This is a genomic window from Geobacillus sp. LYN3, from assembly GCF_003064505.1.
In the GTDB taxonomy this organism is placed as follows: domain Bacteria; phylum Bacillota; class Bacilli; order Bacillales; family Anoxybacillaceae; genus Parageobacillus_B; species Parageobacillus_B toebii.
The window spans coordinates 2524618-2582288 of sequence record NZ_QCWL01000001.1; the positions used below are offsets into that span (position 1 = coordinate 2524618).

Genomic DNA, 57671 nt, shown 5'->3' on the forward strand with positions numbered 1-57671 from the left:
CACCGGCAATGACACCGCCTTGAATCGCCGCGCCGATCGCTACCACTTCGTCTGGGTTAACGCCTTTATGCGGCTCTTTTCCAAGCTCGCGTTTAATCGCTTCTTGTACCGCTGGAATGCGCGTCGAACCGCCGACAAGGATCACTTTATCGATATCCGCAGGCGTCAATCCCGCATCTTGCAACGCTTGACGTACCGGTCCCATTGTCCGTTCAACTAGATGGGCGGATAGCTCTTCAAATTTCGCTCTTGTTAATGTCGTTTCTAAGTGTAATGGCCCCGTTTCATTTGCGCTAATGAACGGCAATGAAATTTGCGTTTGCGTTACGCCGGAAAGTTCTTTTTTCGCTTTTTCCGCAGCATCTTTAAGGCGTTGCAACGCCATTTTGTCTTTGGATAAATCGATGCCGTGTTCTTGTTTGAATTGCTCTACTAAGTAATCGATGATGACTTGGTCAAAATCGTCGCCGCCAAGATGGTTGTCGCCGGCAGTCGCTTTTACTTCAAATACCCCGTCGCCAAGTTCAAGGATCGATACGTCAAACGTACCGCCGCCTAAGTCGTAAACGAGGATCGTTTGATCTTCTTCTTTATCCAAACCGTACGCAAGCGCCGCTGCTGTCGGCTCGTTAATAATCCGTTCTACTTCCAATCCAGCGATGCGCCCTGCGTCTTTTGTCGCTTGGCGTTGCGCATCGTTAAAGTACGCCGGAACGGTAATTACCGCTCTTGTCACTGGTTCGCCTAAATAGTCTTCTGCATATGATTTTAAGTATTGTAGAATAATTGCCGAAATTTCTTGTGGTGTATATTTTTTCCCTTCAATTTCTACCTTATAATCCGTTCCCATATGGCGTTTAATCGAAATGATGGTGTTTGGGTTGGTAATTGCCTGACGTTTGGCGACTTCTCCGACTAAACGTTCGCCGTTTTTAAACGCCACAACAGAAGGAGTGGTTCGGTTTCCTTCTGGGTTTGGAATTACTTTTGGTTCGCCGCCTTCTAGCACAGCGACGCATGAGTTGGTTGTACCTAAGTCAATACCGATAATTTTACTCATAAACATCACCCTCCTACTACTTTATTGGCTTACTTTCACCATTGCTGGACGAATGACACGATCTTTCAGTTTATAACCTTTCTGAAATTCTTCCACAACTGTATTCGGCTCATAATTGCTGTCTTCTACTTGCATCACGGCTTGATGCAAGTTCGGATCAAACGGTTTGCCAACCGCTTCGATCGCTTCTACTCCTTCTTTTTTCAGCGCATCCAACACGGAGCGATACACCATTTCCATTCCTTGCAGAATCGATTTTGCTTGTTCGTTATCAGCCTCTATCTTTAACGCACGCTCAAAGTTGTCCAAAGCAGGCAAAAGATCGCTAACCAAGCTTTGGGCGCGATATTTTTCAGCTGCTTCCATTTCCACTTTTGTACGACGGCGGAAATTTTCAAAATCGGCGTATAAACGAAGATAGCGGTTCTCCATTTCTTTTATTTTCGCTTCTAGTTCCGCAATTTTTGCGTTTGCCGCTGCCAATTCATCGTTTTGCTCTTCTTGTGCTTTTTCTTGCCCTTCTATTTCGATTTCCTCTTGATGTTCATTTACTTCATGTTGCTCTACTTTTTCCTCTTGCGGTTCCGTATTTAACGGTTCCTGTTCGTATGTAGCCTGTTCTTGTGCTGCTTTCTGCTCTTTTTCCATCGGTTTCACCTCCCTTTAAAGCGGCCTATTCTATGTATAAATAGTCACATGGAAAGGATGGATTGTGCAAATCCATCCATTATCCAATATGACCATTGTTAATTGTTTTGATACCATTTTGTCAATGCGGTTGATAAGTCAGAAGCAACACGATTTAAAATGGTAATGACGCGTGAATATTCCATTCGTGTCGGTCCAAGGATGGCGATCGTCCCCAGCTGTTCATTGCCAATCGAATACGTAGCGGTAATGAGGCTGCAGTTTTCCATTCCGCTTAATTGATTTTCCCGGCCGATCGTTACTTGAATTCCTTTTCGATTATGTTTGCGCAACAACCGGTAAAAATCTTTTTCCTGCTCAATCATTTTCATTAGTGAACGGACTTTTTGAATATCGCTAAATTCAGGCTGGTTTAACATATTCGTTGTCCCGGCAAAGAACATTTTTTCTTCTTGCGGTATGTCAAGCGTATCTACAATGGTTTTCAACATGCTGTCATAGTTATGAATATGCGTTCGCAAAACGTCCGCCACTTCTTTATAAATTTTATCTTTCAAATCTACAAGCGGAACCCCGATTAACCGTTCGTTTAAAATATTGACCATTTTTTCGAGGTCAGAAGGGTTTACGGAAGCAGGAACGGTAATCACATGGTTTTCCACATGTCCTGTATCTGTAACAATAATGGCTACAGCTGTTTGTTGATTGAGCGGAATAATTTGAATTCGTTTTAACTTATTCTCTTTCACAGCTGGCCCAAGGGCAATCGATGTATAATTCGTTAAATCAGATAAAATTTGCGCTGATTTTTGGACCACTTTCTCCAGTTCATAAATTCGCTCAGCAAAAATAGATTTGATTTTTTGAATATCTTCCTGTGTCAAACGTTGCGGGGACAACAAATGATCGACATAATAACGATAGCCTTTTTCCGACGGTACCCTGCCTGATGAAACATGCGTTTTTTCAATGTATCCAAGTTCTTCCAAATCAGCCATTTCGTTGCGGATTGTCGCCGAACTTAAAGCAATTTCATGTTTTTTCGATAACGTCCGCGAACCGACAGGCTGTCCCGAACGAATAAAATCATCGATAATGACTTGTAAAATAAGCAATTGGCGATCCGTTAACACGCTCATCACCTCTGTTAGCACTCAAACAGCCCGAGTGCTAAATCTATTATTACAGTATCAAATCCATATGCTAATGTCAATGTTTAGATTCCGCGATAAACGCTTGAAACACCTCGTTTCCTAGCAATTTCCCCCGATGAGTCAATCGAATATGTGTTTGTGTTTCTTCGAGCAGCCCTTTTTGTTTTTCCGCAGCGATCGCTCGGCCAAATACATCATGGACGCTCATCCCAAACTTTTCAAGAAAGCGCTGCTTAGATACTCCTTCCGTTTTCCTTAGCCCCAAAAACATTTCTTCTTCCATTTGTTCCGATACCGTTACATGGTGAACTTCCAAATACGGGAAACCTGTTTCTTGAACTGTCTCAATATATTTATTGATCGGTTTGATATTCGCACGCCGAACGCCGCCTACGTAGCTGTGAGCGCCCGCACCAATTCCATAATATTCTTCATTGTTCCAATACGTTAAGTTATGGCGGCTTTCAAAGAAAGGACGCGCGTAATTACTAATTTCATATTGGTGGTACCCGTGTATTTCCATTTGCCGCATCGCTTCTTCATACATTTGCGCTTCTTCTTCCTCTGTTGGTAATAGCAGTTTTCCTTTTCTCATCAAATTGTAAAAAATGGTTTTCGGTTCAATGATGAGAGAATAAGCAGAAATATGTTGAATGTCAAGAGAAAAGGCGATCTCTAAATCCGCTTGGAACTGTGCTAACGTCTGTTGCGGCAGCCCGTACATTAAATCAATGCTAATATTTTCAAAGCCGATTTCTTTTGCTAAGGCAATCGTTTTCATGACATCCTCATAACGATGAGTCCGTCCAATTGCTTTTAATAATGAATCATCAAACGTTTGAACACCGAAACTTAAGCGATTGACCCCTGCTTCTTTTAACAACTGTAGTTTTTCTTTGGAAAGCTCATTCGGATTTGCCTCAAACGTAAACTCTACTTCATGAATAGAAAAGCGGAAATGCTTATAAATGTTTTGCAGGAAAAAGTCGAGCTGCTTCATTTCTAAAACAGTCGGGGTTCCCCCGCCAACAAACAACGTATCAAGCCGATCCGTTGGAAATGCTTCCACCGTCCATTTCATTTCATTTTCCATTGCTTCTAAATATTCATCGACTGGCTGTCCATGAAAAAATACTTTATTAAAATCGCAGTAATAACATATTTGCGCACAAAACGGAATATGGAAATAAGCTGATTTTACCAAGATAAACATCCTTTCTTAAAAATAAACAAGGCTATCCCAAAAAAGCGAAGAGACAGCCTTGTATACGATCTTCCTTACTTTTTATTATCGTCGATTTTTAAGATCGCCATAAACGCTTCCTGTGGAACTTCCACCGAGCCGATTTGCTTCATTCGTTTCTTTCCTTCTTTTTGTTTCTCAAGAAGCTTTCGTTTCCGTGATACGTCTCCACCGTAACATTTCGCCAAGACGTTTTTGCGCAACGCTTTAATCGTGGAGCGAGCGATAATTTTATTGCCGATTGCTGCTTGCACAGGCACTTCAAACTGTTGCCGAGGGATTACATCTTTCAATTTTTCTACAATCACTTTCCCACGTTCATAAGCAGAATCACGATGAACAATGAAAGAAAGCGCATCAATTTTTTCACCGTTAAGAAGAATATCCATTTTCACGAGTTTCGACGGTTTATAACCAATCAGTTCATAGTCAAACGATGCGTATCCTTTTGTGCTTGATTTTAGTGTATCAAAGAAATCGTACACAATTTCCGACAATGGAATTTCATAAATTAATGTTACTCGTTTTTCATCTAAATATTGCATATCAACAAAGTTGCCGCGTTTTCCTTGGCATAGCTCCATCACTGGCCCGACATAATCGTTCGGCACCATAATGGTTGCTTTTACATACGGCTCCTCGACATGATCGATTTTTTGTGGATCCGGCATATTGGACGGATTGTCCACCTGGACTTCCGTACCATCCGTTAAATATACTTTATATACAACGCTTGGCGCTGTTGTGATTAAATCAATGTTAAATTCGCGTTCAATGCGCTCTTGAATAATTTCCATATGCAATAATCCTAAAAAGCCGCATCGGAAGCCGAACCCAAGCGCTTGCGATGTTTCCGGTTCAAAGTGCAAAGCAGCATCGTTCAATTGCAATTTTTCTAACGCTTCGCGCAAATCGTTATAACGTGCCGTATCAATCGGATACATGCCGCAAAATACCATCGGATTTAGCTTACGGTATCCTGGCAGCGGTTCTGCTGCCGGATTTTCCGCATCGGTAATCGTATCACCGACGCGCGTATCGCTCACATTTTTAATGGACGCAGTTAAAAAGCCGACATCGCCCACCGTTAATTCATCGACCAGCTTCGGTTTCGGTGTAAACACACCGACTTCTGCCACTTCAAATTCTTTGCCTGTCGACATCATTTTAATTTTTTGCCCAGGCTTTACTGTTCCATCCATCACGCGAATATATGCAACTACACCGCGATACGAATCGTACATCGAATCAAAAATAAGCGCTTTTAACGGCGCATCCGGATCACCCGACGGTGCTGGAATTTTCTCAACGATTTGTTCCAAAATCTCTTCGATGCCAATGCCGACCTTCGCAGAGGCAAGTACTGCTTCCGATGCGTCAAGCCCGATTACCTCTTCAATTTCTTGACGAACGCGTTCCGGATCGGCACTTGGCAAGTCAATTTTATTAATAACCGGCAAAATTTCCAAGTTATTATCCAACGCTAAATAAACGTTTGCCAGCGTCTGTGCCTCAATTCCTTGTGCTGCGTCGACGACAAGAATCGCCCCTTCGCAAGCGGCAAGGCTCCGCGACACCTCGTACGTAAAATCGACATGCCCAGGTGTATCGATTAAATGAAAAATATATTCTTCGCCATTTTTTGCTTTATACTTTAACTGAACAGCGTTCAGCTTAATCGTAATTCCGCGCTCCCGTTCCAATTCCATCGAATCTAGCGTTTGTTCTCTCATTTCCCGCTCCGAAAGCGCTCCGGTTTTTTCTAAAATGCGGTCTGCTAACGTCGATTTTCCATGATCTATATGAGCGATAATGGAAAAGTTGCGAACTCGATCGCGTCGTTTTAATCTCTCTTCCCGATTCATCATTTTCTCACTCCCACTATTTCCCGAAACTACACTAGCTTTGATTATAGCAACACAACAAGCAAGATTCAATGACATAGTTTTGCAAACTTTCATGATGATAAAGAAAAAACATTGGCGAAAATTTGTACTATTCCGCCAATGTTCTCACGCCATCTTTCTATTTATTTTTGATCACATAGAAACATGCCGATAACACGCTGTTTTCCTATCATTTTTCGAAAAAGGAAAGCACCTGTTCCATCAATGATCTTACCGCTCCGGCAAATTGTTTGCCAAGCTCGGAAAACAGATTGAATGTTTTCATATTTTCAATTTTTTCTTTCTTTTCTTGCAAATCTTCCGCCATCACTTTGTTTCCTAATACGGATGCTTCTACTTCTCCGTTTTTGCCTTTTGAAATATGAAATACAGAAGGCAGCGATGAATCATCATATCCTCTCATCTTTTGCAATCCTTCATTTGCCTGCTCCATGCCGAGCAACACTCCAAAAAAAAGAATCATCACCGCTAAAAAAAATTTAACCGTAAATTTAACCATACCACTCCGCTCCTTTACCGTTTTTCTGCCGGTGCGGGTGCTTGAACTTTTTGCGCTTGCCAATAATATTCGCTAAAAACATCGGCAACAGCAGATACAGACCGGAATAGCTCTTCAAACGTATTGTCGACTCCACCAAACTCAATTAAAATCGCATTTTCCGATAAATCTTGATTAAACTTTCCGTTCGTTTCCGCTCCTTTTTTTTCGATAATCCCGCGGCTCAGCCCAGGATATTTCTTTTGCAGCAAATGGTGGAGCTGTGTGGCAAGCTGCAAATTTTTTTCGTACTTCGCGTTTTCCCCTCCGATAATAAACGCAACGCGGGCATAATCCACTCCATTAATCGTAACGGTCGTATATTTCCGTCTTCGTGAATCACGGTGAATATCGATCAAATATTGCAAATCATGATTGCGGCTCATTGCTTCGACAACTGTTTTTCTAGACATATCGTACGCTTGGTAATATTTCATGCCTTTTTTCTGCAGCTCTCCTACAATATCAATGGTGCTTACTTCCGCTCCAATTCCTCGTTTTTCCATCTCTTCCGCTAGTTTTTCCCCCACTTTTGTGACGTTTACCGTACGATGGAACGCTAAATCAGGATCTGTAACTCCTTTTAAGGCAGGCAAGTACGATTCACGTGTATGTGTATGATAAATATATACAACTTTTTTTCCTCCTGTCGTTTGGGACGGTGGAGGAATTTGTTTTTCATTATTCTTTTTGTCTGCTTCTTCCAAGTTCTCTAAAGAAGCTTGCCGTTCTGCTAGCATTACCTCCAGCGGCGGAGCAGATTCGTACGGCATGTTTGTATAATCCGTCCCTTCCCCTGCTACGATAATTTTGCTGTCATACAGCGCAAATCCCGGGAGCTCGCCGCCAAGCAAACTGCGCGGGTCGTCGGGGTTGATGCTTGTGGCCATGCGAAACAATAATGCTGAATAATTCGGCTTTTGCCGCTCCTTTGGCAACAGTTGCGAAAAATAATGATTTTCAAAACTAAATAAATGAATAAACGTTTCTTGTGAAAAATGGTTCGTCATATTGTTGACAGAGGAAGAAGAAATGCGGTATTCCGGTTTTAATGACGTAATCGCTCCTACTAGCATAAACATCATCATACATCCTAATACCGCTAAAATAATCACTTTTTTTAGACTCGCACCTTGTACCGTAACCATCATTTGCGGAGAACGCCACTTTTTCATGTTCTCACCCTTTCCCAGCTTGTCTACTAATTTAACGTATGGGCAAGCCGGGAAAGATAGAACTTCTTTTTTCTCTATTTTATTTCATTAATGTGTATAAGAACCGGTATTATCTTGATCAATTTGTTCATGCAATGCAGCATTTAATCCGCTCGCTAATAAATTTGCCATATCTTCAATAAACATATCGACTTCTTTCGGAGTAACCATTAAATTATGACCGAGTGGAGAAAGCACTTCATAAATGAGTCTGCGTTTTTCTTCTTCCTCTAATGTGCCGATTATGCCAAGAAATGTCGAACGTTGCTCCGTTGATGGCATATCTTCCTCTGTAAGCCTCTTTTTCTTGCCAAACGTCCATCCCGCTGGAGCGAGAGCACTAGACGGCCGCTTCCCTTCACGCATTTCCCTTCCAAAATGTTTTAAAATAAAATCGATCGTATCACTTGTAATCGATACAGCATCGACAACCGTTGGAACACCGATAGAAATAACAGGAATACCTAACGTTTCTTTACTTAATTCTTTTCGTTTATTCCCTACACCTGAACCTGGATGAATTCCCGTATCAGAAATTTGAATCGTTGCGTTGACCCGTTCAATCGATCGTGCCGCTAACGCATCAATGACGATCACAAAATCTGGTTTTGTTTTTTCCACAATTCCGTGAATAATATCGCTTGTTTCAATCCCTGTCGTCCCCATCACACCTGGAGCAATCGCGCTTACTGGACGAAATCCTTCTTCTACGCTCTCCGGCTGAAGATGAAATAAATGTCTTGTAATAAGTAGATTTTCCACCGTTAGCGGACCTAACGCATCCGGTGTCACATTCGAATTACCTAATCCTACAACAAGGCAGCTTGATTCTTTTCTAATGTCCAATTTTCGTAAAAATGCGTTGAACTCTTTTGCAAATATATCTTGTACTTTCTGTTGCAACTCCGTATTATGTTCACGAATTCCTTGTGCTTCAATGGTTAAATAATTTCCCGGTTTTTTACCAATCGATTTTGCTCCTTCTTCCGTTACTTCTACATGCGACAATTTAATCCCGTCTATTTCGCGATCGTGAATAATGACTCCTTCAATAGGGGAAGCGCTTTCCCTTTTTTGTTGGAGACGCTCTTCCACAGCTATTTCATGAGCTTCGATCGCTAAATCGGTTCGTACCGAATACATGCTTAAATCGATTGAGCGGTTCATATCGTTCCTCCTAAAACGTATCATTTTTCCTTTATTTTCACCGCTTTTTGCATTTTCCATTCGTTTTGCGCAAACATTTTCGCAATCAGTAAAGTATTTTTGCTTGAATACTCTTGCATAATTTAACCTCGTTTGATAGAATAACACTTGTTCTTACATGTCCTAATAACGGAAATGATCAACCAAGGACAGAGATGGCAAGATGACGGAGGTGAGAGAACGTGGCAAACATTAAATCTGCAATTAAACGTGCAAAAACAAGTGAAAAACGTCGCGCTCATAACGCTTCAATGAGATCTGCAATGCGTACGGCGATCAAAAAATTTGAAGCGTTTGTTGAATTAAAAGATGTGGAAAAAGCTCAAGAAGCATTCATCATTGCTTCCAAAAAATTAGACAAAGCAGTAACAAAAGGTCTTATTCATAAAAACACAGCAAGTCGCAAAAAATCCCGCTTAGCGAAAAAACTGAACAGCATTATTGCATCTTAAGAAAAACGACCTGGCAGCAGGTCGTTTTTCTTATTCTGATAAAATTGTCTCATTGGATATTGTTTGTGATCCCTTCATTCCATCTCATCAACAATAGCTCCATAACAAGCTGCCTGTCCATTGTTCCGCTCTTCATTTTATAGTCAGCCTCAGCAATTTGCCTCATCACTGTCGTAAGCTCTTCTTCCGAAAACAGTGCCGCTTGTCCCATGGCAAGTTTAATCCGAAACGGATGCACATTTAAGATGGAAGCAATTTGTTGTTGCCCATATCCTTTTGCCGCAAGCCATTTCACTTGATATAAAAGACGAAATTGACCGGCAAGAAGCGACAAAATTTTCAGCGGCTCTTCATTATTCTCCAGCAAGTCATAAAATACTTGCAGTGCATCATCGATTTGCCGTTTCGTCACTTTCTCCACTAATACAAACACATTTTGCTCCAACGTACGCGATACAAGCTTTTCGACGGTCTCTTGCTGAATCATTCCGCCTGGCCCAACGAACAAAATGAGCTTGTCCAATTCGTTCGCAAGTGTCATTAAATTCGTTCCTGCCAGCTTTAACAAAGTGTCAATCGCATGTTCTTCCACCATTACACTACTTTGTCCTGCTCTTTCTACAATCCATTCGCGCAGCTCTTTTTCGGCAAGCGGAGATGCGACAAAAACTTCCGCATGTTCCTTCATTAGCTTTGTTATTTTTTTGCGTTCATCTAGTTTTTCATACGGTCCAACGAAGACGACAATCGAAAAAGGGGAAGGGGACATTATGTACGATTCTAATTTTTTTAAGTCATGCTCCACTTCTTTTTCTTTCTCCGCTGTAAAAAAATAAGGATTTTTAATAAGAATCACTCGTTTTTCCCCTAAAAACGGAAATGTTTCCGCATCTTCTAGCGCAGTTTGCACAGGAGTATCTTCGCAATCGTACACAGATACATTAAATTCCCGCTCTTCTTCCGTTAATACCGTACGAACGAGAAGTTCATACGTTTCCGTTAATAAAAATGATTCGGTTCCATATAATAAATAAAGGGAAGACAAACGCCGTTTTTTAATTTTTCCCCAAAAGTCCACCACCATATTTCTCTTCTCCATTCTGTCTGCAGTCTTTCTATGTTGAAAAGATACAACGTTTTTCTTATTTTTACAAGGGAATCGGTTAGCGGGAAAACCGATTCCCCTTTATATAAACGTTGACAAATAAGTCCTAGGACCTTATTTGTCAACGGGTTATCTTTATCTTTTCCCGGTCGCAAAAAAGTATTTGTGTTAACTGTTGTCAATGAAGGAAATGAATAAGGAGGATATAGATTTTTTTTTTTTTTTCGTCTATACTAAAAATGATTGCACGAGGAGGGGTAAACGATGAACGTATTTGAAAAAGATGTACAATGCAAACGAAATGATGCTGTTGACTCTGCCGTTGGTTTTATCGTTTCATTCGGTTTTTTTGCAACAATGTTTATTATCGCAACATTGATTAAATTTTTCGGTTCGTGAAGAGATTGCTTACATAAGCAGTCTCTTTTCTTTATTAGTTATGCTATGGCAGCATGACGGAAAAGGTTCCACGATTTTTCGAATAAATATAGCGAATCGCGCCATGCTGGTCTGTCCGCAAAATAATGACATTCCTTTTCCGGAGCCGTTCGATAACATATGGGGAAGGATGATGGTAACGGTTATGTTTGCCGACGGAAATAAGCGCAATCTTCGGCTGTACTTTTTCTAAAAATAACTCTGTTGTAGACGTATCGCTCCCATGATGGGCCACTTTTAACACATCGGCTTCTAAGCGCGGAAAAGCGCTGATTAACTCCCTTTCCCCCGTTTCCTCTAAATCACCCGTAAATAACCAGGATAATCCACCGAGCTTTGTATACAATACAATCGAATGGTTATTATCATCACGATGCGTTTTCCATGGATGAAGTACATAAAATGAAATTCCATCCTCTATCCATCTGTCACCCCTTGATATTTTCACCACTTCTATATTTTGTCGTTCAGCAAGTTGAACAAGTTTTTCTTGTATCGAATTTTTTGTTTCTCCTTTGCCAATGACCATTTGCTTGACAGAAAAATGCCGAATGATTTCTTCTGCCGCTCCAATATGGTCCAAATCTCCATGTGTCGCAATAAGTTTATCGATATATCTCACTCCGTTTGATTTTAAAAATGGAACGACAACGTCTTTTCCTACATCCCACTTCCGCTTTCGTTCCTGCCATGGCTGTCTTTGGTGTGGAAGTGTTCCTCCTGTGTCAATAAGATATACTCCTTTTCGATACGGCAATTCAATGTATATACAATCCCCTTGCCCGACATCGAGTAAAATGACCTCACCGTAACGATCCATATATGGGCTCCATGCATGAAGCGTAATAACGAAGGCGACCCATCCTATACTAAAGTAACGCCGCTTCTCCATTTGTACAAATGCAGCAAAAATCGCGGCCGCATAACAGATAAGAAAAAAGAAAGAAGGCCGGCCTAGAACGAGTGACAACGAATGGTTAGATGAGAAAAATGCAACAACATCGCTAGAGATTACGATAATTTTTTGCAACAGCCAAATAAAAGGAAAAGAAAGAAGCGAATGTATATAATGCGTGCCTACAGCTGCAAACGAAAGCGGCATAATGGCGAAGGAATAAAGCGGCACAAAAATAATATTTAGGGGAATGCTCCATAACGAAACTTCGAAAAAATAGTATAAAAGAAACGGAAGGGCGCTCAACTGGGCAATAAAAGCCGTAAAAAAGAGGCGCCAAAAGACAGAATCATGCGACAATATCATTTGGGAAGATAAAATAAGAGCAAATGTTACAATAAACGATAACTGAAATCCGACATCCCATAACATATACGGATCGAAAAGCAGCATCATGACTAGCGTTATACTTAATGCATCGAGCGGCGATAACTTCGATTTCCAGTAATCGGAAACTAAAAAGATCATTGCTGTAAAGGAGGCGCGAATAACGGAAGGAGAAGCACCTGTTAGCACAATATAAATGGGAAGGAAAATCAATAGGATTATCGTTGCCGTTTCCTTGGTGATAAAGCGAATCAATATGGAAAACATGGCTCCGACTAATAACGTGACATGCAACCCGGAAATGGCTAATAAATGGATTAATCCGAGTTTTTGGTATCCTTCCAAAAGCGTCTCGTCTAATTGCCCTCGTTCTCCGTATAAAAGTGCTTGGACAATTCCAACCGTTTCCGATGGAAAATGTGTTTCTACCGTGTGCAGCCCTTTTTCACGAAGCGAAAGAAGCCATTCATATAACGTTGGGGATGTGTTGTGGCAGTCTTGCAAGGAGATTGATTGGGGTTTGAGAATCCAATGAATATGATGAAATCGTAAATAACGACGATAATCGAAAGCATTAGGATTTCGCGGTAGCGCCGGACGTTCAAGCCTTCCCTTCACCGTGCATACTGCTTTAGGAGTTAAAGAAGAAAGCTCTTGTTTTTCCTGTGCCGATTTTATGTAGTAAATAAGCTGAAGCTTTTCTTTTCCCACTTTGACAATCGATTTTAGTTGATCCCCATCCACCGAAATGGGAGCAATAAAACGAATAGTAAATAACGTCATGTTGCCAGACAGTTTCGTCTTATTATGATGGTCGATATAAACGAAATACATATAAAAAAGGCAAATCGTTATGATAGAAAAAAGAAAGAGGCGCCTTTTTCGCGTGAAAAGAAATATAGCATACAGCACGATAAACACCAAAGAAATGTTTGGCCTCCCGCACCCAGCGATGATCCCAAAAACAGCAGCAAGCGCTATATAAACAATATTCCCCCGCATGGTTTGCGCCCCTTTCCGTAGGCGTGATTTATTATTTTTGCAGAAGTGACAATATTTCTTTATTAAATGGTACGTGTTCTACCCGGACTTTCGCTTGTTCAAAAAGTTCAAGCGCATACGGATGATTTTTGTAATCTTGCGCATAATATACAGCGCGAATTCCGCTTTGAATAATCGCCTTACAGCAATGTAGACAAGGAAAATGAGTTACGTACATTTCTGCTCCTTCTGTCGGTACGCCAAATTTCGCACATTGAATAATCGCATTCATTTCCGCATGGATGGTGCGAACACAATGCCCGTCAATAACATAACATCCCTCATCAATGCAATGAGCGCCGCCGGCAATGGAACCGTTATATCCCCCGGCAATAATTCGTTTATCTCGGACAATGGTGGCGCCAACCGCCAATCGTGTACAAGTGCTGCGCAATGCCAACAAATGGCTTTGTGCCATAAAATATTGATCCCATGTAATCCGTTCCATACTTCCTCCCCCGCTTGTCCATCGCAAATTGATTTTTCCTTCAGAAAGTGCACATATTTTTAGTGTAATGGGCGAGCCAGCAAAGCGTCAACGACATTATGGCACAACAATGTGTTCTTTTATTTTTTCCAACGTCTTTTCTCCAATGCCTGTAACATTTAATAAATCTTCTGCTTTTTGAAACGGTCCATGCTCTTCGCGATAGGCAATAATGGCTGCCGCTTTAGTCGGTCCAATTCCCGGAAGTTGCAATATTTCTTCCTCCGACGCTGTATTAATATAAATTTTCTTGGAATCATTAGAGGAAACAAGAGAAGAATCTATGGAAGGAATGTTCGTCTCCCCGCGTTCCGGTACATAAATCATCATTTCATCATGTACTTTTGCCGCCAAATTGACCTTTGTTTGATCCGCTTCTTTTGTAAATCCGCCAGCCATTGCTACCACATCATTGACACGCGCCGTATCCTTTATTTCGTATACTCCCGGCTGGGCAACTGCTCCCTTTATATCGACAATAATTGTTTTGGATTGCACTTTCTCTTCCTTTTTCTCCGATACTTCCATCATCATTTGTTCCGAAGCTAGTATAGAACCTTGTTCCTTTTCGATCATTTCATTGTTTCTAAATAAAATGACCACCGCAACGATGAACACTGCCAAGAGCAGAATATACCATCGTTTGTCATACTTTTTTATTGCTTCCCACATGTCCATCATCCTTTCAAATTAGTCATAAAATAAAGAAAACGCTCATACATATCGTTGAAAAGACTATACGTACTGCAATCAGGGAGGGGGGAGTGAAGCATGGAAATCGGAATGATTGGGACAGGAAATATGGGAAGGATTTTAATTGAAGCGTTTCTTGAATCTGGTTCCGTCAAAGAAGACCAGCTTATTATCACGAATCGTACGTTAGAAAAAGCGCTCGACATCCAGCGCCGCTATCCGGGCATATATGTTGCTGCCAGCGCGGAAGAAGTGGTACAGAAGGCAACGATTGTGTTTTTATGTGTAAAACCATTAGATATTCACCCCCTTTTGCAACAATTGTCTTCCTTTTGGACAAAGGAACATTGTCTTGTATCGATTACAAGCCCGATTAGTGTACAACAACTTGAAGCTGCCGTCCCTTGCCACGTAGTGCGCGTTATTCCAAGCATTACAAACCGGGCGTTTGCTGGAAGCACGCTAATCACGGTTGGACAGCGCTGTTCTTCACACTATCAAAACTATATAGAAACGCTATTTCGTCAAATTTCTGCTCCTTGCTATATTAATGATGAAATTACGCGAATCGCTTCTGATATCGCTAGTTGTGGTCCCGCTTTTTTTAGCTATTTGCTTCAACGATTTATTGAGGCAGCCGCCGCAAAAACATCGATTACAAAAGAACAAGCAACAGAATTGACAAGCAATATGATTATTGGATTAGGGGAATTATTGAAAAAGAATCTTTATACACTTCCAACACTGCGAGAAAAAGTTTGCGTGAAAGGCGGTATTACTGGAGAAGGAATTGCGGTGCTTGAAAAAGAAATCGAAGGGGTATTTGAACAAGTATTCGCCAAGACACACGAGAAATTCAAAGAAGACATCGAAAAAGTAAAAAAGCAATTTAATAGTTAAATTCGCGAAAAAAAGAAAAAATCCTGCTAAACAATAGAAAAAGCTATCTGAATTTCTTAAATTTAAGAAACGTTGATAAAAGACAAGAACGTCTTTTCTGCCAAAGCGCTTCGGCTTTGGCAGAAAAGCATAACGTTTTCTAAACGAAAGAAGATACTGCTTCAATATTTCTACTCATTTTTTCGCGACAAAAAAGATGCGCTCAGACGTTTCATTTGGCGCTTCATCTGTAAAATCCGCGGTTATTTCCAGCACTGTAAATCCCGCTTCCGTCAGCCATTGTTTATACTGATCAATCTCATAGGTGCACTGTCGATGCAGTTCATCATGCCGTTCATATTTTCCATCATCGCCACGGACGAAAAACGTTAATTCATGCTCAACGCTATGCGGCAACGAAAGCGGATAGCAAGACCAAATATAACTGATTTCCTCGTCATTGCTTGTAAATATCGCATCTTGAAAAATATGATCCATTTTATACGTCGAATGAACGTCAAATAACAATAAACCGTCTTCTTTTAACAGTTCATAAATGCGGGAAAAAGTTTGCCGAACTTCACTTTCTTCTAATAAATAGTTGAGTGAATCGCAAAAAATAGTGACACAATCAAACGACGAGAATCCTTCTAATTCCGTCATATTTTGTTGAAAAAATTCAATGGTAACCTGTTGAGCTTCCGCTTTCGCTTGTGCAATAGCGAGCATATTTTCAGACAAATCGACACCTGTGACCAAAAATCCTTCTTTTGCCAGTCGAACAGCTAATTCTCCTGTGCCACATCCGACATCAAGAATGCGTTTTGCACCTTGACGTCCATACTGCTTTAGCTTTTTTTGCACAAACAACTGCCATGCATCATACGGCGCTTCATTCATTAATTTATCATACCAATAAGCAAATGACTCATACGTCATTGCTGCAACACGCTCTCCACATCTTCCAACGGCGCATCTCCCCATAAACGTTCTAAATTGTAATAATTGCGTTCCTCTTTATCAAAAATATGGGCGACGATATCGCCTAAATCGACTAAAACCCATTTTGCCTCATGAAACCCTTCTACCCGTTTCACCGGAATATGGTGTTCCTCTGCTTTCTCTTTTATTTCCCGCGCAATCGCTTGTACTTGTTTCTCCGAATTTCCATGACAAATCACAAAATAATCAGCGACAAGAGAAATTCCTTTCATATTTAGGACAACGATATTTTCCGCTTTTTTGTCATCGGCTGCTCGAACAACCAATTGCAATATTTCCTGTTCTGTCATTCTTCACATTCCCCCTTTATTTCCATCATCAACGAATTATATGTGTGAATCGTGTCTGGATAAATGAGCTGATTTTTTTTCAACAAAAATTGAATGGTGTTTTGTAACGATTTTACTAACGCCTTGTTCAGATCTTGTTTGGCCAGATCACGAACTTCATCTACTCCTGGGAATATCCGCCCAGGTTCAATATAATCGGCAAGGTAAATAATTTTTTCCAATAATGTCATATTTGCTCGTCCTGATGTATGATAACGAATCGCGTTTAATATATCTTCATCTTCAATTCCAACTTCCGTCCTTACTAAGTAAGCACCGACTGGAGCATGCCAAAGTTCCGAGTTGTAAGAAAGCAAGTCTTTTGGCATATTTTGCTCTAAAATGATTTGTTTCATTTCTTCTTTCGGACGGAACTTCGCATAGTCATGAAAAATAGCCGCCAATTCCGCTTTTTTCACATCCGCTCCATACTGCTCCGCAAGCTCGATTGCCGTTTCCATAACGCCAATTGTATGTTGATAGCGATGTTCTGTCAATTGTTTTTTAACGAGAGTTAACGCTTTTTCTCGCTCCATATAGCTTTCTCTCCTCAATATAAAGTCTTACACATTCCGGCACTAAATATCGGATTGTTTGTCCTTTTCTTAGCCGATCACGAATCATCGAAGAAGATACCGCAAATTGCGGCACTTCTACTTCCATAATCGGATAAGATGTTTTAGTGGAAAAACCAGGTCGTTTTACACCTACAAATGTCACTAACTGGACCAATTCAGCAATTTTATGCCAGTGTGGCAAATATTCCACCATATCTGCACCGATAATAAAATAAAACTCATGATCTGGGTGCATAGAAAGCAGTTGACGAATTGTATCATACGTATACGACGGTCCTTCTCTTTCTAGTTCAATCGTTTCGATATGAAAGCGCGGATGATCAGCAATCGCTAATTCAAGCATGCGCAAGCGATCTTCGCTTTTTGTCACTTGTTCATGTTGTTTATGTGGAGGGATGCGGTTCGGCATAAACCAAATTTCTGACAACTGAAGAGCATGCAGCACTTCATTCGCCATTAATAAATGCCCGTAATGCGGTGGATCAAATGTCCCTCCAAAAATCCCGATTTTTCTCATATTTTCTTCCCTCCGCCATGCATATGCGCAACTTTGCCGTTTAGCGCGGTAACACAATTTGCTTATTTTCTTTTGACTCCTTATACAATACAATGGTATTCCCAATTACTTGTACAAGTTCCGCGCCCGCTCCTTGTGCAAGTTGCTCGGCGACAACATGGCGATCTTCCTCACAATTTTGCAGCACGCTCACTTTAATAAGCTCACGCGCTTCGAGCGCATCGATAATTTGCTTAATCATATTTTCATTAACTCCGCCTTTTCCAACTTGAAAAATTGGTTTCAAATGATGGGCTTTCGCCCGCAAAAAACGTTTTTGTTTTCCTGTTAACATATGTTATGTTACCCCCTAAGCTGTTCGATCACTATTTTTTTCATACGTTGGACATCCGGGAATATTCCTGTCCATTTTTCAAATGCTAACGCCCCTTGATATACAAACATCCCGACTCCATTTTGGATAATTCCATTTCTTTTTCGTGCTTCCTTCAACCATTTTGTCTCTAATGGATTGTAAATAATATCAGAAACGATCGTTCCTTCTTTCATATTTGCAAGAGAAAGCGGCATTTCTTCCATATTAGGGTACATTCCAACAGACGTCGTATTAATGAGAATATCATATTCTCCTAAACGCTCTTCCGCTTCATTTAACGAGTATACAACTGATGAAACAGAAGCATTACATTCATCAATAAGCTGTTTTGCTTTGGATACCGTTCGATTGCAAATATCGATTTGTTTTGCACCGCGATCGGCAAGAGAAACGTAAATGCCTCTTGCTGCTCCACCAGCTCCAATAAGCAAAATGCGCTTTTCTTTTATATCGACGTTTATTTCTTCCTCTAGCGCCCGAACATATCCAGGACCATCTGTATTATAGCCGATCAATCGTCCATTTCTATTCACGATCGTATTGACCGCACCGATGCGGCGCGCTGTTGGATCCACCTCATCGAGCAATGGCATCACCGCTGTTTTATGAGGAATCGTTACATTTACCCCCGAAATGCCAAGGGCCCTTACCCCGGCAATAGCATCCTTCAAGCGTTCCGGCTCTACATGAAATGCATGGTAGTGTGCGGCAATGTTCATGTTTTGAAATGCATCATTATGCATAATTGGCGATAGGGAATGGTGAACAGGGCAACCAAATAACGCATATAATTTTTCCATTTTCTCTTCTCCCCTATTTTACTTACAAAAGAATTAAATCAATGATTTCCTTATTAAGATGTCGACTCCCTTTGGTGCATACGCAACCACTTGCGCTCCTGGTTCGTTGCATGTCACCCAACCAAGTCCGGAAAATACAATGTCTGTCTTTCTTTCTTTTATGGTGAATGTATGCGCCTCTAATGGCGGGAATTGGTCGATATAATGTTTGCGCGGAGGAGAAAGAAGTTCACCTAATTGATTGGCATATAACGCATCCGCTTTTTCTAACTTCGTCCGATGAATGAGCAGCTCATTGGAGAAATAACATACAAAAGACCGTCTTCCCCCTTTTATATAATCAAGCCGGGCGAGCCCCCCGAAAAATAACGTTTGTTGTTCATTCAGCTGATACACTTTCGGATGGATTTCTCGCTTTGGAGTGATGATTTTTAAATCTTTTTTGTCCACAAAGTGCGCCATTTGATGGTGATTAATAATTCCCGGCGTATCATAAATCGCCGCTCCATCATCTAATGGAATTTCGATCATATCCAACGTCGTTCCCGGAAAATAGGATGTTGTAATTACATTTCCTTTCCCCGTTGCCTCTTGAATAATACGATTAATAAACGTTGATTTTCCAACATTCGTACAGCCAACCACATAAACGTCTTTCCCAAACCGATATTTTTCAATCGCCTCCATTACTTTCGCCATTCCGATTCCTTTGACAGCGCTCACTAAACATATGTCAATTGGCTTCAAGCCGAGATCGCTTGCCGATTGTTTCATCCAATGAATAAGCTTTGGATATTTCACCGATTTTGGAAGCAAGTCCACTTTATTGCCAACGAGCAAAATCGGGTTGTTCGCAACAAACCGATGCAATCCTGGAAGCCAGCTTCCATTGAAATCAAAAATATCAACAATTTTTACGACAAGTGCTTCCGACTGTCCGATGCGGTGTAAAATTTTTAAAAAGTCATCATCTGTCAGTGCTACATCTTGCACTTCGTTATAGTGCTTTAAGCGAAAGCAGCGTTGACAAATGACTTCTTCTTTTTCTTTTTCTAAAACGCTTTTTGGTGCATACCCAGGTTTTGTCTCATCTTCCGATTGAATTAGCGCTCCACAGCCAATGCAGCGAATTTGTTGTTCCACCATCATTCCTCCCAATAAATCATGCCTTTTTTACGCATCATATTTAAAATTATCCGTTCTATCTTTCGGTTCAATCGAGTCCAAAGCCCATCTGTCTGCGCAACCGGTACAACTAAAATGGTATTTAATCCTAACCGGTTTCCTCCAAACACATCGGTTAGCAATTGATCACCGATGACAACAACTTCATCTTTCCTCAATTGCATCATCGATAACGCTTTTTGGAAAGCGCTTGTCAGCGGCTTCCGTGCTTCGAAAATAAACGGAATGCCAAGCGGTTCCGCGAAAGATTGCACCCGCTTTTTATTATTATTCGATACGATGATCACCTTAATGCCCTCTTGCTTCATATTCTCAAACCACTCCATTAGCTCCGGAGTGGCGCTTGGACGATCCCACTCGACAAGCGTATTATCTAAATCTGTAATGATTCCTTTAATTCCCTTTTCTTTTAACTCACTAGGAGTAATATCTAGTACACGTTTGACAAACTGGCTTGGCAAAAAATAATGAAGCATGTCCATCACCTTACCTTTTTAGGCACTGACTTTCGGCTTTTCTGCCTTTAACCATCATACCTAATTTTCACTAGTCTTTCAAAACAAACTTTGACAAATATATACAATCACAAAAATTTTTTCGACAAAGTTCGTTATCCCCAAAATTGTGGATAAGTTTTGTCCACATCATTCACAAGCATAAAATCAGATCCCGACAACCTTATAAACATGTTTTCCACATGTTATCCACTTGTTGTTGTGGATAACAGAACGGTTGTTCTACATCGGAAATCATGGTACAGTTAAAGTAACTTACCATTATATGTATTGACTGCAAATCATATTCCATTGCTGAAGGAGGTTTTCAGCATGAAATATCTATCCGACGAGCTATTAATCGAATCATATTATAAAGCAAAAGAATTAAAATTAAGCCCGGAGTTTATTGAATTAATTGAAAAAGAAATTCACCGCCGTTCGCTAGGACACAAAATCAAGCTTTCATCATAATGAGCCTTAGGGCTTTTTTTTTATTTTAAATAGCCAATCCGTTCCCCTACTTTCACTCCCATTGGCACCACAATTCGTTCATCAAGCTCAACACTGTCTTTTTCAAACAATAAAACGACGGTAGATCCAAAAGAAAAATAGGCAATTTCTTGCCCTTTCGTAAGATGCTTGCTCACATGGGTAAGCTCAATGCTGTTGACAAACATCGCACCTATTTTTACAATCGCGATATGTTTTCCGTTTGCAGCTACTTCTGTAATCATGCGATAGTTTTTCGATAACGGCCGCTTTCCATATTTTAAGCCAAGGCGGTTGACAGGGTACGATTTTTTTCCAAGAGCCCATTGTTTTTGCACAACTCCAGATATTGGGCTATGGATGCGATGATAATGGCTTGGGCTTAAATACAAAATAATGAATAATCCGTTTAAATATTTTTTTGCCGCTTCGCCGCTTCCAAGCATTTCTGCAATCGAATATGTCTTGCCCTTAACGACGATTTCGCTATTTTCACGGATCACACCGATATCTTCAATAATCGCATCAACAGGGCTAATAACACTGTTTTTCGTTTGATCAATCGGTCTTGTCCCCGCTTTTAGCTTGCGAATAAATAGTTGCTGCAACGTTTCATAATTTTTTAAGTTTTTTTCCATTTCTTCCTGATTAATATCATAAATTTTTGCATACGATGGAATAAGTAATGCACTTAAGCGGGACTTCGTAAAAATTGCGATCATTTTTGATGAAAGTGAATGATTCGTCAATTCAATCATAAGACGATACAACCATTTTAACAAATATATTCCCTCCAATTTATGGCGGTCATGTTTTTTACTACTTTTCATATTATAAATAAAATGAGTATAATTGTAGTAGACTTTGTTTGCCGCGTTTTAGAGCGAAAAGGAGTGAGGAGAATGTTTTTATTGGATTATTTAGATTACACATTAAAAAAGCTAAAAGCAAATATGGCAAATATTTTAACGATGACCAATTTATCACTAGGTGGTTTTTCCGTCTTAACGACGTTAAAAGGGCAGCTTAATGTCAGTTTGCTTCTCGTTTTTTTAGCAGCCTTAGTCGACCGCTTTGATGGGGCTGTTGCCCGCAAATTAAATATTGAATCAGAACTCGGAAAACAATTGGACTCCATGAGTGATATTATATCATTTGGAGTAGCTCCTGCGTTGTTAATTTATCAAAGCCTGCTGCATGAATTTGGCGCGCCTGGTGCGTTTTTTACGATTTTATACATCGGCTGCGGCGCCTTTCGTCTTGCTCGTTTTAACATTACAGAAAACAGCGGCTATTTTTCGGGACTTCCAATTACAGCTGCGGGAGTACTGCTAACATTAAGCTATTTAACGATTCATTATTTTCCTCCGCAATTTTTCATTTTCCTTATGATTACATTGTCGTTTTTAATGGTTGGAACATTTAAATTGAAAAAAATATAAAACAAACATAGGAAGACTGTCCTTTCCAAAATGAAGTCATAATGGATTGGGCAGCCTTTTTTATTTTCTATTCACACCATTTTCTCTTTTCAATCCTTATTATTAATTATATGATAAATGTGAATTCATTATAAAGTACAAATAACAGATGAATATGGTGTTTTAAGAAATAACGGGGGGGATTTCATTTGGACAAAACATCCATTATCGGCATTCTTCTTGGTATTATCGCTGTAGGTGTTGGAATGTACTTTAAAGGTGTCAATCCAAGCGTATTAATTAACCCTGCAGCGATTTTAATTATTATCGTTGGAACTATCGCTTCTGTTACCATCGCTTTTCCAACTCGCGAAATTAAAAAAGTGCCAAAACTGTTCGGCGTGCTTTTTAAAGAACAAAACATCCCAACCATCGAAGAATTAATTCCATTGTTCGTCGATTGGGCGAACGTGGCTCGACGGGAAGGATTGCTCGCACTGGAAGCAAAATTAGACGAAATTGATGATCCATTTTTACGAAATGGTTTGAGCATGGCAATTGATGGGCAGACACAAGATTTTATTCGCGATGTAATGACAGAGGAAATTGAAGCGATGGAAGAACGGCATGAAGCGAATGCAGCCATTTTTTCGCAAGCAGGTACATACGCGCCAACACTTGGGGTGCTAGGAGCGGTCATCGGGCTAATTTCGGCATTAGGCAATATCGATAACATTAGCGAGCTCGGCAAAGCAATTAGCGCGGCATTCGTCGCAACACTGCTGGGAATTTTCACTGGGTACGTGTTATGGCATCCATTTGCCAATAAATTAAGAAGAAAATCAAAAGAAGAGGCGAAAATACGGCGAGTCATGATTGAAGGGGTCCTTTCCATTCTAGAAGGACAAGCACCGCGGACAATTGAACAAAAACTTGCTTCCTATCTTCCGGAAACTGAACGCAAGAAAATTGTAGAACAGGGAGAAAAAAGAAATGAGTAAGAAAAAAAAACAAAAACAAGAAGAGCATATTAACGAGTCATGGCTTATTCCGTACTCTGATTTATTAACGTTATTACTCGCTCTTTTTATCGTTTTGTTTGCAAGCAGCCAAATCGATCAAAAAAAATTCCAGCAAATCGCCCGGTCATTTAATACAGCATTGGCTGGCGGAACAGGTGTGCTTGATTTTGAAAGCCCAATCGAACCGGAAATCCCGCCTTCGCCATCAAAACAAGAACATAAACAGCAACAAAAAAATTTAAATAAAGAAGATAAAGAAGAGTTGCATGCCGTACAAGAAAAAATTGATACATATATCGCGGAAAAGCATTTAAATGGGAAATTACAAACTTCTTTAACAGATGAGGGGCTGGCGATTACGATATTAAATGATATTTTATTTGATTCCGGAAGTGCAGAAGTACGACCAAAAGATCGAAAGCTAGCTAAAGAGATTTCCCAACTGCTTGTCATGAATCCGCCGCGAAATATTATTATTAGCGGGCATACCGATAACGTACCGATTCACAATGCGCAATTTGCTTCAAACTGGGAACTAAGCGTCATGCGTGCTATAAATTTTATGAAAATATTATTGGAAAATCCCGAGCTCGACCCGCGTTGGTTTAGCGCGAAAGGATACGGAGAATTTAAACCAGTAGCGCCCAATAATACTCCTGAAGGGCGGATGAAAAACCGGCGCGTTGAAATCTTAATTTTGCCAAAAATCGAAGCTTCCCGTCAATAATTTGACGTTTCCATCTCTCTCCCTATTGATGAAAAAGGCTGGCAGATGTTTGCCAGCCTTTTTATGCTAAAGCTTAATAGAAAATTTAATCACTCCTGCTTTTACCATTGTTTCCACCAAAATCACAAATGCTGGACCAATAAACAGCCCGATAAAACCTAACAGTTGAAATCCTAAATAAACGCTCACTAATGCAGCCAAAGGGGAAATGCCTAAATTGGTTGAGAAAACTTTCGGCTCAATAATACGACGTATAACCGTAATAATCACAAATAATACAATGAGACCGATCCCTAGGCCGCTATTGCCATTCGCAATACTTATTATCCCCCATGGCACTAACACCGAGCCAGTCCCTAAAATCGGCAAAATATCCACAACAACAATTAGCAGTGCCATAATAACCGCATAATCCACTTTCAACAACAATAAACCGGCCAATGCAAGGAAAAAAGTGATGAGACTTAACAAAAATTGCGCTTTAATAAACCCGATGCCAGCTTTGCTTAATTGCGTCACAATCATCGCTAACCGCTGATGTGTACGTTCAGACAAATATTTTTTGAGCCTCTTTTTTAACTTTGGCAAATCTAAACTAATTAAAAACAGAGCTACTAAATATACTAAAAAATGAATAAGAAAGCCGGGAATAAGCGTGATAAAATGAACAATCGACTGCGTCGAATTCGTCGCAAATTCCAAAAGCAAACGTTGTATCGTTTCGACGCTGTTTTCCAACGAAGCGATAATCTCTTTTGGAATCGAACTCGAATACGATTCCCATGTTTGAATAAACTTATTAAAAACTTCTGTCGCTTCACTCAAAAAATGTGGCAGTTTTTGCGAAAATGTCATAATTTGCTGCACAAGTATGACAATAAGAAAATAAAACGCAAAGCCAACGATAATAAGAAATAACGAAAAAACCGTCGTTACTGCATGCACCCGTTTCAGCCGGTAATTGTTCTGCAAATTTTTTACTGCTGGCTCTAATAATAATGCTGTCGCTAATGCAAAGACAAGCGGCAAGCTATACGGCAGCAAAAATAAACCTATTGCAATCACGAAGGCAATAATAATAAACTTTTTCACTATCATACCCCATTCAATTTGATTTTACTTCGCAACTTCTATTATAAATATAGCGAATGGAGTAAAGACAATCAACAACATTAAAATCTCCCTGCTATTTGGAAAACGAGAACAATCATCCCAAGAAACCATACATACATCGCAAATCCTTTTAATGAATGACGCTTTCAATAGTTAATCATCCAGCGCACTGCAATATAGCCAAATAACGCCGAAGAAACCGTCCCGATCACAAACGCATCTAACAGGGTGCCGATATGAAGCATAGTATCAAGGAATAACCCCGCCTCATCAAGCCCAAACAAATGTCTCCCCAAATATAAATGTCCCGTACTGCTGATTGGCAAAAACTCCGTAAGCCCTTGAATCATTCCTAAAATAAACGCCTCTATTTTTGTCATCGTTCTCTCCCCCAACATTCCCCTTAAAAACAATTATGTTCGTTTTCGACGATAAACTTGAAGCACAATATAAATGACAGTAACCACAATCGCAACGATGATCACCGGCCGCAAATAAGGCCGGGCAATCTCATCAATTTCCTGCCAGTGGCTTCCTAGCCGTTCCCCTAAAAAAATAAAGAAAATAGACCATGGGATAACCGCACATGTTGTATAAAAGGTAAATTTCTTCCATGACATTTTTGCGATACCAGCTGGAATAGAAATGGCATGGCGCACAACCGGAATAAAGCGCGCGGTAAAAATGACGCCCGAGCCGTATTTTTCAAACCATTGCTCTGATAAATCGAGATGTTTCTTTTTAATCAATAAATATTTTCCATACTTATCAAGAAACGGTCTTCCCCCGTAGTATCCCATCCAATATAGAAAAAGCTGGGCGATCGTTCCGCCGATGGTTCCAGCTATCACCGCTCCAACAAATGATATTTCCTCACGTGATACTAAATACCCCGCATATGCCAGCACAATTTCACTTGGAATCACCTCAATCATTAATGCTAAGGCAATTCCGATATATCCTAAATCCGCTAAAAATGTAAAAATACTTTGTATGAATTCGTGCATGGTTCTTCCTCCTATGTATTATGTACTCTTAGCCAAGCATCTCATTACAACCTTATTCAGCACCAAATTATACTATACTACGTGGAAGAAAAAAATAAGTCCTTATACTGAAAAAGCTGTCCTTTTCTAGCAGGACAGCTTTTTCAGCATTTATGCACTTTGCTGCAATTGCGCGATGTATTGTTTTCCTTTTTCTTCGTTATATTGGCCTTCCCATTTTGACATAATGATCGCTGCTAACGAGTTGCCAATAACATTCACTGCTGTGCGCGCCATATCTAAAATACGGTCGATTCCAGCGATAAATGCTAATCCTTCTATCGGAATCCCAACCGTGCCTAACGTAGCAAGCAGCACGACAAAGGATACACCCGGCACCCCAGCGATTCCTTTCGAAGTCACCATTAACACAAGCAAAAGCGAGATTTGTTGAGAAATCGGCATGTCAATACCGTACAACTGCGCGATAAAAATGGCCGCCAACGCCTGATATAACGTAGAACCGTCTAAGTTAAAAGAATACCCTGTCGGAATGACAAAGGATGTAATCGCTTTTGGACAACCGAAATTCTCCATTTTCTCCATAATTTTCGGAAGAACGGTTTCCGAACTTGCTGTACTATAAGCAAGAATTAACTCATCTTTCAAAATTTTTATAATATGAAAAATATTTATACCAAATAACTTAGCAACACCGCCAAGCACGACAAAGATAAAGAACACCATCGTTGCGTAAACAACAATGACGAGCTTGCTGAGCGGAATAAGCGACTCTACCCCAAACTTAGAAACGGTTACACCAATCAGCGCAAACACGCCGAACGGCGCAAACTTCATAATTTGGTTTGTTACATAAAACATCGCTTCTGCTGTACCTTGGAAAAATTGAAGAACTGGCTTTCCTTTTTCGCCAATCGCCGCTACTCCTAAACCGAACATAACAGAGAAGAAAATGATCGGCAGCATATCCCCTTTGGTTAACGATTCAAAAATATTTTTTGGAACAATATTAACAAAAGTTTCTACCATCGAATGATGCTGCACTTCGTTTGTTGTATCAACATAGCTTTGAATATCGGTTTTTTCTAATGATTTCATATTAACGCCGGTCCCTGGCTGAAAAATATTCGCTGCCAATAAACCGACGACAATCGCGATCGTTGTGATAATCTCGAAATAAATAATCGTTTTGCCGCCTAATTTTCCAAGCTTCTTCAAATCCCCAACGCTGGCGACTCCAACTACAAGGCTAGAAATAACAATCGGAATGACAATCATTTTGATTAAACGAAGGAAAATATCTCCAATAGGCTGTAAATAAGTGGCAACCTTCGGATTTCCGTAAAAAATGGCTCCCACGATAATCCCTAGAATGAGACCAATAAAAATTTGCCAAGCTAATCCAATTTTTCTCATTCATTCGCCCCTTTCTTTTATGACATTTTTAGACAAAAAGAGACAAAACTATTCTACTATCATATTTTCGTTATGTCAAGAATATTCATATAATATTGTCATTGAATTCCAATTTCTTTTTTGTGTCCAAACACGTACAACCCCGCTTCATCATATACATAAGTAATAGGCAATCGCCTAAAACAATAAAGGTGGGGGTAACACGATGTCAGGCATTTTATCTGCGTTCACATTCCTCATTAAGGAATTAGTGTTTTTAGTATCATACATTAAAAACAATGCATTTCCCCAACCGTTAAGCGCCAAAGAAGAAGAAAAATACTTACAGCTTATGGCGAAAGGAGATGAACAAGCTCGTAATATCTTAATTGAACATAATTTACGCCTCGTTGCACATATTGTAAAAAAATTTGAAAATACCGGCGAAGATGCAGAGGACTTAATTTCCATTGGCACCATCGGTCTTATTAAAGCAATCGAGAGTTACTCTCCTGGCAAAGGGACAAAATTAGCGACATATGCAGCTCGCTGCATTGAAAACGAAATTTTAATGCATTTGCGCTCATTAAAAAAAACACGAAAAGATGTCTCACTACACGAACCGATCGGGCAAGATAAGGAAGGAAATGAAATCAGCCTGATCGACGTCTTGAAATCGGAAGGAAACGATATCATCGATGAAATTCAGCTAAATATGGAACTCGAACAAGTGAAAAAATATATCGATGTGCTCGATGAACGGGAAAAAGAAGTGATTATCAGCCGCTTCGGCCTTGATATGCAGCAGGAAAAAACACAGCGGGAGATCGCAAAAGAACTTGGCATCTCGAGAAGTTATGTATCGCGCATCGAAAAACGCGCATTAATGAAAATGTTTCATGAATTTTATCGGAATGAAAAAGAAAAGCGGAGATAGCCTCATACTTTCGTAAAGAAAAAGGAGCAATGTCAGGCGATTGCTCCTTTCAGACTGTTGACAAGCTGCAAAAATCAGTCTTTCTTATTATCGAATAAATTATCAACTGAATAATAAAAAGGCGGAACTCTTAACCAACCCTTTTTCTCCATTAAAGGTTTTAAGGTTAAAGCAAAAGTTACTTTCATCATTTGATATTTTGCAAATAAATAGCCAACATCGGCACGAACTGCTTCAGTTAAACCACGTGCTGCTGACATAATACCCACGACTAGATTATAAGCAAGGAAATTAGCTATTTCTTCATCTGAAAGTTTCGCTCCTTCAGGTAAAATTCGATAATCGCCGATCGGCTTTTCCGGTGTGGTTTCAGGTAATGGAATCCCTTCCTTTTTAAAGAACTGCTGCAATTCTTCAATTATTGGACGGTGGATATTATTAATAATGTCTTCTAGTTTCTCTTTTAATTCTTCATCCTGAACAATATTATACGCAATTTGATCAGAGCGTAAAGTTTGCTCGGTGCCGTTCAAATAAAACCATAAATTCATTACTTCGCCAACATGCAAAGGCTTCTTTTCGCCATCTAAAAAAGGCCCAAAAGCATCTTTTATAGCTTCAAATGGATTCAAAAAAAAATCCTCCCTTACCTTAAAAAATTAAACTGAATTTATGATTATAATTTGCTTTTCATTGACTTTTTATACTTTTTTATAAATGTTTCTGAAATATTACTGCCTTGTTAGCCACCTATGCCACGTTTCATGGCGCCACAGATTATGCAAGAATTCTGTTCTCCCATGAAAAGGAAAAGACGAGATAAATGCACGAAAAACGGGACAGCCATAATGACTGTCCCGTTTTTAGCATATGTTATTTCACCAAAATTTTTGTTTACTACATACAGCTTGTTTTGCTGATTAATTTTGCGCTTCCACGCTTACTTCCGCCGTTATAATCAATGCTATCACTGCAGTAATCACAATCCCCATCACCATGGCGAACATCCCAATATTCCTCCCCTATCATTCTTTAACTATTATTTTACATGTGAAAATAATGCATTTCTTTGCATGGTTTTGAACATTTTATGAAACTTTTTAAAGAAAAACGCCTGCTCTTCTAAACGAAGAAGCAGGCGTTTATTCATCTATTTCACGCAAAAGCCGAATATATTTAATCGCTCGTTGAAAAAAGGAAAACGCGCCTACTAACAATATCACAATGAAAGGAAGCAAATACGCCTTTTTCTCTGGCGCAATTGTAGGAAGAAGCGTACCAATATACAAAAAGACGCTTAATGACAGCAATACACCAGCAAACATTTTATAATCATCCGCTTTTTCCTTCCACTGTTGTTTTTGCCGTTCCATCGCTATCCCCCACTTTCCATCCTTAACTGTACCATATAGGACAGAAAATATGGGGATGTAATTTTAACCATGCAATGCCTGTGCTAAATCTTCAAGTAAATCTTCCACATCTTCCAATCCAACGGAAATGCGGATCAACCCATCAGTAATGCCTAATTGTTCACGACGTTCTTTCGGAATGGATGCGTGCGTCATTTTCGCCGGCAACGAAATTAAGCTTTCGACTGCTCCCAAGCTTTCCGCGAGCGTAAAGTAGCGCACACGGTTTAACACTCGATCGGCTTTCTCCGCGCTTCCGACATCAAAGGAGACCATGCCGCCAAATCCGCGCATTTGTTTTTTGGCAATTTCATAGTTTGGATGTGTTTCCAATCCTGGATAATACACTTTTTGGACCGCTGGATGGTTCACTAAAAATTCAACGATTTTCCTCGTGTTTTCTTCATGCTCCTCCATGCGCACGCCAAGCGTCTTGATGCCGCGCATTAAAAGCCATGAATCTTGCGGGCCGAGAATTCCTCCGGTAGAGTTTTGAATAAAATGCAGTTTTTCTGCTAACTCTTCCGAATTGACAACTGCCAATCCAGCAACAACATCGCTATGGCCGCCTAAATATTTCGTCGCGCTATGGACAACAATGTCGGCACCAAGGGCAAGCGGCGTTTGCCAATACGGGGTGCTGAACGTGTTGTCGACGATCGTAAGCAAGCCATGCTTTTTGGCGATGGCGGAAGCAGCTTGAATGTCCGTAATTTTTAAGAGTGGATTGGTTGGCGTTTCAATGTAAAGCGCTTTCGTATTCGGCTGAATATGTTTTTCGATGTTTGAAAGGTCGCTTGTATCAATAAAAGTCGATTCAAGCCCCAGGCGGTTTAGCACTTTCGTCATGACGCGATATGTGCCGCCATACACATCGTCCGTTAAAATGACGTGATCCCCGCTGTTAAACAGCATCATGACCGCCGTAATCGCCGCCATTCCAGAGCTGAACGCAAATCCGGCATAACCTTCTTCTAAATCTTTAATAAGTTCTTCCAATGCGTGGCGAGTCGGGTTGCCAGTACGCGAATATTCAAAGCCTTTATGACCGCCAATTCCTTCTTGTTTATACGTGCTAACTTGATAAATCGGAACCGAAACCGCTCCTGTATGCGGATCACCTGAGATGCCGCCGTGAATTAGTTTTGTTTTTCGTCTCACTTAAATCCCACCTTCATAAATATTTTTGCTTAAATAGCGTTCGCTGCTATCCGGAAAAATAACAACAATATTTGTTCCCGGTTTCGCCTTTTTGGCCTCAAGCAATGCAGCATGAAACGCAGCACCTGAAGAGCTTCCGACAAGCAGCCCCTCTTTTTTGGCAAGTTCTTTTACCCGCTTAAACGCATCTTCATCGCGAATCGTATGAATCGCATCAAAATAACTTGGGTCCATATAATCTGGCAAAAATTCCATTCCGATTCCTTCTGTTTTATGTGGCCCTGGTTCTCCACCGTTTAAAATCGATCCTTCTGGTTCGACAATGACCGTTTTGATGTTCGGGTTTTTTTCTTTTAAAAATGTTGCCGTTCCCATAAATGTTCCGCCTGAGCCAGCTCCCGCAACAAATATATCAATTTGTCCGTCAAGGTCATCCCAAAGTTCCGGACCAAGCGTCTTATAATACGTTCTTGGATTAGCTGGATTAGCGAATTGCTGCGGGCAATACGAGTTTGGGATTTTTTTGGCAAGCTCTTGCGCCTTGCGAATCGCTCCTTGCATTCCTTCGCTCGTCGGTGTGTGGACGATTGTTGCGCCTAGTGCTTTCATAATTTGTTGTTTTTCCACACTGAACTTTTCCGGAACACAAAAAATGACATTAATATTTTTGCCGATTGCCGCTAACGCCAGCCCAATGCCAGTGTTTCCCGCCGTCGGCTCAATGATCGTTCCGCCTTCTTTCAGCTTCCCTGTCTCAAGCGCATCGCGCAATAACTCCTGGCCAAGCCGGTCTTTAATACTGCCTCCCGGGTTGAAATATTCCAATTTTGCAAATACGCGAACACCTTTTGGCAATGGAAATTGGGTTATTTCAATTACTGGAGTATGACCAATTAAGTCATGTACACTTTTGGCTACTCTCATACTGTCACTCCATTCTTTCCAAACATAGAGAACGAGGAAGGAGTTCCTTCCTCGATTATTTTTGTAACGATGACACGATGGATAGGACTAAATCGGCTGAATGTTTGGCAGCAGTATCTAAAAACTGCTCAAATGATACATCGGATTCTTTGCCGGCAATATCGGACAACGCCCGAATAATGACAAACGGAACGGCAAATTGCGTGCACACTTGGGCAATCGCTGCCGCTTCCATTTCCGCTGCACATAACTCTGGAAACTTGCTTCGGACAAATTCCACGCGCGCCGGATCGTTCATAAACGAATCGCCGGTCGCAATGAGTCCGGTTACTACTTGAATATCCTTGATTTGTTTCGCGTTTTGCTCCGCGATCTTGACTAATGTTTCATCTGCTTTATACCGCGCCGGCATTCCCGGTACTTGGCCATACTCATAACCAAAGGCCGTCACATCAACATCATGATGTACTACTTCATTGGAAATGACAACATCGCCAACATTTAGCGTAGATAAAAAGCCTCCTGCTGAACCGGTGTTAATGACATAATCCGGACGGAATCGCTCCAATAAAATCGCTGTTGCCATCGCTGCGTTCACTTTGCCGATTCCCGATTTTAATAAGATGACATCGGCGCCATTTAATCGCCCTGTCGAAAACTCGCAATTGGCGATCACTGTTTCTTCCCGATCTTCGATTTTGTCACGCAAAATCGCTACTTCTTCTTCCATTGCACCGATAATCGCTATTTTCATTTGTCTCCCTCTTTCTGCTTTGTATTACTGTTTTACTGCTTCCATCACCCATACAAACGCATTCTTTTGCGTAAACGTGACGGTAAAACCATTTTCTTTAAATAGTTTTGTTAATACATCCAGCGTCGTATAATACTCACGCCCTAAGTCATCTGCTAAATGATGAAATCCGCGCTCCCTTGCCTCTTCTATCGCCCGCTGAAATGCTTGGCGATCGCGAAATGCCGTATCAGCAAACACTATTTTATCACCTTTTTTTAATAGCTGGCTATACTTAGCGATTGCTTCCCCTTTTTCCTCGTCGGTAAGATGATGAAATGCATAAGTGCTGACAATGGTATCAATCGGTTTAGGAGGAAGCGGGAATTGTAAAAAATCCCCGTCGACAATCAATACTTTATCTCCAAGCTTTTCACGCGCTTTTTTCCGCATCGGTTCGGATGGTTCAATGCCGTATACTGTTTTTCCTTGTTCCAGCAGCTTTTTCGTTAAATTTCCCGTGCCGACGCCAAATTCAAGCACAACACTTCCCGCTTTGCTGGCAACTGTATTTAAAATATCCTCATAATTCGCAAACACTTCACGATATTCTTCATCATATCCTTCGACAGATTGATCATATGAATCTGCCCATTCTTCAAACAACCCAAGAAATTCTCTACCCATGATGTCACACTCCACAATTTTTATAATTCCTATAAATATACTATTATTTTTATCCTAAATCTGTTCTCAATGTATCATAAGTTTTTATTTTCTTCAATGAAAATAATTGCCTCTCATCCATTTTCATTCATCATTTTATCCTAAAAATAAAACATAAATATTGTGCGAAAACAGCACAGGAAAAAGCAAAAGATGGATTTGCCTCTATAAATAACGATATATTTTTATCAAAAGTTTTTTCGACTGTCGGAGGCAAGTCTCGATGACTTGCCTTCGTCACGCATAAGCGTGACAAATGACCGAACAACATCGTAAGCGGACAAATGGCATTTGTCCGCATAACGGGTTGTTGTTCGGTCACCGACAGTCGAAAAAAATGGATCACAAGAAGCAGAATTTATAGATAATGCTGCGGAAGTTTGCTACACTTGGCGGTGAAAGGAGGAATGATGGATATGAATATTTCCCTTGATCTCATTGAAGATAAAATCGAATTTTTTGAAGCAGATGATTTGCAGACACTAGAGAAAAAAATTAACGAACAAATTGAACATAATAAAGCGCTGATGCTTCATGTCCATCACGTTTCTCACCAAATGCATGTAGCAGAAAACGGAAAGCGGTTTTACAGCGCAGTTGTTCACTTTAAGGCAAAAAAATAGGCGGATTTCCTGTAAAAAGGAAATCCGCTTATTTTCTTAATTTCTGCACTTTCGTCGGTTTCCATCCTTGGTTTTCCACCCATTCAATATATACTTTGTAATACTGTGCTTTATCTCTAGTAGAGATCGTTGCTACAGCTTTATTCGGTCCGTTGTTGCCGATAAACCAAACAATCATATCGGATTGGGAAAGGCCGGTCGCATAGCTAACGGCGTCTAACATTTCCTTCCAATCCACAGAATCTTTCTTAAACTGGGTGACATGTGGTTCAGACTGCGTCGTACCAATCGGCTGCCATGCAGGATTCACAATTTCTGTTTCTATATTCGACCCAGGAGGCCCTGGAGTTTCTATCACTTCTTGCTCTTCTTCGCTCGTTTCTTCCTGATCTGTTTGCTCGCTTTCTTCGTCTTTCTCTTGTTGTTCATTAATCTCTACTTCCACTTTTTTTTCGTCACTATCTTTTTTGACTTCTGTCTTTGGCTGTGGCTTTGCTGCTTGTTCGCTCGATCGGCCGTCATCGGAAAACAAATTCCATGCGATAACGATAATAAACAAAACTACTATGGCAATCGCTGTATTGAGAATACGATTGATTTTACGGCGCTTTGCCCGCTGTGCAAAACGCTGGCCCATTTCGTTTGCCAACCGTTTCACCCCTCCTTCGTATAGCTGTTCTTATTGTATCAGATGATGCTCCCCTAATAAACTGTTTCGTTGTTATTGCGAATTTTTGTCCCAATTGTCCAATTCATATATTTTTTGTACAAGATCATAAAATACATCGTTTGTCACTGTCTGCGAGCCAGGGCAGTCTAACTCTACGACAACGAGCGCATATCTCGGCGCGTCAGCAGGAAAATAGCCAGCAAACCATTTATTGATCAATTCCTCATTATGGAGCATTTTTCCTGTTTCTGCTGTACCCGATTTTCCGGCTACCGCATATGGAAGTGACTGAAATCGGCGTCCTGTGCCGCGTTCATCAACAACCACTTTTCTCAATAATTGCTGCAGTTTACTCGCAGTGACAGGAGAAATCGGCTGTTCATCGGAAAAAGGCTGCTGTGGAAACGTAAAAAAGGTGGTGCCGTTTTTATATAAAACTTTACTTACTGCTCTCACTTGCTTTGCCTCGCCATTTCGCGCAATGGTGGCCATCATATTGGCAACCGCAAGCGGCGATACACGTACATCTTTTTGCCCGATCGACGTTTGTGCCACAGCAAGCGGTATACGCTTATCTTTGGCATCGTGCCAGATCGTTCCCTTTCGTTCTTCTGGAAATTGCTCAAAATTGGTCTCATGATATACATCTCCTTGCCATCCTGAAAGCGGATATAATCCCAGCTTTTTTGCATATATTTCAAGAATGTCAGGGTCTTGTTGAACGAGTTTTTTTCCAAGTGTCGCAAAGGCGTTGTTGCAGCTTGCGGCAAAACTTTCTTCAAATCCTAGCATTCCGTAAGAATGAGCATCATCAGGCGTCACTCCGTCTATTTTTTTACTGCAATCAAACGTTGTTTGTTTGGAAACCATTCCTTTTTCTAGCGCTGCTGCCGCAACAACGGTTTTAAATATCGATCCAGGGGTTTGCGGCAAAATCATTTGATTTTCCGCTCCGTGATTTTTATATGGATTTCGAGGATCCATATCAGGACGGCTAACCATGGCAAGCACACTATTCGTTTCGATGTCCAACAATACAATGCCGCCTTTTTTCAAATGATGCTTTCGAACAATGGTTTCAGCGATTTGCTGCAAATCACGATCGATCGTCGTTTGAACAGAAACAGGATAAAATGGATTGCCAGGGTCACTATACTTCACATTAATCCCAAATAAAGGGCCGCCTTCCGCATCGACATGATACAACAGTTTCGTTTCCCCCTCCGGGATTAAAAATTCGTCAAATGCCTTTTGCAACCCATGAATTCCTACTTCAGTATGTGGCGAAAGATTCCGTTTTGGATAACGGGAACGCAAAAGCTGGGTGTCCGTGCGGGTAAAACCAATTAAATGTTGTGCATATGTTTTCTCAAGCGGATGCTGTTTTTGAACCGCAAACACACCAGGAATATGTAATTGATTAATTTTTTCCATTTGTTCTTCTTTCAACACAAATGGAGTGCCATCAATGGTAAAAATAAACGGTTCTTTTGCCTTTTCTAGTTGATCAATAATGATATGAGGAGAAATATGGAGGATTTCTGCTAATTTTTCGACAGGCCACTCCATCTTCTTTAAAAAAGGAAACAAAACAAGAGAAGGAATATACTCATTCGTAAGCGGCTTTCCGTGCCGATCAATAAACGTTCCCCTTCCATTATCAATGACCATTTCTTGTGTTCGTTGTTCGATGCTTTTTTCGATCAAGTTGACTTTTTTATTCGAAAACGACTCTGTGCTAATCAGTTGAATTTGAACAAGCCGCCCGATAAGAAGAAAAATTCCAATTTGAATAATAGAAAGTATAACCATTGTTCGTTTTTTCCACATAAAAAACACCTCATCTTCATTTTCGACGAGGTGTTTCGTTTTAAAACCTATTTTACTGCAACAATTTTGACAAGCATTTCGCCTCCTGGCGTTTGTACCGTAACTTCTTCCCCAACTCTTCTGCCAAGAAGCGATTTTGCAATTGGAGAGTCGTTGGAAATTTTTCCTTCAAACGGATCCGCTTCTGCGCTTCCGACAATCGTATATGTTTCTTCTTCCCCATCTGGAAGTTCGATAAACGTAACCGATTTTCCTAGCGAAACCACATCTGGATTTTCGGTGTCCTCTTCGATAATAACCGCATTGCGGATCATGTTTTCAAGCGTTTGAATTCGCGCTTCTACAAATGCTTGTTCATCTTTTGCCGCATCGTACTCGGAGTTTTCCGATAAATCACCAAATCCACGGGCGATTTTAATGCGTTCTACTACTTCTTTTCGCTTTACTGTTTTTAAATACTCAAGTTCCTGTTCCAGTTTCTCTTTTCCCTCTTTTGTCATTGGAAATTGCTTTTCGTTTGCCATCATGCTTCACTCCTCTATATACTTTCTTTATTGTTGTTATGATGCAAAAAATGTGTTTATGTAAAACGTACGAACAACAAAAAAAGTTGCTCGTACGCTTACTTGTTATTATAAATATTTATTTTGTTTATGTTATGTTATTATAAAAACGATTTTTGTTCAAGAATTGTGCGAATTTTTGTAACCATTAAATCAATGGCTACATGATTGTGGCCGCCTTCTGGAATAATAATATCGGCATAACGCTTCGTCGGCTCCACAAATTGATTATGCATTGGGCGAACGACGGAAACGTACTGTTCGATCACCGACTCCAGCGTACGGCCGCGCTCATTAATATCACGGAGCAAACGGCGAATAATGCGAATGTCCGCATCCGTATCCACATATACTTTAATATCCATTAAGTTGCGCAATCGCTCATCCTCTAATACAAGAATCCCTTCTAAAATAATAACATCTTTTGGCTCAACGTGAATAACTTTATCGGATCTCGTATGAAGCTTGTAATCATAAACTGGCTTTTCGATCGGCTCATACCGCAATAATTTGTGAATATGTTCGATCAACAAATCGTTATCGAACGCAAGCGGATGGTCATAATTCGTCCGCAGCCGCTCTTCAAATGGGAGATGGCTTTGATCTTTATAGTAAAAATCTTGCTCAAGCACTAAAATCGAGCGATCGCCAAAATGCTCATAAATCGCCCTGGCCACACTCGTTTTCCCCGATCCGGACCCGCCAGCAACACCAATGACAACAGGCTTCTTCCCCATGTTAGATCTCCTTTCTCATCATGTTGTATGGGAAGACTTCTCGCTCTACTTTAAACTTGACAATTTGCAATGGATGGCGTGCAGCATCTAACTCGTTTCCATCTTCGTCCCAAATTTTTTCCACTACTTGTGTGAAGTTTTCAATTTCCGGTCCAAAAAATTCGACTTCATCTCCCGGTTTAAAAAAGTTGCGTTGTTGTAATGTGACGATCTTCGTTTCTTTATCATAATCCAGTACAAGACCGGCAAATTCATGGCTTGTTTTTCGGCTATGAGAACCGTACATATGATCTGTATAGCCCGGCATTCCTTCAAAGAAAGATGGAGCCGTATCGCGGTTGGCACATTTATCCAACTCTTTTATCCATTCTTCGCGAATGACAAAATTGTCTGGGTCGGCGCAATAGGCATCGATTACTTTGCGATAAACACTCACGACTGTCGCCACATAATGGATCGATTTCATCCGCCCCTCGATTTTCAAGCTGTCAACGCCTAATTCAATCATCGTTGGAATCGCGCGAATTAAATTCAAATCTTTTGCGCTCATCGCGAACGGTGCATCATTTTCATCAAACAACGGTATTTCTTTATCCCCTTCTAATTGGTATAAATCGTAATCCCAGCGGCATGATTGACAGCATCCCCCGCGGTTGGAGTCGCGTGCTGTCATATGGTTGCTTAATACACAGCGGCCGGAGTACGCGGAACACATCGCCCCATGAATAAACGCCTCAATTTCAATATCGACTTTTTTTTTAATTTCCCGAATTTCTTCCGCGGTCGTTTCGCGTGCGAGCACCACGCGTTCCAATCCTTCTTCTTTCCAAAATTGAACTGCTTTCCAGTTTGCCATCGACTGCTGCGTACTCAAGTGCACTTCTAATTTCGGCGCCACCCGACGCGCCGTTTCGATAATAAGCGGATCAGCGACAATAATGCCGTGAACACCTGCTTGTTCTAGCGCCTGCAAATATTCTTCGAGCCCGGGAATGTTTTCGTTATGTGCATAAATGTTCGCTGTCACATACACTTTTGCGCCATATTGGTTTGCAAAGCGCACTCCTTCCGCAATTTCTTCAAGCGTAAAATTGTCGGCGTTGGCGCGTAAGCTATATTCTTGTCCGCCGATAAATACCGCATCTGCTCCATAATGCACGGCGATTTTTAGCTTTTCTAGGTTGCCGGCTGGAGCGAGAAGCTCGGGCTTCTTCACAATCACGCGCTTGCCGTTAATGACCTCGGAAATTTTATCGTTTTTTAACAGCATCCGACTGCTCCTCCTTTTCTGTTTGTATTAGTAAACCGTTTCTTTAAAGAAAAATCCGGTATCCAACGGGCGATGTTTTGGCTGGATCGCTTCGATTTTCGCCAGCAGCTCATCCTTTTCTTCCTCGTATTGCTTCCGATTTTCGGCACATAAATCAATGGCGCGGCGATATAGCTTTGTCACTTCCGTAATATAGTCTGGCTGATGCAATACTCCATCAATTTTGAAGCTGTCGATGCCTGCATCCACCATCTCACTAAGCTCATCAATAATGCAAATATCGTTCGGGCTCATAATATGTGTGCCGTTTTCGTCTTCAAAAATCGGGTATTTACTATCGCGCTCTTTATCATACAAAAACATGCCTTTTTCATATTTTTTTCGTTCGATTTCCATTACTTTTCCTTGATATTCGAAATAGTTTCCAATTAAAGAGCGTTTAGATTGATACATGCAAGTCATCCCGTGCACTTGCACTTCAATTTCTACTTCGGCGTGCTCTTTAATTTCTAAAATCGCATCCATATTTAATTCCCGGGCGAGGACAGCACGTTTCGCTCCTTTCCGTCCCCAATAATTGCACGTATACCAGTTTGTTGCCGTCGTTTCTGGATTCCAATGCAATTTCATATGAGGGGCCACTTCACGTACAGTCATTAAAACCGCCGGGTCGCCAAAAACAATCGCATCCACGCCTGTATCAGAGAGAAACTTTATATAATCACCAAGTTCGTCCACCTTGTCGTTATGGAAAATTGCATTCATCGCAACATATACTTTCATGCCATATGAACGGGCAATCTTCACCGCCTCTGCCACATCCGCACGGGAAAACTCTCCCGCTAGGCGCAGACCGTAACGCTGCTGGCCGATCATCACCGCATCAGCGCCGGCATTGGCTAAATCATGTATATGAGAAACGCTCGTCGGCGTCACTAATAATTCTGGTTTTTTCATAGCTTTTCACCTCTTTTTCGTGATATGGCGATCCCATCGCCGATCGGAAGAATGACTGTTTCGTAATCAGACCGCCCGATAAGCCATTCGTTGTAGCGGCGAATTTTCGACACTAACTGGCGAATCCGTTTATTTTCAACCGGTTCTTCGGTTGCGACAAGCCCCTTGAATAATACGTTATCCGTAATGATTAGGCCATTTTCTTGCAATAGCGGCTCATACATTTGAAAAAAACGCTGATATTGCCCTTTCGCCGCATCGATAAAAATGACATCAAACGGGGCATATTTTGCGACATCGTTGTATACGTTCAGCGCATCGCCGAAAATTACGCGAATTTGCTCGCTTGTCCCCGTTTTGTTTATATAAAAAAGCGCGCGTTCATATCGCCCTTGATCCCGCTCAATGGTCACGATATTTGCATCAGGAAGCGCTTTTGCCATGCGAATGGCGGAATAGCCAATAGCAGCGCCGATTTCCAAAATACGCTTCGGCTTAGCAATTTTTAATAATTGCAGCATCATTTCAATTCCGACAACCTCCATAATCGGAATATGATGCTGCTTGGCGTAACGCTCTATCTCTTTTATTTGCTCATCCCGTTCAGGGATAAACTGTTCAAGATAATGTGCTACTTCTTTTAATATCAAAAGAGCCCCTCCTCGTAAAAATAAGAGTCACATAAGGACTCTTATTACAGGGTGGTGATTGATAACTTTATATATACTACCATAAAACATGCGAAATGCGAAATATTTTTGCTCCTGCTCCAGCGATTCACATATCATTCTATTGTTTTCCAATGTATTTTTCTTTCTCGCGATTATGTTCTTCCAATGTCTTTGTAAAAATGACATCCCCTGCTGGTGTGGCAAGAAAATACAAATAATCGGTTTTCGCAGGTTTCAGTGCCGCTCGAATCGACATTTCCCCAGCGTTCGCAATCGGTCCGGGAGGAAGTCCTTTATGAATATACGTATTATAAGGAGATTTCACTTCTAAATCTTTATAATAGACGCGATCTTTATGTTTACCAAGCGCATATAAGACAGTAGGGTCTGTCTGCAACGGCATGCCTATACGGAGACGGTTGTAAAACACGCTCGCGATTTTTTCGCGATCTGCCTTTTCTGTCGCTTCTTCTTCAATTAAGGAAGACATGGTTAAAAGCTGATGTGTCGTCATGTTCATTTCTTTCTTATCACGTTCATACTTTGCTAATACTTTTTCTGTTTTTCTTAACATCGTTTCCACAATCTCCGCAATAGAAGGCTTTTTTTCATGAAAGGAATAAGTAGCAGGAAACAAATAACCTTCTAGTGGGTAGCGTATATTTTTATTTAAAATATCTTTGGATAAAATGGACGGGTATTTTTGAATAAGATTTTCGATATATTTGCGGTCATTTAATTGTCGAAGCACTTCTTCTTTCTTATACCCTGTTTTCTCCGCAATAATAGCAGCAATTTGCGTAATTTGCGTCCCTTCCGGAATAGTCAGCTTTAACCCCTTTTTTTCTGTTACTTTTCCCGTTTTTAAGACGGCAATAATATCTCCCATCGACATGGATCGATTTAATCGGTATTCTCCCGCTTGAAAACCAACATGGTTTTTCAACTTCACGTAATAGCGAAACACCAATGAGCTTTTAATTAGCTGTTTTTCTTCTAACATATTGGCAATATCATTAACAGAAGAGCCGATCGGTATCGATATATGAACAGGAGTGCGGTCATCCGGATCGACGGGTTGTAACGCTGATTTTATATAGAAATAGCTTCCTCCTGCTATAGCGATGCATGCGATAAAAACAGCGATGCAAACAATCAACACAATCTTTCGTACAATTTGTGCATCTTTTTGAAAAAATTGGTCATTATACATGGAAAACCTCCTTTCACTCGTGATATTATACTACAAACTTTCACATTTTTCGCTATCCTCCTGCTTTTTTCTACAAAAAAAGATGGCCCATCTATCATCGGCCATCTTTGTATTTTCTTATTCTTCATCTTGTTCGGCGCAGAACGTATTCCATACCTCTTCAATCATTTCCCATTCTTCTTCTGATTCAATCGGCAACAATTCTCCTTCTTGTTCTCCCTCTCCTGGAATAAATGCCGACACATGAATTTCCGTTTCTTCCTCATCTTCAAATTCTGCGCCTACCGGATAATAAAACACATAAGATTTTCCAAAATCCTCTGATTCAAACGTAAACAATATTTCACACAATTGTTCGTTGCCGTTTTCATCGACAACAGTAATATGTCGATCTCCGTGTTCCATATTTTCTCCTCCATTTACTGTTTGCTGTCAAGATATGACTGTAAAATAACGACAGCCGCCATTTTATCGATGACTTGCTTTCGTTTTTTCCGGCTGACGTCAGCGGTGATTAACATCCGCTCCGCTGCCATTGTGGACAAACGTTCGTCCCACAATATAACAGGAAGCGAAAATTCGCTCTCTAATAATTTGGCAAAGCGCTGACTCGCCTCTGCGCGCGGTCCGACTGTACCATTCATATTTTTTGGAAATCCAACGACGATCGTATCGACTTCGTATTCATCAATAATTTCCCGGAGCCGTTTTAATCCATATTCTCCGCGTTCCTCATCAATCGAAATCGTTTCAATGCCTTGCGCAGTCCAGCCTAATTCATCGCTAACGGCCACCCCAAGCGTCTTTGTGCCTAAATCAAGTCCTAATACACGCATACGTTAATCCTTTCGCTGTCCTTGTAAATAAAATTTCACTAATTCTTCAATTAATTCATCGCGCTCCACTTTTCGAATTAACGTCCGGGCATCTTTATGACGAGGGATGTAAGCAGGGTCGCCAGATAGTAAATAACCGACAATTTGGTTAATTGGATTGTACCCTTTTTCTTGAAGAGCGTCATACACCGTTAACAACACTTCACGAATATTCGTTTCGGCCGGCTCTTCAGAAAAATGAAACTGCATAGTTTGGTCAAATGAGCTCACCGTTCCACCTCTCTCCGTTCTGGCATCTCCCTATCTTACATCCATTGTACACTATCTTTGCCAATTATCAAACGGATTTTATCCATTGTTCGACATATTGCAAGGCTTCTCCGACTTTGCTTGGGTCCTTTCCGCCTGCCTGCGCCATGTCAGCGCGGCCGCCGCCTCCACCTCCGCAGCGAACGGCAACTTCTTTAATCAATTTTCCGGCATGATATCCCTTTTCAATTAAATCATTTGTAATTCCGGCGATCAAGTTTACTTTTTCCCCTTGTACAGCTGCTAATACGATAATCGCCGATCCTAATTTTTGTTTTAGTTCATCCACCATTGTGCGCAAATGATTCATGTCATTGGCATTTACTTTGCTTGCGAGCACAGGAATTCCGTTTACCTCTTTCACTTTGTTTACAAGGTTGGCTGCTTCCATGTTTCCGAGGCGTGCCGCAAGTGATTCATTTTCACGCTGCAATTGGCGGATCTCATTCATTAATGCATCAATGCGGTTAACAATCTCTTTCGGATTCGTTTTTAATTTTTGTGCGACTTCTTGCAACAAGGTGATTTGTTCATTCATGAAGCGATACGCCGCTTCGCCTGTCACGGCTTCAATCCGGCGAGTGCCTGCGCCAATACCCGATTCAGAAACGATTTTAAACAAACCGATTGCCGAAGTGTTTGGCACATGGCAGCCTCCGCAAAGCTCTAAACTGTAATCGCCTACTTGCACGACACGGACGATATCCCCATATTTTTCGCCGAATAAAGCCATCGCCCCCATCGCTTTTGCTTCCGCAAGCGGCTTATAGAAAATCTCGACAGGAATGCTGCGCCAAATTTTTTCATTGACAATCGCTTCGATGCGTTCTAACTCCTCTGGTTTTACTTGTCCGAAATGCGAGAAGTCAAAGCGCAAGCGGTCTGGGGCGACTAGCGATCCTGCCTGGTTGACGTGTGGCCCGAGCACGTCTTTTAACGCTTGATGCAACAAATGGGTCGCCGTATGATTTTTAATAATGCTCGCCCGTTTCGCCTCATCGATTTGCGCTGTATATGTTTCTCCTTTTTTCAACGTTCCTTTTTCGACAATGATATGATGCAGATGCTGCCCATTTGGCGCTTTTTGGACATCTTTTACAAACGCTTTTGTCGTTTCATTTTCAATCCATCCCTGGTCAGCGATTTGACCGCCGCTTTCCGCATAGAACGGGGTTACATCCAATATAATTTGCGCTTCTTCTCCTTCTTTCACCTCATTGACAAGCTGGCCGTCTTTTACGATAACGGCGACAGTAGATTGCGCATGAAGCTGATCGTAACCGACAAACTCGCTTTCTATTTTGATATCGCCAAGCACACCGCCTTGTACTTGCATCGAATCAACATCTTGGCGAGCAGCGCGAGCGCGCTCGCGTTGACGTTCCATTTCCCGTTCAAATCCGTCATGGTCGACTTCCATTCCTTCTTCATGCGCGTATTCTTCCGTTAGTTCAACTGGAAAGCCGTAAGTATCATAAAGGCGGAACACATCTTCTCCGGAAATGATATTGCTTCCGCGCTCTTTTTCTTTTTGGATGACGCTTGCTAAAATCGCCAATCCTTCATGAAGCGTTTCATGGAAACGCTCTTCTTCATTTTTGATGACTTTTTGGATAAACGCCGCTTTTTCTTTTACTTCTGGATAGAAGTCATTCATAATTTCGCCAACAACTGGCACCAACTCATACATAAACGGACGTTCAATATGAAGTTGTTTTGCATAACGAACCGCGCGGCGCAACAAACGGCGCAATACATATCCACGGCCTTCATTAGATGGAAGCGCTCCATCGCCAATCGCAAACGTGACCGCCCGAATATGGTCGGCAATCACTTTAAATGCTACGTCTTTTTCCTTATCGACACCGTATTTTTCCCCAGAAATTTGTTCTGTCGCGCGAATGATTGGCATAAATAAATCTGTTTCAAAGTTGGTTGGCACTCCCTGCAAAATCGAACACATCCGCTCTAGTCCCATGCCTGTATCAATATTTTTCTTCGGAAGCGGTGTATACGTGCCGTCTGGGTTATGGTTGAATTGCGAAAATACCAAGTTCCAGACTTCTAGATAGCGGTCATTTTCCCCGCCTGGATACAACTCTGGATCATTTGGGTCATTTCCAAACTCTTCGCCGCGATCATAGAAGATTTCTGTATTCGGTCCGCTCGGTCCTTCTCCGATATCCCAGAAATTTCCTTCCAAACGAATAATGCGTTCTTCCGGAAGGCCGATTTCTTTATGCCAAATTTCAAACGCTTCATCGTCTTCCGGATGAATCGTTACCGACAACCGGTCCGGATCAAAGCCAATCCATTTTTCGCTTGTTAAAAATTCCCACGCCCAATGAATTGCTTCTCGCTTAAAATAATCGCCAATCGAAAAGTTTCCGAGCATTTCGAAAAATGTGTGGTGGCGTGCCGTTTTTCCGACATTTTCAATGTCGTTTGTACGGATGGACTTTTGTGCGTTACAAATGCGCGGATTATCCGGAACTACGCGGCCATCAAAATATTTCTTTAATGTAGCAACACCGCTGTTAATCCACAACAATGACGGATCATCGACAGGAATGAGCGATGCACTCGGTTCAACCGCATGGCCTTTTTCTTTGAAAAAATCTAAAAACATTTTCCTTACTTGTGCGGAAGTAAGCTTTTTCATCATGATCCTCCCTTTCTTCGCCGTATTGAACTTGAATATAAAAAACTCTCATCCCCTTCAGGGACGAGAGTTACGCTCGCGGTACCACCCTGTTTATGAACGGCAAGCCGTTCATCACCTCAAACGCCGTAACGTGGCTATTACGTCAGGTTTTGCCTGCGCTCCGGATTAGCGTTCTGTTACCCTTCATCTGGAATTTCTTTCAGCCGCGGAAATTCCTCTCTGTGCGCGAGCACGCGCTTTAAGATGGACTGTAACATACTCGATCCGTCATCGCGTTATGTATTCGTTTTTTCATTGAAGATTATAGACAAGCTGCATTTATTTGTCAATGTGGTTGATAATGTTCTTTCCAATGAAGAAGAGCCACTTTTAATACGGCAAGAAGCGGAACAGCAACAATAAGGCCAAGCACTCCTGCGATTTCCCCGCCAAAAAATAAAGCAAACATAATCGCGAGCGGATGCATATGCAAACTTTTTCCGACGATGAGCGGCGATAAAATATTTCCTTCTAAAAATTGAAGAAGAAAAATAATAACAGCGACAATAAGCACCATTTTTGGCGAAACGGTAGCTGCCAAAATCACGGCGGGAATCGCCCCAATCACTGGTCCAAAATATGGAATAATATTCGTTGCCCCAATAATAAACCCAAGTAAAAGCGGATAATCCATACCAGCAATCCATAAAAGAAATGCGGCAACACTTCCAATTACTAATCCTACGAACAATTGTCCGCGTATATAGTTGCCAAGAGATTCTTCTACATCTTTTAAAAATGCGATCCCTGGTTCGCGCCATCGTTTTGGAGTAATGTACCATACTGCTTTTTTCAATTGATCGATATCTTTGAGCATATAAAAAACAATAAACGGAATGAGCAAAAACAACATCGCGGAATTTACAATCCCTTTTACGCCATTGATCACCATTGTTAACGCATTCGCTGCTGTTTGTTCCAGCTGTATGAGCATTGCTTCAATTCTTGTGTGAATTTCCATTGGCCATGCCGATGTTTGATTATGAATTTGTTTTGTCCAGTTCCGATATGTCTCTATCAATGCCGGCAAACTTTCGCTTAAATCTTTTAGCTGTTGAATAAACAGCGGAATTCCTTTATAAAGCCCATACCCAATTCCACCGAAAAAAAGAAAATAAATGAACAAAATAGCCGCCCAGCGCGGAATGCCTTTTTCATGAATGTATTCCACCAATGGATGCAATAAATACGTAATAAACGCGGCAATGAAAAACGGAATGAGTGCAGTAGCGAATAAATCAACAACCGGCAGCCATACTTCTTTCATGCGAATAACTAAATAAATAATGATCGTAACAAACAGCCATTTGCCAACACGAATGATGGACAGCCATTGCTTCTCTCCCATGGCAACACCCCCTATCGTTAGTGTGGGTGCAGAAAACGGAATTATACAAAAAAGCACCGACTCCCGTAAGAAATATCGGGAATCGGCACTTTGTACTTCTTGCTAACGAATGGCTTTCGCCACACGGCGGCGCATTTTTTTCATGGCACGATTGTTCATCAAACCGTTGCGTTGTGCAAATTGGTAAGCAGCAACTCCTAATCCTAACGCTAACAAAGAGGTCATTGTGCGATTCATGCTCGTTCCCTCCTAAAATTGGATCGTGCGCTCATGTTCATCAAACAAGTCATCTAGCGAGCTTAACGTTCCGTCTTCCTCGACTTGATGAGCATGAATAATTCCCTTCGAAACAGAAAGCTCGATAAAGCAATCCCAACAATAATATTGGTTGACACCAATTTTCCCTAAATTTTTACTTTTACAATTTGGGCAAATGAGCACAAACAGCCACTCTCCTTACATGGTCGTGTTTACAATAACCGCTTCTTCCCCTACCGTAAAAGGGACAGCGTCTACTCGCTTTTTTCCTTCCGTCAAATCGGCAAAAAAACCGTCTGTGATCTCATATCCTCCGATTATGCCCAATTGCCCATAAAAATATACATCTTCTAATAATCCAAGCTTATTACCATCCGCGGTAATCACCGGTTTTCCGGCAATTCCCCGCTCGCCGTAAAGAGAGTAGCCATTTTGGAAAGAGGAGAACGATTGTAAAAGCGCAGCATCATAAACGACAACTCCATCCGCTCCGATCGCTTGGATGCCGTCAAGCGGAAGATATCGATGGCGCGCAAACCATCCTTTGCTTTCCACGATAAATCCTTGAACTTTCCCCGTATTGGTAAAACAAATATCACTTATTTTTCCAACAGTGTTTCCCGTTTTTTGTTCATATACGGGAAGACCTTTTAGATGTGAAAATGTCCGCAAAGATCTCTCCACCTTTCCAGACATGTTTAGCTTGGCTAGTCGTTCATAAAATCATACGGTGAAACGTTTTCCATTCCGATGTTCGCATCCTCCATCGGCAGTTCTCCTTCTGTAATCGGTGCAAGAGATCTTTGCAACTTTTCCGTTAACGTTGTTTGCCGAGCCCCATCATCACTGCGGGCAATGCCTAACTTAAACGCTTCTTCTTCCCCACATAAAATTAAAAACTGTTTGCTTCTTGTCACCGCAGTATATAATAAATTTCTCTTTAACATGCGATAATAGCTTTTTACAACCGGCAAAATGACAATTGGAAATTCGCTTCCTTGCGATTTATGAATGGAACAACAATACGCATGTGTAATTTGCGACAAATCTTGCCGCGAATACGTTACCTCAATGCCATCAAAAGAAACAACGACTAAATCTTGTTTTTCCGTATTTTCTTTTGCGTAAAAAATGGCGACAATTTCACCGATATCACCATTAAATACATTGTCATCAGGCTGATTGACAAGCTGCAGCACCTTATCGCCAACCCGATACACTACATCGCCGACAGAAAGTTCCCGCTTTTTCTCTGATTTTGGATTAAACAAATCTTGCAACACTTGATTAAGGCGGTCAATTCCGGCAGGACCGCGATACATTGGCGCAAGCACTTGAATATCTTTTACTGCAAAGCCTTTTCTTCGCGCATTATCAGCAATTTGCCGGACGACTTCAGCAATTTGCCCTGTCTGACAGCGAATGAATGAGCGATCCGCCTTTTGTGCTGTTAAATCCGGGGGGATGACACCATTTTTCATTTGGTGCGCCAATTCAATAATCGATGAACCTTCCGCTTGCCGATATACTTCTGTTAGCCGAATGGTCGGGATGACACCCGCTTGTAATAAATCCTTTAACACTTGTCCAGGTCCAACGGATGGCAGCTGATCTTCGTCGCCGACGAGAATCACTTGCATGCCGTCCGGAATCGACTTAAATAGCTGATTGGCCAGCCACGTATCGACCATGGACATTTCGTCAACAATTAAGAGCTTCCCGCGAATCGGCTCATCCTCATCATGTGTAAAGCCTTCCGCGCCATTCCAGCCAAGCAAACGATGAATCGTAACAGCAGGCAATCCCGTCGCTTCACTCATTCTCTTTGCCGCCCTTCCTGTCGGCGCGGCAAGCAAAATCGGAAATGGGTGATCTTTCGTGTAATCTTTCGGATCGAGAGAAAGACCGTGCAAATCAGCGAAAATTTCTACGATTCCTTTAATCACCGTCGTTTTTCCTGTGCCAGGACCACCCGTCAAAATAAATAACGGGGAAGAAATCGCTTGTCGAATGGCTTCTTTTTGTAATGGAGCATATTGAACGGATAAACGTTCCTCCAGCCTTCCGAGCGCTAATAAAAATTCCGATTCCGGAAACGTCATCACTGCTTCTGTTTGTTGCAAAAGACGTTTTACATTGGTTACGATTCCTTTTTCGGCAAAATAAAGGGATGGAATATAAAATTTTTCCTCTTCATTGATTAATTTTCCTTCCTCCGCAAGCATTAACAGCATTTGCTCGATGGCTTCCTCACTGATCGCTTCGTTCCGTTTCGCCTCCAAAAGCTGTTTCGCGCTTGTCATAAGCTGTTCTTTCGTCACATAAACATGCCCTTCTTGAAGACAATCCCGCTCTAACACAAACAAACAAGCTGCACGAATGCGCGCAGGATGGCTGCCGGAAATGCCAAGACGGTATCCTAATTCATCGGCGCGGCCAAATCCGATCCCTTCCACATCTTCGACAAGCTGGTATGGATTTTGCTGGATAACAGAAAGGGTTTCATCTTGATATACTTGGTAAATTTTCATCGACAATTGCGGACCAAAACCAAATTGAGAAAGAGCAATCATCGTTTGTTCTAACCCTTCATGGGCACGCAACGTATCATACAACTCTTTTGCTTTTTGTTTTGACAATTTCGGAACATCGTCCAATACGCTAGGATCCGCTAAAATTTTCGAAATAGCATTTTCGCCGAGCGCTTCGACGATCGCTTTTGCCGTTTTTTTCCCAATTCCTTTAAACAAATCGCTTGATAAGTAATGAATGATTCCGTCTTTTGTGTTTGGAAATTGTTTCCGAAAATGTTCCACAACATATTGCCGCCCGAACTTCGGGTGGTCGTGAAATTTTCCATAAAAAATATACGTATCATGCTCATTCATTTTGGGGAAATATCCAGTTACAACAACTTCTTGTTCATCATATGCTTCGTTCGTTTCCACCACTCGAACGCGAACGACGGAATATAAATTTGCTTCATTATGAAAAATCGTAGAAATATATGACCCTTTAATAAACGATGTTTCCCCTAAAACAAACGATTCTTGTTGCTGCAATGGGAATCCCCTACCCTTTATTTCCTAACGCTTTTTCCATCATCTTTTTCCCATATCCCGCCAACAAATGGTCCGGCTGGATCTGAAGAGCGGTCGTAAACATTTCCATCGCTGTCTTTATATCATCTTTATAAGCATATATAACACCTAAATTATAATACGCATCTGCATGTCTGCTATCTAACTGAATCGTTTTCTGAAAATAATTCATCGCTTCATCAACAAATTCGAGTTGCGCAAGACATAGCCCAAGCTGAAATATCGCCTCGGTATCTTGTTCATTCAACTCCACCGCTCTCTGTAAATACGGAAGAGCAAGACGCGGTGCCTCTAAATGCATCAACGACATTCCAAGCATAAAAAAGGCGTCTCCATCGTTTAGCCCCTTTTGAATAGCTTGTTCAAACATATCCTTCGCCTGCGCAAATTGTTGACGCTTGTAATATACAGATCCTATCCCGTAATATGCGGTCGCCGCGTTGTTGTCGAGCTCAATCGCTTTTTTGAAAAAATGGAGCGCTTTTTCCTCTTCTCCAGCACTGGCTAACACTGTTCCAAAATTAATGTAGCCAATCGGGTCATCCGGATTTTCCTCAATCGCATCATGAAAGCATTTTATCGCTTCTTCATAGTTTCCTTTTTGCATATGGGAAATTCCTATTTGATTTTTATCTTCCATTTTCCGTTCACTCCTTATATCAATTATAGCACATATGTTCGTAATTTTCTATCAATTTATAGAAAAACCCCAACCCACAATAGAGTTGAGGCTTTTTTTGGCTGTTTGGATTGCTTCTATTTTCTTCGTCCACAGCTTTCTTAGCTGCACAAACCGCCTTTCGTTTGTCTAGGCAACATACCAAAGTTTTTCTCCATTGCGGAATACTTCGTCTATCGTTCCGCCGCCGAGACATTCTTCACCATTGTAAAATACAACAGCTTGTCCCGGCGTAACAGCGCGAACCGGCTCATCAAAGACGACTTCTACTTTGTCATCGTCGATAATATGAACAGTAACACCTGTATCTGGCTGACGATAACGGAATTTTGCCGTGCATTGGAATGAATTTGTCGGTTTGCGGTCCGATACCCAGTTAACATTTGTCGCAATGAGCGAAGTCGAATATAAATATTCATTGTTGAATCCTTGTGCAACGTACAAAATATTTTCTTTTACATTTTTGCCAACGACAAACCATGGCTCGCCGCTTCCGCCAATGCCAAGACCGTGGCGCTGCCCGATTGTATAATACATCACTCCGTCATGCTTTCCTTTCACTTCACCGTCCAGTGTTTGCATAATACCTGGCTTCGCCGGCAAATAATTGCTTAAAAACTCTTTAAAATCGCGTTCGCCGATAAAGCAGATTCCCGTGCTGTCTTTTTTTGTCGCTGTGACAAGCCCAGCATCTTTAGCAATTTGCCGTACTTGCGCTTTTTCGAGATGCCCGATCGGAAACATCACTTTCGATAGTACCGACTGCCCTAATTGGTTCAAAAAATACGTTTGATCTTTATTTTGGTCAACACCGCGCAACATTTTATATTCGCCGTCGCGATACTCCACTCGCGCGTAATGCCCGGTCGCTACGTAGTCAGCGCCGATCGATAGCGCATGTTCTAAAAATGCTTTGAACTTAATTTCTTTGTTGCACATGACATCGGGATTCGGAGTGCGTCCAGCTTTATATTCATCCAAAAAATACGTAAACACTTTATCCCAATACTGTTTTTCAAAATTAACAGCGTAATATGGGATTCCAATTTGATTGCAGACGCGTACAACATCTTCATAATCTTCTGTCGCTGTGCAAACACCGTTTTCATCTGTGTCATCCCAGTTTTTCATAAAAATCCCGATGACATCGTATCCTTGTTGTTTTAAAAGCAACGCCGCTACCGATGAATCAACGCCGCCTGACATGCCGACAACAACGCGCGTATCTTTTGGGGCTTTGTTCATTTTATTCACCACCTTATCTACTCATTTGTTAATCTCTTCACAATTTTTACTGTTTCCGATGCCGCACGTTCAATCTGTTCTTTCGTATTGCCTAAACCAAAACTAAAGCGAACGGAAGAACGAATGCGTTCCGATTCCTTGCCAAACATCGCCACAAGCACGTGCGATGGATCGATCGAACCAGCAGTGCATGCAGAACCGCTTGAAGCTGCTATCCCCGCCAAATCAAGATTGACAAGCATGGATTCCACGTTCGTTCCAGGAAATGCGACATTGACGATATGTGGCAAACAATGATCTTGATTTCCGTTAACATAATAAGAAATGCCTGACTCCGCAAAAATAGACAGCATCGCCTCTCTCATCGAACGGTACTCCTGTTGCTTATGGTTCATTGTCTCTTGGGCAATTTCCACCGCTTTAGCAAATCCAACGATGCCGGCTACATTTTCGGTTCCAGCGCGACGCTTCCGCTCTTGTTCTCCGCCATAAAAAAGCGGAGACAGTTTTACCGTTTCACGGACATATAAAGCGCCAATTCCTTTAGGACCATTTATTTTATGGGAAGAAACAGACAACAAATCAATATGATGATCGTTCACATTAATTGGAACGAGTCCATACGCTTGCACCGCGTCTGTATGAAAGTAAGCTTGATGATCCTTTAATAATTCGCCAATCTCGCCAATAGGCTGCAGCACGCCTACTTCGTTGTTGGCAAACATGATGGATACAAGAATCGTATCATCACGGAGCGCTGCTTTTACATCTGCCAATGAAACGTTCCCTTTTTCATCAACAGGGAGATAAGTTACTTCAAACCCTTGTTTTTCTAAGTACTCACATGCGCGCAATACAGCATGATGCTCAATCATCGTTGTAATAATATGGCGTCCTCGATGACGATTCGCCATCGCCGTTCCGATGAGCGCAATATTATCCGCTTCCGTTCCTCCGCTTGTGAAAATGATTTCTGATTCTTTCGCACCGATGCTTTTTGCTACTACAGTTCTTGCTTCATCGACTGCCTGACGGCTTTGTCTTCCGAAATAATGAATGCTTGACGGATTTCCAAACACTTCGGTCATAAACGGAATCATGCGCTCCACTACATCTGGATGAACAGGAGAGGTAGCGGCATGATCCAAATAAATTCGGTCCAATGATCATTCTCCTTTCAACTTTAAATATAAAACATGTATGCACCCTCATCGCCTTCACTATATTTCGCTAAATCTTCCAATGTCGTGTTGTCCAACACTTCCTCTACGGCATTACGAATGCGAATCCATAATTCGCGTTTTGCCGGTTCTTCCTCATCTAGCTCTTCCACAGGAGTAATTGGCCCTTCTAATACACGAATAACGTCCCCGGCAGTAATTTTAGCCGGATGATCTGCAAGCACGTACCCGCCATATGCTCCGCGGATACTTTTGACAAGCCCGGCATTCCTCAGCGGTGTAACAAGCTGTTCAAGATAATGTTCGGATAAATTGTTCGCCTTTGCAATGGAGCGTAACGAAATTGGGCGATCTCCATACTTTTTTGCGAGTTCAATCATAATCGTTAATCCATATCTACCTTTTGTTGAAATCTTCATCTTACTCCCCCTAACGATTTATAAACCATGTGTTTCAATATCAACTCGTCTTACTAATATCCATTCTGCCATACGCTGGCATTGCGGCAAAGCAACGCCGGCTACAGACCCAATCATAATGCAAAATATTAATGTTCCAATCGATACTGGCCCGCCTAAAATCCAGCCGATAAAAAGAACAAATGCTTCCATCGCAATCCGTATATATTGCACTTTCCACCCTGTTAATTCCGTCAATGCAAGCATTAAGCTGTCACGCGGACCTGCTCCTATATTAGCTGAAATATATATTCCCATTCCATAACCCGTAATAACAATCCCAACAAGCAGCATAACAAACTTGCCGATTAATGTATTTGGGACTTGTAAATACGGAATCATCATATACAAATCAATAAATATACCAACGAAAATCATATTGAGAAAAGCGCCAATTCTCGGAAGTTGTTTTAAAAGTAAAGCAGAAATCGTTAAAACCACAAGGCCGACAATAATCGACCACGTTCCAATCGTCAATCCAAAATTCCGGTATAATCCGATATGCAGTACATCCCATGGCGCGCACCCGACATTCGCTTTAATCGTTAATACGATGCCGAACGACATAATCAATAGCCCGATAAAATAAATAGCCCATCGGAAAATAGATGCATATTCGCGATGAGAATGGGCCATATTCTCACCCCATCATAAATGAAATAAGCAAATCGATTGTCATTATATCATAAAATTTCGTTTCCTTCATTGCCGGAATTTATTTCGTTGTTTTAACTGTTCTAACCGTTCATACACTTTCGCATAATATTTTTCCTCTCCGTTTTCCTTCGGTGAGTAATATTTCACTCCTGCCAATTCATTTGGCAAATATTGTTGAAAAACCCAACCATTTGGATAATCATGCGGATATTGATACCCTTTTCCATGTCCGAGCACGCTTGCCCCTTTATAATGAGCATCTTTTAAATGATCAGGAATATCTCCGATTTTTCCATTGCGTACATCATCAATCGCGGCATCAAGCGCCTTATAGGCAGAATTCGATTTCGCGCTTAAACATAACTCGATCGTAACCACAGCAAGTGGAATTCTCGCTTCAGGAAGCCCTAATCGTTCAACCGCTTCAATCGCCGCTTGTACTTTCACTCCCATCATCGGATTTGCCAGCCCAATATCTTCGTACGCAATAACAAGAAGCCGCCGGCAAACAGCCGCCAAATCCCCTCCTTCCAGCAAACGAGCTAAATAATGCAGCGCCGCGTCCACGTCACTGCCACGAACACTTTTTTGGAACGCGGATAAAAGCGAATAATACGCATCCCCTTTCTTATCATGGGTAAATCCTCGATTTTCCACAAATTCTCTTACCGTTTGTTCACGAACACGAATTTGACCGTCGTTTTCCGAAGCATATACAATTGCTTCTAACAGATTCAACGCTAAACGGGCATCCCCACCGGACGATTCCGCAATCATGGAAAGCAAACGTTCCTCCATGTCAATCGAAAGTTTTCCTAATCCTCTGTCACGATCATGCAAAGCTCGCTGTAAAAGTATAAGAATATCGGCAGGCTCAAGACGCTTTAACTGCTTTATTTGCCCGCAGCGGCTGCGGATGGCTGGGTTCACTTCATGAAACGGATTTTCCGTTGTAGCGCCGATGAGCGTAATCAGCCCTTGCTCGATGTGGGGAAGCAAATAATCTTGCTGCGCCTTGTTAAAACGGTGAATTTCATCAATAAATAAAATAACGTTTCCCGTCAGTTTCGCCGTTTCCACTACTTCTTCCAGCTCTTTTTTTCCGGAAGTCGTAGCATTAACCGCGAAAAAATCACGCTGAACGGTTCCAGCAATCGCATGCGCCAACGACGTCTTCCCCACTCCCGGCTCTCCATATAAAAGTAGCGAAGGAACGTGGCCGTTTTTAATCATTTTGTATAGCGCGGTATGCGGGCCGATAATATGTTGTTGCCCGACAATCTCGTCAATGTTTCTCGGTCTCATCCGAACAGAAAGCGGTTCTGAAGTAAACAACATGTGGCATCCCTCTCTAACAGCATAAATACCCCATCATCCCCTGCCCACTTTGGTCCAAGCAGGAGATGAAGATTTCTTCGCTTCAACTTGATGAAAACGATCGCCATAACAAAAGTTCCCTGTTGCGTACAGAGAACTTTTATGGGGCAAAATAGTGATCGATGGCGGTTTTTAATTCTTCCCATAACGGCACCTGCCGTCGCTCCAAATAAAGCAATAACGCTTCAACAATAAATTTTCTCACTTCGTCTGCCTCACTAAACTCTTGCTTTAACGCCTCTAGCGAGCGGCCAATATCCTCTTCCACCCCACCGTTTCTCTGTAACATTTCGATCATTTGGTGAATGCAATCGATAATTTGCTGCCGTTTCCGGTGTTTATTGGCTTGTTCGACACAAAGATAATCGTGCATGACTTCCATCGTTAACAAAGGCTCTTCTCTTTCTGACATACTCGCTACAATCGCGTCCATTCGTCGAAGTAAAAACGGCGCCATCTTCGACAGATGAAGCTCTTTTCGGTCAATCGCTATGTAAAACAAATATTCTTTCAGCATCCCGTTTAGCATCGTCGCACAGTCTAGTGAAAAGTTGCTCACTTTTTCTCCGTATATTTCTTCGATTGCTTGTCGATACCAATTGAGCATTTTCGCTCGAATAAGAAAAACAAGTTGACGAATTTCATCATTGACTTTCACCGCTTGTTCTCCCATATGCATCTGCACGAGTTCTTTATGGCGATAAAATTCTTCTATTTGAATCGATAGCTGCTTTTCAAATTTTTCCCGCGCTGATAATGTTTCATCATGAGCAATATCACTAATTTTTTGAAATAAGACATCATAGTGATAACGAAAAATAGAAACGGCGATTTCTTCTTTTGATTTAAAATAATTATAAATCGAGCCTTTCGCCATTCCGCACTGTTCAGCAATTTCCTGCATCGACGTGGCATGATATCCTTTTTGCGCAAATAATTTCATTGCCGCTTGAATAATTTCTTCTTTTCTATTCAATGTTTTCTCCTTCCTTATTTATCATTAATGTTATTATAATGGATTTCCTCGTGAAAAAAAAACGAAACACACATAAGGAAAGGACGGCTCAACAAAACGAGCCATCCTTTGTTCACTGTTTTATTCGTTCCGCTTTCGCTTGACGAATAAAGAATAACTCATACATAACCGGAATGAGAATCAACGTTAACAAGGTCGAAGAGGTGAGACCGCCGATGACGGTAATCGCCAATCCTTTGGAAATCAATGTTCCAGACTCCTTAGTCAGCGCCAATGGGATAAGAGCAGCCACTGTCGCAAACGCCGTCAT

Annotated in this window: 63 protein-coding genes and 2 pseudogenes (2 of these 65 only partly in view); 9 read left to right on the forward strand and 56 right to left on the reverse strand. The window is 41.3% G+C overall.

What is annotated here, in order from left to right; translation table 11 throughout:
- The 8 genes from dnaK to gpr form a co-directional block, all read right to left on the reverse strand.
- Positions 1-1060, reverse strand: the 5' portion of a protein-coding gene (dnaK, locus tag DCC82_RS13270; RefSeq protein WP_097354759.1) for a molecular chaperone DnaK. Its footprint begins 770 nt before the window's first position; the window shows 1060 of its 1830 coding nt (coding positions 1-1060); the start codon lies at positions 1058-1060; the stop codon falls past the left edge of the window.
- Between the two features lie 21 nt (positions 1061-1081).
- Positions 1082-1708 (reverse strand): nucleotide exchange factor GrpE, encoded by a 627-nt coding sequence (gene grpE, locus DCC82_RS13275; protein ID WP_062677202.1) that lies wholly within the window; start codon positions 1706-1708, stop codon positions 1082-1084.
- A gap of 98 nt (positions 1709-1806) precedes the next feature.
- A complete protein-coding gene (hrcA, locus tag DCC82_RS13280; RefSeq protein ID WP_015864549.1) occupies positions 1807-2841 on the reverse strand; it encodes a heat-inducible transcriptional repressor HrcA in 1035 nt (344 codons plus the stop codon).
- Positions 2842-2917: 76 nt separating this feature from the next.
- Positions 2918-4066 carry a radical SAM family heme chaperone HemW gene (gene hemW / locus DCC82_RS13285; RefSeq protein ID WP_097354760.1) on the reverse strand — a complete coding sequence of 383 codons (1149 nt, stop codon included), beginning with the start codon at positions 4064-4066 and terminating at the stop codon, positions 2918-2920.
- 74 nt (positions 4067-4140) lie between these two features.
- Positions 4141-5973 carry a translation elongation factor 4 gene (gene lepA, locus DCC82_RS13290; protein WP_097354761.1) on the reverse strand — a complete coding sequence of 611 codons (1833 nt, stop codon included), beginning with the start codon at positions 5971-5973 and terminating at the stop codon, positions 4141-4143.
- A 208-nt stretch (positions 5974-6181) separates the two neighbouring features.
- Positions 6182-6511: a YqxA family protein gene (locus DCC82_RS13295; protein ID WP_015864552.1), complete on the reverse strand. Its 330-nt coding sequence runs from the start codon at positions 6509-6511 to the stop codon at positions 6182-6184.
- Between the two features lie 14 nt (positions 6512-6525).
- Positions 6526-7725, reverse strand: a complete 1200-nt coding sequence (gene spoIIP, locus DCC82_RS13300) for a stage II sporulation protein P (protein WP_015864553.1) — start codon at positions 7723-7725, stop codon at positions 6526-6528.
- 87 nt (positions 7726-7812) lie between these two features.
- Positions 7813-8931 carry a GPR endopeptidase gene (gene gpr, locus DCC82_RS13305; RefSeq protein ID WP_015864554.1) on the reverse strand — a complete coding sequence of 373 codons (1119 nt, stop codon included), beginning with the start codon at positions 8929-8931 and terminating at the stop codon, positions 7813-7815.
- Between the two features lie 221 nt (positions 8932-9152).
- Here gpr and rpsT point away from each other — a divergent pair, with 221 nt between their 5' ends.
- On the forward strand, positions 9153-9422 hold the full coding sequence (rpsT, locus tag DCC82_RS13310) for a 30S ribosomal protein S20 (protein WP_015864556.1): 270 nt from the start codon (positions 9153-9155) through the stop codon (positions 9420-9422).
- A gap of 49 nt (positions 9423-9471) precedes the next feature.
- Here the strand turns inward: rpsT and holA are convergent, their stop codons facing one another.
- Entirely contained in the window at positions 9472-10506 is a 1035-nt protein-coding gene (gene holA, locus DCC82_RS13315) for a DNA polymerase III subunit delta (protein ID WP_097354762.1), read from the reverse strand.
- Positions 10507-10791: 285 nt separating this feature from the next.
- On the opposite strand from holA, the gene DCC82_RS13320 reads away from it, so the two are divergent.
- Positions 10792-10926, forward strand: coding sequence for a YqzM family protein (locus DCC82_RS13320; protein WP_015864558.1), 135 nt, complete (start codon positions 10792-10794; stop codon positions 10924-10926).
- A 43-nt stretch (positions 10927-10969) separates the two neighbouring features.
- On the opposite strand, the gene DCC82_RS13325 is transcribed toward DCC82_RS13320, so the two are convergent.
- The 3 genes from DCC82_RS13325 to DCC82_RS13335 form a co-directional block, all read right to left on the reverse strand.
- A complete protein-coding gene (locus DCC82_RS13325) occupies positions 10970-13249 on the reverse strand; it encodes a DNA internalization-related competence protein ComEC/Rec2 (RefSeq protein WP_097354763.1) in 2280 nt (759 codons plus the stop codon).
- Between the two features lie 31 nt (positions 13250-13280).
- Entirely contained in the window at positions 13281-13736 is a 456-nt protein-coding gene (locus DCC82_RS13330) for a ComE operon protein 2 (protein WP_015864560.1), read from the reverse strand.
- Between the two features lie 96 nt (positions 13737-13832).
- Entirely contained in the window at positions 13833-14447 is a 615-nt protein-coding gene (locus DCC82_RS13335; RefSeq protein ID WP_062677199.1) for a helix-hairpin-helix domain-containing protein, read from the reverse strand.
- Positions 14448-14546: 99 nt separating this feature from the next.
- Here DCC82_RS13335 and comER point away from each other — a divergent pair, with 99 nt between their 5' ends.
- Positions 14547-15368: a late competence protein ComER gene (comER, locus tag DCC82_RS13340; RefSeq protein ID WP_097354764.1), complete on the forward strand. Its 822-nt coding sequence runs from the start codon at positions 14547-14549 to the stop codon at positions 15366-15368.
- Positions 15369-15542: 174 nt separating this feature from the next.
- Here the strand turns inward: comER and DCC82_RS13345 are convergent, their stop codons facing one another.
- From DCC82_RS13345 to DCC82_RS13380, 8 genes are read right to left on the reverse strand one after another with little or no spacing between them, the layout of a single operon-like run.
- Positions 15543-16286 (reverse strand): class I SAM-dependent DNA methyltransferase, encoded by a 744-nt coding sequence (locus tag DCC82_RS13345; protein ID WP_097354765.1) that lies wholly within the window; start codon positions 16284-16286, stop codon positions 15543-15545.
- The gene (gene rsfS, locus DCC82_RS13350; protein WP_015864564.1) at positions 16283-16639 is read right to left on the reverse strand and encodes a ribosome silencing factor; all 357 of its coding nucleotides are present in this window, start codon (positions 16637-16639) and stop codon (positions 16283-16285) included. The genes DCC82_RS13345 and rsfS overlap by 4 nt, the downstream gene beginning before the upstream one ends.
- Positions 16636-17214 carry a bis(5'-nucleosyl)-tetraphosphatase (symmetrical) YqeK gene (gene yqeK / locus DCC82_RS13355; RefSeq protein ID WP_062677197.1) on the reverse strand — a complete coding sequence of 193 codons (579 nt, stop codon included), beginning with the start codon at positions 17212-17214 and terminating at the stop codon, positions 16636-16638. Before yqeK ends, rsfS begins: the two co-directional genes overlap by 4 nt.
- Positions 17183-17773 (reverse strand): nicotinate-nucleotide adenylyltransferase, encoded by a 591-nt coding sequence (locus tag DCC82_RS13360; protein ID WP_097354766.1) that lies wholly within the window; start codon positions 17771-17773, stop codon positions 17183-17185. The genes yqeK and DCC82_RS13360 overlap by 32 nt, the downstream gene beginning before the upstream one ends.
- A gap of 40 nt (positions 17774-17813) precedes the next feature.
- The gene (gene yhbY / locus DCC82_RS13365) at positions 17814-18107 is read right to left on the reverse strand and encodes a ribosome assembly RNA-binding protein YhbY (protein WP_015864567.1); all 294 of its coding nucleotides are present in this window, start codon (positions 18105-18107) and stop codon (positions 17814-17816) included.
- Positions 18108-18115: 8 nt separating this feature from the next.
- Positions 18116-18949: a shikimate dehydrogenase gene (gene aroE, locus DCC82_RS13370; protein WP_062677195.1), complete on the reverse strand. Its 834-nt coding sequence runs from the start codon at positions 18947-18949 to the stop codon at positions 18116-18118.
- A gap of 33 nt (positions 18950-18982) precedes the next feature.
- A complete protein-coding gene (gene yqeH, locus DCC82_RS13375; protein ID WP_216368231.1) occupies positions 18983-20095 on the reverse strand; it encodes a ribosome biogenesis GTPase YqeH in 1113 nt (370 codons plus the stop codon).
- Complete coding sequence (locus DCC82_RS13380) at positions 20095-20610, reverse strand: YqeG family HAD IIIA-type phosphatase (RefSeq protein ID WP_062752973.1); 516 nt, start codon at positions 20608-20610, stop codon at positions 20095-20097. Before DCC82_RS13380 ends, yqeH begins: the two co-directional genes overlap by 1 nt.
- A gap of 351 nt (positions 20611-20961) precedes the next feature.
- On the opposite strand from DCC82_RS13380, the gene DCC82_RS13385 reads away from it, so the two are divergent.
- Positions 20962-21102, forward strand: a complete 141-nt coding sequence (locus tag DCC82_RS13385) for a sporulation histidine kinase inhibitor Sda (RefSeq protein WP_108430381.1) — start codon at positions 20962-20964, stop codon at positions 21100-21102.
- 20 nt (positions 21103-21122) lie between these two features.
- On the opposite strand, the gene DCC82_RS13390 is transcribed toward DCC82_RS13385, so the two are convergent.
- On the reverse strand, positions 21123-21902 hold the full coding sequence (locus tag DCC82_RS13390) for a phosphatidylserine decarboxylase (protein ID WP_062677192.1): 780 nt from the start codon (positions 21900-21902) through the stop codon (positions 21123-21125).
- A 120-nt stretch (positions 21903-22022) separates the two neighbouring features.
- Here DCC82_RS13390 and pssA point away from each other — a divergent pair, with 120 nt between their 5' ends.
- From pssA to motB, 3 genes are all read left to right on the forward strand, one after another.
- Entirely contained in the window at positions 22023-22562 is a 540-nt protein-coding gene (gene pssA, locus DCC82_RS13395; protein ID WP_062752977.1) for a CDP-diacylglycerol--serine O-phosphatidyltransferase, read from the forward strand.
- A gap of 188 nt (positions 22563-22750) precedes the next feature.
- Positions 22751-23542: a flagellar motor stator protein MotA gene (motA, locus tag DCC82_RS13400; RefSeq protein WP_015864574.1), complete on the forward strand. Its 792-nt coding sequence runs from the start codon at positions 22751-22753 to the stop codon at positions 23540-23542.
- Entirely contained in the window at positions 23535-24290 is a 756-nt protein-coding gene (gene motB, locus DCC82_RS13405) for a flagellar motor protein MotB (RefSeq protein WP_108430382.1), read from the forward strand. The genes motA and motB overlap by 8 nt, the downstream gene beginning before the upstream one ends.
- 66 nt (positions 24291-24356) lie before the next feature.
- On the opposite strand, the gene ytvI is transcribed toward motB, so the two are convergent.
- From ytvI to gltP, 4 genes and pseudogenes are all read right to left on the reverse strand, one after another.
- Positions 24357-25382, reverse strand: a complete 1026-nt coding sequence (ytvI, locus tag DCC82_RS13410) for a sporulation integral membrane protein YtvI (RefSeq protein ID WP_062752978.1) — start codon at positions 25380-25382, stop codon at positions 24357-24359.
- A 230-nt stretch (positions 25383-25612) separates the two neighbouring features.
- Positions 25613-25783 (reverse strand): annotated as a pseudogene (locus tag DCC82_RS18895) (undecaprenyl-diphosphate phosphatase); the annotation flags it as partial.
- Positions 25784-25816: 33 nt separating this feature from the next.
- Positions 25817-26410: an undecaprenyl phosphate transporter UptA gene (gene uptA, locus DCC82_RS13420; protein WP_015864578.1), complete on the reverse strand. Its 594-nt coding sequence runs from the start codon at positions 26408-26410 to the stop codon at positions 25817-25819.
- Between the two features lie 150 nt (positions 26411-26560).
- Positions 26561-27826, reverse strand: a complete 1266-nt coding sequence (gene gltP / locus DCC82_RS13425) for a glutamate/aspartate:proton symporter GltP (RefSeq protein WP_015864579.1) — start codon at positions 27824-27826, stop codon at positions 26561-26563.
- A 205-nt stretch (positions 27827-28031) separates the two neighbouring features.
- Between gltP and sigK the strand changes: the two genes are divergently transcribed.
- Positions 28032-28742: an RNA polymerase sporulation sigma factor SigK gene (gene sigK, locus DCC82_RS13430; protein WP_015864580.1), complete on the forward strand. Its 711-nt coding sequence runs from the start codon at positions 28032-28034 to the stop codon at positions 28740-28742.
- A gap of 74 nt (positions 28743-28816) precedes the next feature.
- On the opposite strand, the gene DCC82_RS13435 is transcribed toward sigK, so the two are convergent.
- From DCC82_RS13435 to DCC82_RS13460, 6 genes are all read right to left on the reverse strand, one after another.
- The gene (locus DCC82_RS13435) at positions 28817-29374 is read right to left on the reverse strand and encodes a DUF3231 family protein (protein ID WP_062677187.1); all 558 of its coding nucleotides are present in this window, start codon (positions 29372-29374) and stop codon (positions 28817-28819) included.
- 510 nt (positions 29375-29884) lie between these two features.
- On the reverse strand, positions 29885-30115 hold the full coding sequence (locus tag DCC82_RS13440; protein ID WP_062677186.1) for a YrhC family protein: 231 nt from the start codon (positions 30113-30115) through the stop codon (positions 29885-29887).
- A 63-nt stretch (positions 30116-30178) separates the two neighbouring features.
- Entirely contained in the window at positions 30179-31315 is a 1137-nt protein-coding gene (locus tag DCC82_RS13445) for a bifunctional cystathionine gamma-lyase/homocysteine desulfhydrase (RefSeq protein ID WP_097354772.1), read from the reverse strand.
- A complete protein-coding gene (locus DCC82_RS13450) occupies positions 31316-32239 on the reverse strand; it encodes a PLP-dependent cysteine synthase family protein (RefSeq protein WP_015864583.1) in 924 nt (307 codons plus the stop codon).
- A gap of 55 nt (positions 32240-32294) precedes the next feature.
- On the reverse strand, positions 32295-32993 hold the full coding sequence (mtnN, locus tag DCC82_RS13455) for a 5'-methylthioadenosine/S-adenosylhomocysteine nucleosidase (protein ID WP_097354773.1): 699 nt from the start codon (positions 32991-32993) through the stop codon (positions 32295-32297).
- Positions 32994-33017: 24 nt separating this feature from the next.
- Entirely contained in the window at positions 33018-33659 is a 642-nt protein-coding gene (locus tag DCC82_RS13460) for a class I SAM-dependent methyltransferase (RefSeq protein ID WP_015864585.1), read from the reverse strand.
- Positions 33660-34114: 455 nt separating this feature from the next.
- Between DCC82_RS13460 and DCC82_RS13465 the strand changes: the two genes are divergently transcribed.
- Positions 34115-34321 carry a YrzA family protein gene (locus DCC82_RS13465; RefSeq protein WP_015864586.1) on the forward strand — a complete coding sequence of 69 codons (207 nt, stop codon included), beginning with the start codon at positions 34115-34117 and terminating at the stop codon, positions 34319-34321.
- 28 nt (positions 34322-34349) lie between these two features.
- On the opposite strand, the gene DCC82_RS13470 is transcribed toward DCC82_RS13465, so the two are convergent.
- From DCC82_RS13470 to DCC82_RS13590, 25 genes and pseudogenes are all read right to left on the reverse strand, one after another.
- Positions 34350-34958 carry a YrrS family protein gene (locus DCC82_RS13470; protein ID WP_041269948.1) on the reverse strand — a complete coding sequence of 203 codons (609 nt, stop codon included), beginning with the start codon at positions 34956-34958 and terminating at the stop codon, positions 34350-34352.
- Positions 34959-35042: 84 nt separating this feature from the next.
- Entirely contained in the window at positions 35043-36821 is a 1779-nt protein-coding gene (locus DCC82_RS13475) for a peptidoglycan D,D-transpeptidase FtsI family protein (RefSeq protein ID WP_097354774.1), read from the reverse strand.
- Positions 36822-36868: 47 nt separating this feature from the next.
- On the reverse strand, positions 36869-37345 hold the full coding sequence (greA, locus tag DCC82_RS13480) for a transcription elongation factor GreA (protein ID WP_041269715.1): 477 nt from the start codon (positions 37343-37345) through the stop codon (positions 36869-36871).
- A gap of 140 nt (positions 37346-37485) precedes the next feature.
- On the reverse strand, positions 37486-38121 hold the full coding sequence (udk, locus tag DCC82_RS13485; protein WP_015864590.1) for a uridine kinase: 636 nt from the start codon (positions 38119-38121) through the stop codon (positions 37486-37488).
- A gap of 1 nt (position 38122) precedes the next feature.
- Positions 38123-39391: a peptidase U32 family protein gene (locus DCC82_RS13490; RefSeq protein WP_097354775.1), complete on the reverse strand. Its 1269-nt coding sequence runs from the start codon at positions 39389-39391 to the stop codon at positions 38123-38125.
- Positions 39392-39418: 27 nt separating this feature from the next.
- Positions 39419-40348 carry a peptidase U32 family protein gene (locus DCC82_RS13495; RefSeq protein WP_015864592.1) on the reverse strand — a complete coding sequence of 310 codons (930 nt, stop codon included), beginning with the start codon at positions 40346-40348 and terminating at the stop codon, positions 39419-39421.
- The gene (locus tag DCC82_RS13500; RefSeq protein WP_097354776.1) at positions 40345-40998 is read right to left on the reverse strand and encodes an O-methyltransferase; all 654 of its coding nucleotides are present in this window, start codon (positions 40996-40998) and stop codon (positions 40345-40347) included. The genes DCC82_RS13495 and DCC82_RS13500 overlap by 4 nt, the downstream gene beginning before the upstream one ends.
- Before the next feature lie 139 nt (positions 40999-41137).
- Entirely contained in the window at positions 41138-42232 is a 1095-nt protein-coding gene (gene mltG, locus DCC82_RS13505) for an endolytic transglycosylase MltG (protein ID WP_015864594.1), read from the reverse strand.
- A gap of 117 nt (positions 42233-42349) precedes the next feature.
- Entirely contained in the window at positions 42350-42637 is a 288-nt protein-coding gene (locus tag DCC82_RS13510; RefSeq protein WP_015864595.1) for a DUF1292 domain-containing protein, read from the reverse strand.
- Between the two features lie 14 nt (positions 42638-42651).
- Positions 42652-43068 (reverse strand): Holliday junction resolvase RuvX, encoded by a 417-nt coding sequence (ruvX, locus tag DCC82_RS13515; RefSeq protein WP_015864596.1) that lies wholly within the window; start codon positions 43066-43068, stop codon positions 42652-42654.
- A 3-nt stretch (positions 43069-43071) separates the two neighbouring features.
- Positions 43072-43338 (reverse strand): IreB family regulatory phosphoprotein, encoded by a 267-nt coding sequence (locus DCC82_RS13520; protein ID WP_015864597.1) that lies wholly within the window; start codon positions 43336-43338, stop codon positions 43072-43074.
- A 67-nt stretch (positions 43339-43405) separates the two neighbouring features.
- The gene (gene alaS, locus DCC82_RS13525; protein WP_097354777.1) at positions 43406-46039 is read right to left on the reverse strand and encodes an alanine--tRNA ligase; all 2634 of its coding nucleotides are present in this window, start codon (positions 46037-46039) and stop codon (positions 43406-43408) included.
- A gap of 328 nt (positions 46040-46367) precedes the next feature.
- Complete coding sequence (locus DCC82_RS13530; RefSeq protein ID WP_097354778.1) at positions 46368-47429, reverse strand: AI-2E family transporter; 1062 nt, start codon at positions 47427-47429, stop codon at positions 46368-46370.
- A gap of 102 nt (positions 47430-47531) precedes the next feature.
- Positions 47532-47666 carry a YrzQ family protein gene (locus DCC82_RS13535; protein ID WP_015864600.1) on the reverse strand — a complete coding sequence of 45 codons (135 nt, stop codon included), beginning with the start codon at positions 47664-47666 and terminating at the stop codon, positions 47532-47534.
- Between the two features lie 12 nt (positions 47667-47678).
- On the reverse strand, positions 47679-47870 hold the full coding sequence (locus DCC82_RS13540; protein ID WP_015864601.1) for a hypothetical protein: 192 nt from the start codon (positions 47868-47870) through the stop codon (positions 47679-47681).
- A gap of 15 nt (positions 47871-47885) precedes the next feature.
- The gene (locus DCC82_RS13545) at positions 47886-48359 is read right to left on the reverse strand and encodes a PRC-barrel domain-containing protein (protein ID WP_015864602.1); all 474 of its coding nucleotides are present in this window, start codon (positions 48357-48359) and stop codon (positions 47886-47888) included.
- Between the two features lie 35 nt (positions 48360-48394).
- Positions 48395-50749 carry an SF1B family DNA helicase RecD2 gene (recD2, locus tag DCC82_RS13550; protein WP_015864603.1) on the reverse strand — a complete coding sequence of 785 codons (2355 nt, stop codon included), beginning with the start codon at positions 50747-50749 and terminating at the stop codon, positions 48395-48397.
- 10 nt (positions 50750-50759) lie between these two features.
- A complete protein-coding gene (locus DCC82_RS13555) occupies positions 50760-51428 on the reverse strand; it encodes a tetratricopeptide repeat protein (protein WP_015864604.1) in 669 nt (222 codons plus the stop codon).
- A 168-nt stretch (positions 51429-51596) separates the two neighbouring features.
- Positions 51597-52712: a tRNA 2-thiouridine(34) synthase MnmA gene (gene mnmA / locus DCC82_RS13560; protein ID WP_015864605.1), complete on the reverse strand. Its 1116-nt coding sequence runs from the start codon at positions 52710-52712 to the stop codon at positions 51597-51599.
- 17 nt (positions 52713-52729) lie between these two features.
- Positions 52730-53875, reverse strand: coding sequence for a cysteine desulfurase family protein (locus tag DCC82_RS13565; RefSeq protein WP_062677176.1), 1146 nt, complete (start codon positions 53873-53875; stop codon positions 52730-52732).
- Positions 53876-53895: 20 nt separating this feature from the next.
- Positions 53896-54312, reverse strand: coding sequence for a cysteine metabolism transcriptional regulator CymR (gene cymR / locus DCC82_RS13570; RefSeq protein ID WP_015864607.1), 417 nt, complete (start codon positions 54310-54312; stop codon positions 53896-53898).
- A gap of 18 nt (positions 54313-54330) precedes the next feature.
- Entirely contained in the window at positions 54331-54987 is a 657-nt protein-coding gene (locus DCC82_RS13575) for a YczE/YyaS/YitT family protein (RefSeq protein WP_015864608.1), read from the reverse strand.
- A gap of 66 nt (positions 54988-55053) precedes the next feature.
- Positions 55054-56346 (reverse strand): replication-associated recombination protein A, encoded by a 1293-nt coding sequence (locus DCC82_RS13580; RefSeq protein ID WP_097354779.1) that lies wholly within the window; start codon positions 56344-56346, stop codon positions 55054-55056.
- Positions 56347-56485: 139 nt separating this feature from the next.
- Positions 56486-57361, reverse strand: a complete 876-nt coding sequence (locus DCC82_RS13585; RefSeq protein ID WP_015864610.1) for a TetR/AcrR family transcriptional regulator — start codon at positions 57359-57361, stop codon at positions 56486-56488.
- Between the two features lie 112 nt (positions 57362-57473).
- Positions 57474-57671: pseudogene (locus DCC82_RS13590) on the reverse strand (efflux RND transporter permease subunit); its annotated part runs 2850 nt beyond the window's last position; the annotation flags it as partial.

What these genes read in the sequence shown, in the direction of transcription:
- grpE (WP_062677202.1), bottom strand. Translation starts at nt 1,708, where the DNA reads ATGGAAAAAGAGCAGAAAGCAGCACAAGAACAGGCTACATACGAACAG.
- lepA (WP_097354761.1), bottom strand. Translation starts at nt 5,973, where the DNA reads ATGATGAATCGGGAAGAGAGATTAAAACGACGCGATCGAGTTCGCAAC.
- DCC82_RS13295 (WP_015864552.1), bottom strand. Translation starts at nt 6,511, where the DNA reads ATGGTTAAATTTACGGTTAAATTTTTTTTAGCGGTGATGATTCTTTTT.
- spoIIP (WP_015864553.1), bottom strand. Translation starts at nt 7,725, where the DNA reads ATGAAAAAGTGGCGTTCTCCGCAAATGATGGTTACGGTACAAGGTGCG.
- gpr (WP_015864554.1), bottom strand. Translation starts at nt 8,931, where the DNA reads ATGAACCGCTCAATCGATTTAAGCATGTATTCGGTACGAACCGATTTA.
- holA (WP_097354762.1), bottom strand. Translation starts at nt 10,506, where the DNA reads ATGGTGGTGGACTTTTGGGGAAAAATTAAAAAACGGCGTTTGTCTTCC.
- DCC82_RS13320 (WP_015864558.1), top strand. Translation starts at nt 10,792, where the DNA reads ATGAACGTATTTGAAAAAGATGTACAATGCAAACGAAATGATGCTGTT.
- DCC82_RS13325 (WP_097354763.1), bottom strand. Translation starts at nt 13,249, where the DNA reads ATGCGGGGGAATATTGTTTATATAGCGCTTGCTGCTGTTTTTGGGATC.
- DCC82_RS13330 (WP_015864560.1), bottom strand. Translation starts at nt 13,736, where the DNA reads ATGGAACGGATTACATGGGATCAATATTTTATGGCACAAAGCCATTTG.
- DCC82_RS13335 (WP_062677199.1), bottom strand. Translation starts at nt 14,447, where the DNA reads ATGTGGGAAGCAATAAAAAAGTATGACAAACGATGGTATATTCTGCTC.
- comER (WP_097354764.1), top strand. Translation starts at nt 14,547, where the DNA reads ATGGAAATCGGAATGATTGGGACAGGAAATATGGGAAGGATTTTAATT.
- DCC82_RS13345 (WP_097354765.1), bottom strand. Translation starts at nt 16,286, where the DNA reads ATGACGTATGAGTCATTTGCTTATTGGTATGATAAATTAATGAATGAA.
- rsfS (WP_015864564.1), bottom strand. Translation starts at nt 16,639, where the DNA reads ATGACAGAACAGGAAATATTGCAATTGGTTGTTCGAGCAGCCGATGAC.
- yqeK (WP_062677197.1), bottom strand. Translation starts at nt 17,214, where the DNA reads ATGGAGCGAGAAAAAGCGTTAACTCTCGTTAAAAAACAATTGACAGAA.
- DCC82_RS13360 (WP_097354766.1), bottom strand. Translation starts at nt 17,773, where the DNA reads ATGAGAAAAATCGGGATTTTTGGAGGGACATTTGATCCACCGCATTAC.
- yhbY (WP_015864567.1), bottom strand. Translation starts at nt 18,107, where the DNA reads ATGTTAACAGGAAAACAAAAACGTTTTTTGCGGGCGAAAGCCCATCAT.
- aroE (WP_062677195.1), bottom strand. Translation starts at nt 18,949, where the DNA reads ATGGAAAAATTATATGCGTTATTTGGTTGCCCTGTTCACCATTCCCTA.
- yqeH (WP_216368231.1), bottom strand. Translation starts at nt 20,095, where the DNA reads ATGGTGGAACAACAAATTCGCTGCATTGGCTGTGGAGCGCTAATTCAA.
- DCC82_RS13380 (WP_062752973.1), bottom strand. Translation starts at nt 20,610, where the DNA reads ATGCTTCATTATTTTTTGCCAAGCCAGTTTGTCAAACGTGTACTAGAT.
- DCC82_RS13385 (WP_108430381.1), top strand. Translation starts at nt 20,962, where the DNA reads ATGAAATATCTATCCGACGAGCTATTAATCGAATCATATTATAAAGCA.
- pssA (WP_062752977.1), top strand. Translation starts at nt 22,023, where the DNA reads ATGTTTTTATTGGATTATTTAGATTACACATTAAAAAAGCTAAAAGCA.
- motB (WP_108430382.1), top strand. Translation starts at nt 23,535, where the DNA reads ATGAGTAAGAAAAAAAAACAAAAACAAGAAGAGCATATTAACGAGTCA.
- uptA (WP_015864578.1), bottom strand. Translation starts at nt 26,410, where the DNA reads ATGCACGAATTCATACAAAGTATTTTTACATTTTTAGCGGATTTAGGA.
- gltP (WP_015864579.1), bottom strand. Translation starts at nt 27,826, where the DNA reads ATGAGAAAAATTGGATTAGCTTGGCAAATTTTTATTGGTCTCATTCTA.
- sigK (WP_015864580.1), top strand. Translation starts at nt 28,032, where the DNA reads ATGTCAGGCATTTTATCTGCGTTCACATTCCTCATTAAGGAATTAGTG.
- DCC82_RS13440 (WP_062677186.1), bottom strand. Translation starts at nt 30,115, where the DNA reads ATGGAACGGCAAAAACAACAGTGGAAGGAAAAAGCGGATGATTATAAA.
- DCC82_RS13450 (WP_015864583.1), bottom strand. Translation starts at nt 32,239, where the DNA reads ATGAGAGTAGCCAAAAGTGTACATGACTTAATTGGTCATACTCCAGTA.
- mtnN (WP_097354773.1), bottom strand. Translation starts at nt 32,993, where the DNA reads ATGAAAATAGCGATTATCGGTGCAATGGAAGAAGAAGTAGCGATTTTG.
- DCC82_RS13460 (WP_015864585.1), bottom strand. Translation starts at nt 33,659, where the DNA reads ATGGGTAGAGAATTTCTTGGGTTGTTTGAAGAATGGGCAGATTCATAT.
- DCC82_RS13465 (WP_015864586.1), top strand. Translation starts at nt 34,115, where the DNA reads ATGAATATTTCCCTTGATCTCATTGAAGATAAAATCGAATTTTTTGAA.
- DCC82_RS13470 (WP_041269948.1), bottom strand. Translation starts at nt 34,958, where the DNA reads ATGGGCCAGCGTTTTGCACAGCGGGCAAAGCGCCGTAAAATCAATCGT.
- DCC82_RS13475 (WP_097354774.1), bottom strand. Translation starts at nt 36,821, where the DNA reads ATGTGGAAAAAACGAACAATGGTTATACTTTCTATTATTCAAATTGGA.
- greA (WP_041269715.1), bottom strand. Translation starts at nt 37,345, where the DNA reads ATGGCAAACGAAAAGCAATTTCCAATGACAAAAGAGGGAAAAGAGAAA.
- udk (WP_015864590.1), bottom strand. Translation starts at nt 38,121, where the DNA reads ATGGGGAAGAAGCCTGTTGTCATTGGTGTTGCTGGCGGGTCCGGATCG.
- DCC82_RS13490 (WP_097354775.1), bottom strand. Translation starts at nt 39,391, where the DNA reads ATGCTGTTAAAAAACGATAAAATTTCCGAGGTCATTAACGGCAAGCGC.
- DCC82_RS13495 (WP_015864592.1), bottom strand. Translation starts at nt 40,348, where the DNA reads ATGAAAAAACCAGAATTATTAGTGACGCCGACGAGCGTTTCTCATATA.
- mltG (WP_015864594.1), bottom strand. Translation starts at nt 42,232, where the DNA reads ATGTATAATGACCAATTTTTTCAAAAAGATGCACAAATTGTACGAAAG.
- DCC82_RS13510 (WP_015864595.1), bottom strand. Translation starts at nt 42,637, where the DNA reads ATGGAACACGGAGATCGACATATTACTGTTGTCGATGAAAACGGCAAC.
- ruvX (WP_015864596.1), bottom strand. Translation starts at nt 43,068, where the DNA reads ATGCGTGTATTAGGACTTGATTTAGGCACAAAGACGCTTGGGGTGGCC.
- alaS (WP_097354777.1), bottom strand. Translation starts at nt 46,039, where the DNA reads ATGAAAAAGCTTACTTCCGCACAAGTAAGGAAAATGTTTTTAGATTTT.
- DCC82_RS13530 (WP_097354778.1), bottom strand. Translation starts at nt 47,429, where the DNA reads ATGGGAGAGAAGCAATGGCTGTCCATCATTCGTGTTGGCAAATGGCTG.
- DCC82_RS13535 (WP_015864600.1), bottom strand. Translation starts at nt 47,666, where the DNA reads ATGAATCGCACAATGACCTCTTTGTTAGCGTTAGGATTAGGAGTTGCT.
- DCC82_RS13555 (WP_015864604.1), bottom strand. Translation starts at nt 51,428, where the DNA reads ATGGAAGATAAAAATCAAATAGGAATTTCCCATATGCAAAAAGGAAAC.
- mnmA (WP_015864605.1), bottom strand. Translation starts at nt 52,712, where the DNA reads ATGAACAAAGCCCCAAAAGATACGCGCGTTGTTGTCGGCATGTCAGGC.
- cymR (WP_015864607.1), bottom strand. Translation starts at nt 54,312, where the DNA reads ATGAAGATTTCAACAAAAGGTAGATATGGATTAACGATTATGATTGAA.
- DCC82_RS13575 (WP_015864608.1), bottom strand. Translation starts at nt 54,987, where the DNA reads ATGGCCCATTCTCATCGCGAATATGCATCTATTTTCCGATGGGCTATT.
- DCC82_RS13580 (WP_097354779.1), bottom strand. Translation starts at nt 56,346, where the DNA reads ATGTTGTTTACTTCAGAACCGCTTTCTGTTCGGATGAGACCGAGAAAC.